Source organism: Dactylosporangium sp. NPDC050588 (assembly GCF_040654975.1).
Taxonomy (GTDB): domain Bacteria; phylum Actinomycetota; class Actinomycetes; order Mycobacteriales; family Micromonosporaceae; genus Dactylosporangium; species Dactylosporangium maewongense.
This window is the reverse complement of record NZ_JBFAJA010000041.1, coordinates 56,920-107,316: the sequence shown is the minus strand read 5'-3', so window position 1 is coordinate 107,316 and position 50,397 is coordinate 56,920. Positions and strand designations below refer to the sequence as shown.

Below are 50,397 nucleotides of genomic sequence, written 5' to 3'. Positions count from 1 at the left end.
ACGGTCAACATCTCCGGCTTCTACGTCGAGAACGCCGGCAAGCTGTACCGCGCCTGCGGCAACTGCACGAACTCCTACCAGCGCAACGTCGTGGTCAGCAACATCACCGTCAAGTCCACGAAGGTGATCGCCGGGATCAACACCAACTGGGGCGACACCGCGCGCTTCAGCCGCATCACGGTGGTGGGCGACAGCTCCCACAAGACGATCATCTGCGACAAGTACAAGGGCGTGCCGAAGGGCAGCGAGCCGAGCCACATCGGCAGCGGCCCGGACAGCACCAACTGCCTGTACAACCCGGACACCGACATCATCTGGGCGTGACCGGTCGGCGGAGGGGCCCCGTGCGGGGCCCCTCCGTCTGGTTATGCGGCGACCTTCTGCCGCTGCGGCACCTGTACCGCGGCCGGTCGTCTGCGCCCGAACCACAGGGCCCGCGCGACGATGCCCGGGGCGAACAGGGCCGGCGGCGCCTGCATCAGGTTCGCCACCTGGAGGAACCGGCGCCCGACGGCGGCGCTGCGGCCCGACGCGGTCTGGATCTTCGCCACGTACGCGTTGAGGAAGCGGGTCTTGCCGGTCCGCTCGCCCTGGACCTCCGGGTTGGCGAGGTCCGCGCCGACGGCGATGTCCCACGGCACGTCGACGACCTTCGCCGCCTTCGCGTAGAACCGGCGCGGCAGCCCCGCCCGGCCGGCCCGCAGCGCGTCGCGCAGCTCGATGGCCTCCGCGGCCGCGACGGTCATGCCCTGCCCGTAGGCGGGGTTGAAGGCGCAGATGGCGTCGCCGATCGCGACGAAGCCGTCCGGGAGGCGGTCCATCCGCTCGTACCGCCGCCGCACGCTCGCCGGCAGCCGCATCCGCAGCGGCGGGCCGAGCGGCTCGGCCGTGCTGAGCAACTCGTGCACCCGCGGGTCGGGGAGCTTCGCGGTGAACGCCGCGTAGGCGTCGGGGTCGGTCGGCGGCGCCTGGCCCGCGCCGACACCGAGCAGCGTCACCATCCACCGGTCGCCGTCCGCGGCGATCGCGACCGCGCCGAACGGGCGGCCGGCGTTGGGGGAGTTGACGACGGCCGCGAAGTCCTCCCGGCCGGGGACCCGGCGGTAGTCGCGGGACACGTAGACCGTGAGGGGGTCGACCCGCTCCTCGGCGGGCCGCTCGAACCCGAGCGCGGCGAGCCACGTCGGGCCGCGGTTGCCGCGGCCGGTCGCGTCGACGACGAGGTCCGCGGCGATGTCGTGCTCGCTGCCGCCGGCCGGCAGGACCTTCGCGCCGGTGACCTTCCGGCCGTCGAAGAGCAGGCCGGTCGCCTCGTGCCCGTCGAGGATCACGACGTTGGGCAGGGCGCGGACCCGGCGGCGGACCCCGGCCTCGATCAGCGGCCGGCTCACGCACAGCCCGGCCAGTCCCGACGCGACCCGGGGCATCGGCCGGTCGCCGGTGACCCACACGCAGTCGCGCATGAGGTCGACCGGGATCGCGCCCTCGGCGGTCAGCTCGGTGACGATGCCGGGGAAGAGCTCCTCGAGCACCTGCCGGCCCCTGGCCAGGAGCCCGTGCGAGTGCTCGCCCTGCGGCACGCCCTTGCGGCCGGCGGCGCCGGCGGGCAGGGTGTCGCGGTCGAATATGGTGACGTTCGCAAATGATTCGCTCAGGACACGCGCGGCGAGCAGCCCGGCCATACTTGCTCCGAGCACGACGGCATGACCGGACCGGTCCTTGGGTGACAAGGGATCCTCCGGAGATGTGGTTGGCTGTGCGCTCACCGTAGCCACGGCGATTCCATCCACGGAAGCCTTCGTCACCGTCCGCAACGGGACAGTGGCCGCGCTCACGACCATGTATCAGCCCGTACGCTGCACGTTTGCCGCCCGCCTGTCGCGCACCTGACCACCTAGAGCATCCGTCGCGGACCCGAACCCGCGCGCGCCTCCGGTGCGGGCCGGGGCCCGCCGCTCGTTTCTGTGCGGGCCGGGCCCGCCGCGCGCCTCCGGTGCGGTCAGAGCAGGCGGCGCAGGGCCGGGGCGAGGAGGCGGGCCATAGGGCGGTCGTCGGGCTGGGCCAGCGCCCAGTTCATTGCGCCGAGCATCCGGTGCGGCGGCGGGTCCCCGGCGACCGCGGCCATGATCTCCTCGGCGGGGTAGGACGCCAGCAGCCGTCGGCCTGTCTCGCCGCCGGGGCCGAACGCCGGGATCGGCACGGGCAGGGCACCGAGCCAGTCCAGGATCCCGGCCAGCGTCGCGCCGGCCGGCGGCGCCGGGTCGTCGGGGCCGGTCTCCTCCGGCACCAGGTCGAGCTTGAACGCCAGGGCCATGAAGAAGCCCGAGAGCTGCCCGGGCACGCCCCACCCGACGAGCCGCAGGCGCAGGGCGGTCGGGTCGGCGACGTCGAGATGGTTGTGGAAGCGCTCGGCCTCCCAGGCGACGCTGCCGTGGCCGTGCAGGCGGGCCGTGCCGAGCAGTGCGCCGCCGGTGTCGTGCAGGGTCAGGGTGAGGTTGCCGTGGCAGCGGCAGATGCCGCCGGTGTACCGGCCGGTGGTGGTCTCCCGGCGCAGCGCGTCGAGCTCGGCGGGGTCGGTGACGACGGCCAGGACACCGCCGTCGCCTGCAAGACCGTCGCCGGTGTCGGACAGGACGCGCACCGATGCGGTGGCGGGCCACACGTCGGCGAGCCAGCCGGTGATCGCCGCGAGCCGCCGCGGTGGCACCACCGGCCCGACGGTGTACTCGCCGTCGGGCAGGTCCGCGGACGGATCCCACACGAGCCGGGTGCCGTCGCCGTCGGCGGTGGCCGCGACCAGCCACGTGGGGTGCGGGCTGCCGTCGTGGTACTCGTCGTGCCAGGCGAACCGCTCGCGGACCTCGGCGGCGCCGTGGACCACGCCCCGCTCGTCATCGGCGACGCCGAGTGCGTCGAGTGCCGCGGACGGCGGACCCTGGTGCCAGGTGGGGACGTGGGAGTCGGGTGCGGTCACAGCGACGCCGTCAGGGTGGCGATGACGGCGGCGGCGGAGCCGGTGGCCGCCTGGCGGTGCCCGGTGCCGGCCCACAGGTGCACGCGGTCCGTGTCGCCGGCCGCGGCGGCGGCCTTGCGCAGCGGGGCGGTCAGGTGGTGGACCTGCGGATAGCCGTGGGGTGCGGTCGCGTCGTGCCGGTCGATGAAGCCGTTGCGCAGCGCCCGCGCCGGTCGGCCCGTGAACGCGCGGGTCACCACCGTGCCGTGCGCCGGCCACCCGGAGGCCGACTCCAGGGCGGCCCGGTGCGGGGCGGAGGTGCCGGCCTCGTCGGTGCGCAGCAGGGCCGTGCCGACCATGGTGGCGGTGGCGCCCGCGTGCAGGGCGGCGGCGACGTCCGCGGAGGTCGCGATGCCGCCGGCGGCGACGACCGGCAGGGGCACGGCGGCCCGGACCGCCGCGACCAGGTCGGGCAGCGGCACCGGCACCGTTGGCGGCGCGGACGGGGTCAGGGTCGCCGAGTGGCCGCCCGCCGCGGGCGCCTGCACGACGAGCGCGTCGACGCCCGCCGCCGCGGCCGCGGCGGCCTCCGGCGGGGCGGTGACGGTCTGCAGGACGAGCGTGCCGGCGCGCCGCAGCGCGGCCACCGTGGACGGCGACGGGACGCCGAAGGTGAAGCTGACCGCGGGGACCGGGTCGGTCAGCAGCAGGTCGAGCTTCTCCGCCCAGTGGTCGTCGTCGGCGCCGGCCGGCACCGCGGGCGCCAGGTCGTACACGGCGAACTCCGGCCGCAGCTCGTCCGCATACGCCGCCAGGTCCCCGACGGGACCCTCGGACGGGGCGAAGAGGTTGACGCCGAACCAGCCGCCGCCGGCCCGGACGGCGGCCCGGACGGCGGCGATCCGCGACGCCAGGGCCGCGGGGGTCAGGTAGCCGGCGGCGAGGAACCCGCCGCCGCACGCGGCGAGCAGTGCGGGGGTGCCGGCGCCGCCGGCCATCGGCGCGGCGAGGACCGGCCCGGGAATCCAGGTCACGTGCCAATGTAACAACTTTCGCGACTACCCTCAGTTGTGCAAGTCGTTGCAAGAGTGGATGGCGTTTTTGCATGAGCGTTGGTTAGACTGCTGGCGTGGTCACGAGACTGTCGAAGGTCGCGAAGTACGCCGGCGTGAGCGAGGCGACGGTCAGCCGGGTGCTGCACGACAGGCCCGGGATCGCCGCCGCGACCAGGGATTCCGTGCTGACCGCGCTGGACGTGATGGGCTATCAGCGGCCGTTTCGGCACCGCAGCGAGATGGCCCGGCTGGTCGGCATGGTGCTGCCCGACTTGCACAACCCGATCTTCCCGGCCTACGCGGAGGCGATGGCCGGCGCGCTGTTCCGGCAAGGTCTGGTGCCGGTGCTGTGCACCCGGACCTCCGACGGCGTCTCCGAGGCGCACTACATCGAGATGCTGCTGGCCAGGCAGGTCGCGGGCATCGTGTTCGTCGCCGCGAGCTACGCCGACGCCGGGCCCGAGCAGGCCGAGGCGCTGCGCAGGCGCAAGCTGCCGCTGGTGCTGATCAACCCCGCGGACGAGAACCGGGATGTGCCGCGGGTCGGCGTCGACGACGCGATGGCCGTCGACCTGGCCCTGAGCCACCTGCAGAGCCTCGGCCACCAGCGGATCGGCCTGGTCGTCGGGCCCGGCGGGCACGTGCCGTCGGACCGGAAGGTCGCCGAGTTCCTGGCCCGGGTGAAGGGCCCGTCGCGCAAGCTGGTCGCCCGCACGATGTTCTCGATGGAGGGTGGCCAGGCGGCCACGAACGGCCTGCTCGCGCAGGATGCGACCGCGGTCGTCTGCGCCAGCGACGCACTGGCGCTCGGCGCCATCCGCGCGGCCCGCAAGCAGGGCCTGGACGTGCCCGCCGACCTGTCGGTGATCGGGTTCGACGACTCGGCGTACATGGCCTACACCGACCCGCCGCTGACCACCCTGCGCCAGCCGATCGAGACGATCGGCGCGGCCGCGGTCACGTCGCTCGTGGCCCAGATCGACGGGCGCAAGGTCGCCCTCGACGAGCAGCTCTACGACCCGGAGCTCATCGTCCGCGACTCCACCGGGCCGGTGAAAAACCGCCCCTGACCTGCGGCAACAACTACATTTGCAAGGCTACGCAAGCGAAGTAGCGAGTTCTTGCATTGGATTGCAAGAAGCTATGGACTTTCTGATGTCCATGGCCCTACTCTCGTCTCCACGCGCCGGTGACAACGGCGCGGACCTCACACGTCGTGAGCGCATCGCGAGCGAGCGCGCCGCCAGCGCGTCGCGTCGCACGTGCGCCGTCAGCGCGTCGTGAGCGAGCAGCCACACCCCCTCGGGCCCGCCGCCCGCTCGTGGAGAGAGAGGCACTATGAAGCGCGTCGCCATAGCCGCCGCCCTGGCAGCATCACTATTTTTGACTGCATGCGGTGACAAGTCGGACGAGACGGAGGCGGCCGGCGGGCCGGTGACGATCACCGTCAACGGCATGCCCGCCGCCACCGACGAGTACAACCGGGCCAACTTCGAGAAGGACGTCAAGGACTTCGAGGCGAAGCACCCCAACATCAAGATTGACGCCAAAGAGGGTCAGATGGACCCGAAGACGTTCAGCGCCAAGCTCGCCGGTGGCCAGCTCGAGGACGTCTTCTACGTCTACTTCACCGACCCGCAGAACCTCATCGCGAAGAAGCAGGTCTCCGACATCACGCCGTACCTCGGCGAGGTGCCGGCGCTCAAGGACGTCCGCCCCGTCCTGATGCAGGTCTTCAGCGACGCGAAGGGCAAGGTGTACGGGCTTCCGTCGGCCAACTACTCCCTCGGCCTGATCTACAACCGCACCCTGTTCCAGCAGGCCGGGCTCGACCCCGACAAGCCGCCGGCCACCTGGGCCGAGGTCCGCGAGGCCGCCAGGAAGATCACCGCGCTCGGCAACGGCATCACCGGCTACGGCGACTTCAGCAAGAACAACACCGGCGGCTGGCACTTCACCGCCGAGCTGTACTCCGTCGGCGGCGAGGTCGCGGTCAAGGACGGCGAGACCTGGAAGGCCGGCTTCAACAACGCCCAGGGCAAGCAGGTCCTGCAGCAGCTCAAGGACATGCGGTTCACGGACAGGTCGATGGCCGAGAAGCAGGCCCTCGAATACGCCGACCTGCTGACCCACATGGCCTCCGGCAAGCTCGGCATGATGGTCGGCGGCACCGGCGACCTGCCCAACATCGTCAACCAGTACAAGGGCAAGTACGAGGACTACGGCCTCGGCGTCATCCCCGACGGCAAGGCCACCCTCGGCGGCGGCGACGGCTACATGTTCAAGGCCGGCCTCTCCCCGGCGAAGATCAAGGCCGGCCTGCAGTGGCTCGCGTTCCGCAAGCTCGACCCCGACCGCGTCGACGCCGACAAGGCCCTCGACAAGGAGAAGAACCAGCCGGTCGGCATCCCGGAGCCCAACATCTGGACCGGCGCGTCGGAGCAGAAGCTCATCGCCGCCAACACCAAGTACGCCAACGTCCCGGCCGCGAACTACAAGCCGTTCAACGCGGCCAGCGCCGGCGTCCCGCTGAAGGTCGAGCCGCCGAACGCGCAGCAGCTCTACGCCGTGCTCGACACCGCGATGCTGAAGGTCCTCACCGACCCGAACGCCAACATCGACCAGCTGCTCAGGGACGCCGAGACCCAGGCCAACCAGATCCTGGCGACAGTCAAGTAACGATGGCGACGATCACCCCGGTCCGTCCCGCGCCGCCTGTCAACCAGGCGCGGGACGGGCGGATCAAGCGCAGGATCGCCGACAACGCCACCGCGTACACGTTCCTGGCGGCGGGTCTGCTCTGCTTCGGCCTGTTCAGCTGGTGGCCGCTCGTCAAGGGCATCATCCTCGCCTTCCAGCAGGACAACTTCGTCACCGAGCCGGAGTGGGTCGGCCTGAGCAACTTCCAGGCCGTGCTCGACGACCCGCTGTTCTGGACCGCGTGGAAGAACACGCTGTTCTTCACCGCCCTGGCGCTGGTGTTCGGCTACCTGGTCCCGTTCGCGGTGGCGATCGTCGTCCACGAGCTGCGCCACCTGAAGGGGTTCTTCCGCTTCGCCGTCTACCTGCCGGTGATGCTGCCCCCGATCGTCACGGTCATCCTGTGGCAGTACTTCTACGACCCCGGCAACGGGCTGTTCAACGCCGCCCTGTCGGCGCTGCACCTGCCCACCTCCGGATGGACGCAGTCACCCCGGGTGGTGATGGTGTCGCTGGTACTGGTGAGCACCTGGGCCAACATGGGCGGCGCGACCATCATGTACCTCGCCGGCCTCGCCAACATCCCGGGCGAGCTCTACGAGGCCGCGGAGCTCGATGGCGCCGGCGTCTGGAAACGGATCCGGCACGTGACCCTGCCGCAGATGCGCTTCCTCCTGCTGGTGCTGCTCCTGCTGCAGATCGTCGCGACGATGCAGGTCTTCATCGAGCCCTACCAGCTGACCGGCACCACCAACCCCGACTCCATCACGGTGATGGTGCTCATCTACCGCTACGCGTTCACCGTCAACAACGACTTCGGCATGGCCGCCGCGATGAGCGTGCTGCTGTTCGTCGTGCTGGGCGCGTTCTCCGCCGTGTACCTGCGACTCACCCGGAAGTCCTGATGCGTTCTCTCATCTCCGACAGCGAGCTGCGCCGTCACCCGGTGCTGTACCGGGTCGTGCTGTGGGGTCTCGCGGTGCTGTTCGTGGCGTTGTTCGTGTTCCCGCTGTACTGGATGGTCACCGGCGCGGTGAAGACCCCGGTCGAGCTGGCCCAGCCGGTGCCGACGCTGGTCCCGCAGAGCTGGCACCCGGAGACCTACCTCGACGCGTGGCGGAAGCTCGACATCGGCCGCTACCTGCTCAACACGGCGTTCTACGCGCTCGGCGGCTGGCTCTTCCAGCTGATCGTCGACGTCGCCGCCGCGTACGCGCTGTCGAAGCTGCGCCCGCGCTTCGGCAAGCTGATCCTCGGCGGGATGCTGGCGAGCCTGATGCTGCCGGCGGCGGCGCTGCTCGTGCCGAGCTACCTGACCGTCGCCGACGTGCCGCTGCTGCACGTCAACCTCCTCAACACCCCGTGGGCGCTGTGGCTGCCCGGCGCGGCCAACGCGTTCAACATCTACGTCCTGAAGCGCTTCTTCGACCAGATCCCCGACGAGCTGCTCGACTCCGCCGGCATCGACGGCGCCGGGCGGCTGCGCATGCTCTGGCACGTGGTGCTGCCACTGTCCCGCCCGGTCCTCGCCGTGGTCTCGATCTTCGCGATCATCGGCGCCTGGAAGGACTTCCTGTGGCCGCTGCTGGTGCTGCAGGACCCCGGCAGCCAGACGATCAGCGTCGCGCTGAGCCGGCTGGCGTTCAACGGCTACGTGACCCCCAACGAGATGTTCGCCGGCCTGGCCATCGCCAGCATCCCGATGGTGGTCGTGTTCGCCGTCTTCCAACGCAGCATCTTGAGCGGCCTGTCCGCGGGCGCGCTCAAAGGCTGAATACACCCCCTTCCATCGCAAGGAGATCTTCACGATGCTCCGACGATCCCGCCTGCTCGCGATCGGGGCCGCCACCCTGGTCGCGGCGGCCTCCATCACCCTCGCCGCCACCATGCGCGCCGAGGCCGCCACCACCACCTACCAGGCAGAGTCGGCCACCCTCAGCGGCGGCGCGGCCGTCGCGACCGACCACAGTGGATACACCGGCTCCGGGTTCGTGGCCGGCTATGTCGACGGCAACCAAGGCCGGGCAGCCACCGCCTTCACCGTCGGCGTCTCCGGTACCGCGCAGCGCACGCTCACCCTCCGCTACGCCAACGGCACGGGCTCCGCCAAGACCCTGTCGCTGTACGTCAACGGCACCCGCGTCACCCAGGTCAGCCTGAACGCGACCGCGAACTGGGACAGCTGGGGCAGCCGCGTCGACACCGTCACGCTCAACAACGGCACCAACAGCGTCGCGTACCGGTTCGACAGCACCGACTCCGGCAACGTCAACCTCGACAGTCTCGTCGTCGCCGACGTCCCGGCACCGCCCGCCGGCACCTACGAGGCCGAGTCGGCGGCCCTGTCCGGCGGCGCGACCGTCGCGACCGACCACAGTGGATACTCCGGCACCGGGTTCGTCGGCGGCTACACCGACGGCAACCGGGGCAACGCCGCGACCACCTTCAGCGTCAGCCGGTCCGGTGCGGGCTCGTCGTCGCTGACCCTGCGCTACGCCAACGGCACAGGGTCGGCGATGACGCTCTCCCTGTACGTCAACGGCTCCCGTCTCACCCAGGTCTCGCTGCCCGCGACCGCCAACTGGGACACCTGGGGCACCCGAGCCGACACGGTGACCCTGAACAACGGGACCAACAGCGTCGCGTACCGCTTCGACGGCACCGACTCCGGCAACGTCAACCTCGACAACCTCGTCGTGGCGAGCGTCGCCACGTCCCCGACCCCGTCGACGTCCGCCCCACCGGCGTCCGGCGGGGCGGAGCTGGAGACCGCGTTCCTGTCCGGCGGCGCCACCACGGCGACCTCGATCGGCGGGTACACCGGCACCGGCTACGCGACGGGCTTCACCGCCGTGGGTGCCCGCGCCATCCGCACCGTCAACGTCACCGACGCCGGCAACGCGGCCACCACCCTCCGGTACACCAACAGCACCGGCGGCACGAAGACGCTGTCCACCTACGCCAACGGCGTGAAGGTCGGCCAGATCTCGCTGACCGCCGGCAGCGGCTGGCTCACCGCGGCGCAGACCCTGCCGCTGCGGGCCGGGCTCAACCTGATCGGCTACCAGTACGACAGCGGCGACTCCGGCAACGTCGCACTCGACAACGTCGCCGTCGCCGGCTCGACCGCCCTCGCCGCGCGCGGCGCGACCGTCGCGTACACCGAGTACGAGGCGGAGAACGGCAGCACCAACGCCACCACGATCGGCCCCGACCGCGCCTACCTGACCGTCGCCGCGGAGGCGTCCGGCCGCCGGGCGGTCCGCCTCGACAACGCCGGCAAGTACGTGCAGTTCACGCTGACGAAGCCGACCAACTCCCTGGTCGTGCGGGCGTCGGTGCCCGACAACGCCGCCGGGACCGGCACCAGCGCCGACCTCGCCGTCTACGCCGGCGGCGCGAAGGTCAAGGACCTGCCGGTCAGCTCCGCCTACAGCTGGGTGTACGGCGCCTACCCGTACGACAACAACCCCGCCGGCGGAGAGGCGCACCGCTTCTTCGACGAGTTCCGCACCACGCTGCCCAGCTACCCGGCCGGCACCGTGCTGAAGCTGCAGAACGACGGCGCCACCCCGATCACCGTCGACCTCGTCGACACCGAGGTCGTCGCGCCGGCCCTGACCGCCCCGGCGAACTCGCTGTCCATCGTGGACTACGGCGCGACCTCCGGTGGCGGCGACGACACGAACGCGTTCAACACCGCGGTGCAGGCGGCGAAGTCGCAGGGCAAGACGCTGTGGCTGCCGGCCGGCACCTGGGACATCACGTCCCGGATCACCGTCGACAACGTCACCGTCCGCGGCGCCGGCATGTGGCACACCACGGTCCGCGGCGCGAACGGCAAGGGCGGCTTCTTCGCCACCGGCCCGCGTGTCCAGCTCGCCGACTTCACGATCGCCGGGGACGTCCGGTACCGCGACGACACCAACTTCGACGCGGCCCTGGAAGGCAACTTCGGCACCGGCTCGCTGCTGCACAACCTGTGGATCGAGCACACGAAGGTCGGCCTGTGGGCGTCCAGCGGCACCGACGGCCTGTACGCCGCCGGGCTGCGCATCCGCGACACGTTCGCCGACGGCGTCAACCTCAACGGGGACCTGCGCAACACCCGCGTCGACCAGAGCGTCCTGCGCAACACCGGCGACGACGCCCTCGCCATGTGGTCCAACAGCGCCCCGGTCACCAACAGCGCGTTCACGTTCAACACCGCGCAGCTGCCGATGCTCGCCAACACCGCCGCCATCTACGGCGGTCGCGAGCTCCGGATCGAGGACAACCTGTTCTCCGACACGGTCTACGCCTCCTCCGGCATCGCGGTCAGCACGTGGCACGGCGCGCAGCCGTTCGCCGGCACCACGAGCGTGCAGCGCAACACGCTGACGCGCACCGGCGGGTACGAGCGCAACTGGGGCTCCTCGATCGGCGCCCTGTGGTTCTACGCTGAGGCCCGCGACATCACGACCCCGGTGCTCGTCCGCGACGTGGACATCCTGGACAGCTCCTACCAGGGGCTGCTGTTCAGCTGGCAGCGGGTGGTATCCAACGTCACCTTCGACCACGTCCGCATCGCCGGTGCCGGCACGTACGGGATCGAGATCAACGTGACCGGCAGCGCCACCTTCAACTACGTCACGGTGTCCGGCGCCGCCTCGGGCGGCCTTCTGAACAACACCGGTTACACGCTCGTGCGTGGCCCGGGCAACTCCGGCTTCTAACGCAGTCACCAGCTTCGGTGCGGCAGCGCCGCAGGCCGGCCGGGGGGTTCCCACCCCGGAGCCCCCCATGCGACGCTGCCGCGCCGCACTACAAGCAAACCGATCAACTGCCAACAGAAAGCGGGGACCTCCAGTGTCCACAGCAGACACCCGATGGTGGCGCGACGCGGCCATCTACCAGATCTACCCCCGGTCCTTCGCCGACCACAACGGCGACGGCGTGGGCGACCTGGCCGGGGTCCGGGCCCGCCTCGGGTATCTGCGGGACCTGGGGGTCGACGCGATCTGGTTCAGCCCGTGGTTCCCGTCCCCGATGGCGGACGCCGGCTACGACGTCGCGGACTACCGTGACATCGACCCGGCGTTCGGCACCCTGGACGAGGCCACGGCGCTGATCGGTGAGGCGCACGCCCTCGGCATCCGGATCATCATCGACGTCGTGCCCAACCACACGTCCGTCGCGCACGCCTGGTTCCAGCGGGCCCTCGTGGACCCCTCCTACCGGGACCGCTTCTGGTTCCGCGACGGCCGGGGTGACCTGCCCCCGAACGACTGGGGCTCCATCTTCGGCGGGCCCGCCTGGACCCAGGTCGCCGACGGGCAGTGGTATCTGCACATGTTCGACGCCGGCCAGCCCGACTTCAACTGGGACAACCCGATCGTCCGCGAGGAGTTCGAGGACATCCTGCGGTTCTGGTTCGACCGCGGCGTCGACGGCATCCGCATCGACTCCGCCGCGATGGTCGCCAAGGACCCGGCGCTGCCCGACTTCGACCCCGCGTCGCCTCCGGACCCGCATCCGTGGAACGACCGCGACGAGATCCACGACATCTACCGCGCCTGGCGCCGCGTCGCCGACAGCTACCCCGGCGGGCGCGCGCTCATCGGCGAGGTCTGGCTCGCCGACCCGCACCGCTTCGCGCAGTACCTGCGCCCGGACGAGCTGCACGCCGCGTTCAACTTCGACTTCCTCGGCTGCCCGTGGGACGGCAAGGCGCTGCGCCGCTGCGTCGACGAGACCCTCGACGCGCACGCCGCCGTCGGCGCGCCCGCCACCTGGGTCCTGTCCAACCACGACGTGACCCGCCACGTGACCCGCTACGGCCGGGCCGAGACCGGCTTCGAGCACCACCTGCGGCAGACCCGGCACCTCGCCCCGACCGACCTGGCCCTCGGCACCCGCCGCGCCCGCGCCGCCGCGCTGCTCACCCTGGCACTGCCCGGCTCCGTCTACGTGTACCAGGGCGAGGAGCTCGGACTGCCCGAGGTCGAGGACCTGCCGGCCGCGGCCCGCCAGGACCCGATCTTCGCCCGCACCGGCGGCGCCGACCCGGGCCGCGACGGCTGCCGCGTCCCGCTGCCGTGGTCGTCCCCACCGGCCGCGCCCGGCTGGCTCCCACAGCCCGCCGGCTGGGCCGCGTACACCGTCGAGCGGCAGTCGTCCGACCCGTCGTCGATGCTCAGCCTGTACCGGCGGGCCCTCGCCGTCCGGCGCGCGGAGCCCGGCCTCGGCGACGGCCCGATGGCGTGGCTGGACGCCCCGGCGGACGTGCTCGCCTTCACCCGCGAGGGCGGCTTCGCCTGCGTCGTCAACCTCTCCCAGACCCCGGCGCCGCTGCCACCCGGCACGGTCCTGCTCGCCAGCGGCCCCCTCGACGGCGACCTGCTGCCCCCGGACACGTCGGTCTGGCTACGGCTGTGACCCTTCCTGACGGCCGCCGCCACGCGGGCGTGACCCTTCCCGTGTCGCCGCCGCGCGGGTGTGACGCTTCCCGATGTCGCCGCCACGCGGGTGTGACCTGGGCGTGTGCCGTCGCGCGGCGGTGACCTTGACGGGCGCCGCCGCACCGGTGGCGCCCGTCAGACGGTCAGCCAGGAACGCAGCTGCCGCAACTTGTCGTGCGTCAGCCCGGCGGCCTCCGCGACGTGGCCCTACGCGGGCTGGACCAGGCGGGCGGAGAGGCCGGACTCGGCGACGGCCGCTCGCAGGGCGTCGGGGTCGCCGCCATCGACGCCGAGGGCGGCGGCTCGGGGGTACGGGCGGACCCGGGCGCCCGCGTCCTCCAGGGCGAGGACCAGGCCCAGCACGCGGCCCTCGACGTCGCCGGTGAGCAGGACCCGGCGCTCGTGGGACTGGGAGCCGCCGCGGCCCTCGAACGCGTCCTGGAGCACGGCGGCGGTGGAGCGGGTCATCGTGCGGGTGGTGTTCACGCCCGGCGGGGCGGGGGAGTAGACGGGCCAGTAGGCGTGGCGCTCGCCGCGGCGGGGGCGGCGCGGGTGGCGGGCGCAGTGCCGCAGGAAGCCGGCGAGGTCGGTGACGTGGTGGGCGCGGGCCTCCGCGACCAGCACCGCCCAGGTGAACCCGCCGACGAGGCCCCACGCGGCGCCGTCGAGCTGGCGGGCGCGGGACCACGCGCGGACCGCGATGAGCAGCGACCGGAACGCGGGGTCCGCGGCGGGCAGCGCGTCGGCGTCGCGGATCGCGAGCACCGCCCGCAGGTCGGCGTCGTCGAGGGACCCCAGGTCGAGGTCCGACAGCGGGTCGACGGTGACCCGCTGCACGTCGACGCCGACGTCGGCGACCGTCGCGCGGACGACGGGGACGACGGTGCCGGCTAGCCTGGCGCCCGGGAGGAGGTCGGCGAGGTCGGCGAGGGTGCCGGTGGTCTGCCAGACGAGGTCCAGGTCGGTCGACGGGGCGCCGACGCCGAGCCGCACCGACCCGGCGACGTGCAGCCGCCCGCCCGGGTCGACGGCCGCGCAGGCTTCGGCGACCGCGTCGAGGGCGACCCGGTGCGAGGGCGACGGCAGGGCGCTCCACGCCGGCATGGGCGCCGCCGCGGAGGAGGATGCGGGGCCCAGCGGCACGCTGCGCCGGACCTCGAAAGGTTCGTCGCCGCGGCGGCTGATCAGGTCGACCGCCGACACCGTGAACTCGACCGGGTGCCACGCCGCCTGCCAGCGCTCCACAGTGGACGCCACGTCGGGCCCGGTGAGCTTCGCGACCGTCAGGTGCGGCGTGAACCCGCCGCGGCTGTCCTGCTCGGCGCAGCCCGGGAACCGCCGCGCCAGCGCCGCCTGCAGCTCCAGCAGGGGCTCGGCCGGGTCGGGCGCCAGCCACACCGTGGTGCTGCCGCGGTGCGCGAACGTGCGGAACCGCGACAGGCGGATCCGCAGCGGCCCGAGGCCGGCGACCGCCTCGCGCGCCGCCCGCTCGGCCTCGGCGAACGAGGATTCGGGGACGAAGCCGTACACCAGGTTGATGTGCGGCATCCAGCGCCGGAACGACGGGTCGTGCGCCGCGCGGATCGCCTGCAGCGGTGCCCACACGGCGGGCGGCGGGCGCAGTACCAGCGCCGACGTGTGCACGGCAGCAGCGGTGACCACAGTGGATGGTGCCGCGTCCTGCAGCAGCGCGGTGACGCCGAAGTGGTCGGAGACGAACCGTTCGCCGTCGAACGGCCGGTCGCCGAACCGCTCCACGGCGAGGGGGACGAGCCCGCCCGGGGTGCCGGAGCGGATCAGGATCCGGTCCAGGCGCAGCGACCGCCCGGTGCGGGACGCGACCGCGGCGAGGGAGTTGACGGCGGGGTCGAACGTGAAGCCGGCGTCGTGCGGGTGCAGCGCCCGCCACGCGTCGGTGTAGCCGGCGACGTCGGGGCGGGTGTCGTCGCCGAAGTTGACGTCGGCGAGGACGACGGCGCCGCCGAGGTCGCCGCGGGAGAGCCGCTCGTCGATGATGCGCAGCTGGTGCTCCCGGCGCTGCTCCGCCCCGGCGGTGTGGTCACTGGTCAGGTGCGCGGCGACGAAACCGACCTGACGGCCGTTGAGGCCGACCTTGCCGACGATGGTCCGCTTGTACGTGCTGAGCCGGTGCACCTCGATCGTCATCGGCCACCGCGACAGCAGCACGGTGCCATAGCCGGCGTCCGGGTCCGGGCCGGCGGAGACGTGGTAGCCGGCGCGGACCCACGCGGCGTCCAGCAGCGCCTCCCACAGCGCCGCGGTGACCTCGTGCAGCGCGACGACGTCGGCGTCGAGGCCGGCCAGGAGCTCGACGCACGCGGGGATGCGTAGCAGCGGGTAGGTGAGGTCGCGGTCGTACGCGTCGGAGAGCACGTTGAACGTGGCCACCTGCAGCGCGTCGGCCCGCACGTCGCCGGCGGGCCCGGCGGGGACCCACGCGCCGGTGGACGGGTCGAACCGCAGGCACGCGGACGCGTCGAACGCCACCTGCCGGCGCGGCCCAGCGGCGGGCGGGGCGGCGGGCGCGGCGGGCGCGGTGGGCACCGTGGACAGGTCCTCGGCGGGCGTCTCGCCGGTGCCGAAGACGAGGTCGATCCGCGCCTGCCGGTCCCAGACGACGCGGTTGCCGGCCTTCACGTACCGCACCCGGTGCCACGGCACGTCCCCGCCGGCGACGAACAGGGACAGCGGCGTCTCCCTGACCCCGGCGCCCCGCTCCTCGTAGCCGACGACGAACCGTGTCGCGTCGAGGGTCGCGTCGAACCGGATCCGGGACACGACGTCCTGGACGGGGCGCAGGCCCGCGGTGCCACGCCCCTTAGCCATGCCCGGATCGTATGCGCCGCCGGCAATCACCGGCCACCGGTTAACGTTTCGGGCCGGGCACGAGCCGCCCCATCCACACGGCGGCGGCCGCTCATCCACGCGTCCTGGTGGTCGCCGGTGTTGCCCGTTCGAGCGTGCGGCCCGGCCGCTCAGCCGAGCCGGACCTCGACCGCCACCGTTGTGGCGGCCGGGGTCGCCGGGGTGGTGCGGGCGTCCGGGAACAGACGGCCCAGCAGCCGCAGCATCGGGGTGTTGGCCATGAGCACGTCCGCCTCGACGACGCGGTAGTCGAGGGCCTCCGCGACGGTCACCAGATGCCGCAGCAGCGTCCGGCCGACGCCGCGGCCCTGCGCCGCGTCGACGACCTCGACGGCCACCCCGGCCCGGTCCGGCCCGGTCGCGACGAGGTGACCGAGCCCCTCGGCGACCCACCCGGCGGGCCCGATCCGCTCCGCGACGAGCGTGATCCTGCGCCGGCCGTCCACAGCGGACAGTGCGGCCCGGTTCGCCGGGGTCAGGCTGGTCATCGCCGTGTGGTACCGCAGATACCTGGACCGCACCGACAGGCCGTCGAAGACGTCCTGCAACACGTCGACCTCCCCGCGGGCGAGGGGCCTGACCCGCAGGCGTCTGGCATCGGGGAGCGGAGTCACGTCGGGCATGCCCCCAGCATCGCGACCCGGACCGGTCCGGTGGATCCGTAGAACTACCGGCACCCGCCGGTAACCATGTGTCGGAAAGCCGCCCGGCCGCGATAGCATCCGCCGTGGACTCGGTGCTGGCACGGGCCGTCGCGGCCCTGCACGTCGACGGCGACCTGCGCACCGCCCGGGCCCTCTTCGAGCAGGCATGGCAGGAGTCCCCGGGCGCCCCGGAGGCCGCCCTCGGCCTCGCCGGCCTGTGGGTCCACGAGCACCGCGACGCCGCCGCTGCCGCCCTCCTCGACCACCGTCTCACCCAGGCCCTCGCGCTGGCCCGGACCGGTGCGCCGGAGCCGCTGCGGCTGCGGCTGGAGGCGCGGGTCGCCGCGGAGGCCGGCTACCGCGACGGCGACCCCGGCCCGGTCCTCGCCGTCGCGGACGCGGCGCGGGCGCTCGGCGACCCGGTCGCGCTCGCCGAGGCGCTCAGCCTCGCCCACCACTGCCTGCTCGCGCCGGGGCAGGCCGCGACCCGGCAGCGCCTCGCGCGGGAGCTGCTCGGCGTCGCCGCCGGCACGGGCCGCCGCGGTGACCTGCTCATGGGCATGCTGTGGCACACGGTCGACCTGTTCCTCGCCGGTGACCTGCTGGCCGAGCGGCGGCTGACCGCGCTCACCGACGCGCTCGGCGAGCGTGACCACCTCGCGGTCGGGTACGTCACCGCCGCCGTCCGGGTCATGCTCACCATCCGCGCCGGCCGGCTCGACCACGCCGAGTGGCTCGCCGCGGCCTGCGCCGACCGGGGGCGGGAGGCCGGCGACGAAGACACCGAGGGCTGGCACGGCGGGCAGCTCATGGCGATCCGCTGGTTCCAGGGCAGGATCGCGGAGCTGCTGCCGATGTTCGGCGACCTCGCGCACGCCGCGACGCTCAGCGCCATCGACCGGTCGCCCCTGGCCGGGCTCGCCGTCGCCGCGGCCGCCGCCGGTGACCGGGCCCGCGCCGCCGCCGTCCTCGCCCGGCTCCGCGGCGACGGGCTCGCGGCGCTGCCCCGCGGCAGCAGCTGGCTCGTCACCCTGTACGGCGTCGTCGAGGCCGCGAACCTGCTCGGCGACGCCGGTCTCGCCGCCGAGGCGGCCGCGCTGCTCGCCCCGCACGCCCGGCTGCCGATGACCGCGAGCCTCGCGATCGCCTGCTTCGGCGCCACCGAGCACGCCCTGGGCGTCGCCGCGCTCACCACCGGCGACGCGGACGCCGCCGTCGCGCACCTGCGGGTCGCGCTGCGCGACAACCAGGCGCTCGGGCACCGCCCCGCCGCGCTGCACTCGCGCCGCCGGCTCGCGGAGGCGCTGCTGCGCCGCGACCTGCCCGGCGACGCCGACGACGCCCGCGAGCAGCTGGACACCGCCGCCGCGGAGGCCGCCGACCTCGACGTCGCACCCGCCGGCGACGAGATCCTCGGCCGTGACGCCGAGCGCGCGCGGCTGCTGCAGCTCGCGTCGGAGGCCCGCGACGGGCACAGCCGCGGCGTCGTCGTGCGCGGCGCGCCCGGCATCGGCAAGACCACCCTCCTGGACGATCTCGCCGTCTCCGCGCACGGTTTCCATGTCGTACGGGCGGCCGGCGTCGAATTCGAGGCCGACCTGCCGTTCGCGGCGCTCGCGGCGCTCACCCGCCCGCTGCTCGCGCTGCTGGACCAGCTGCCACCCCCGCAGGCCGCCGCGCTGCGAGCGGCGTTCGGGCTCGCCGGCGACGCCGGGCCGACGACCGCGGCGGTCGAGCGCTTCGCGGTCGGTGCCGCGACGCTGTCGCTGCTGGCCGCCGCCGCCGACGAACGCCCCCTGCTGTGCCTCGTCGACGACGCCCACTGGCTCGACCACTCGTCGGCACAGGCGCTGCTGTTCGCGACCCGCAGGCTTCTCGCCGAGCGGGTCCTCATCGTGTACGCGACCCGGCCCGGCACCGGGTTCACCGCCCCGGGCACCGCCACCGTCGAGCTCGGCGGCCTGGACGGCGAGGCCGGTGCCGCGCTGCTGCGCCGCTGCGGGATCGGCTCCGCCGCCGTCGCCGAACGGATCCTCACCGCCACCGAAGGCAACCCCCTCGCGCTGCGCGAGCTCGCCGGTGCCCTGTCCGACGACCAGCGGGCCGGCCGCAGCCCGCTGACGGAGCCGCTGCCGACGACGGACCGGATCGAGCGCGCGTTCACCGACCGGGTCGCCGCCCTCGCCGCCGGCGAGCAGGTCGCGCTGCTCGTCTGCGCGGCCGCCGGCACCGGCACCCCGGCACTGCTCGCGCGGGCCCTCGCCGGGCTCGGCCTGCGACCGTCGGCCCTGGACGCCGCGATCCGCGCCGGCCTGCTGGCCGAGACCGGCGACACGGTCCGCTTCCGCCACCCGCTGGTCCGCTCCGCCGTCTACCACCGGGCGCCGCCCGGCCAGCGCCGCGACGTCCACGCCGCGCTCGCCGGCGCGTGCGTCACCGCCGACGACGCCGACCGCCGCGCCTGGCACCTCTCACTGTCACTGGCCGGCCCCGACGACGCCGTCGCCGACGCCCTCGCCGAGACCGCGGGCCGGGCCCGCCGCCGCGGCGGCCTGGTCGCCGAGGCCACCGCGCTGGAGCGGGCCGCCGCCTTCACGGTCGACGCGGAGCCGCGCGGGGAGCGGCTCGCGAGCGCCGCCCGCGCCTGGGTGAGCATCGGCGCCGTCGAGCACGCCGATGCCCTCCTCGACGACGCGCTTCCCCTCGCCACCGGCGCCCACGGCCGCCTGGAGGTCCTGTCCGCCCGCGCCTACCTGGCCATGCTCCGCGGCGACGCCGAGGACGCCTTCGCCGCGATCGCCGCCGAGGTCGACCGCCTCGGCGCCGACCTCCCCCCGGACCTGGCGCTGCGGGCGGCGCGGACGCTGAGCCTCGCCATGAACGGGCCGATGCGCCGCCTCGACGTCGACGGGATGCTGCGGGTCTCCACCCGGGCCGCCGCCATCGCCGGCGACGTGGTGCCGCACCCGGACCTGCCGAAGATCTCGATCCGGCTGGCCCACTCCGGGGTCCTCGCCGCGCGGCCGGACGGGGCGCTGCTCGCCCGCCGCTGCGTCGCCGCCTGCCTCCGCCACGCCGACGGCTCGGCGGCGGAGCTGGGGGAGGTGATCGGGTGGCTGGAGGACCACGGCACGGCGGCCCGGCTGTTCGACCACGACGTGGACGGGGCGCGGCGGCTCGACGACGTGTCGCTGCTCGCGTACACGCTGCCGCTGCGGGCCAGGCTCAGGCTCCGGGCCGGGCGGGTCGCGGCCGCGTACGCCGACGCGCTCGAAGGCGTGGAGCTCGCCGAGACGATGGGCCTGCCGGTCAACACCGCCGAGGCGCTCACCGCCCTCGCCCAGGTCGAGGCCGTCGTCGGCCGGCACGACGACTGCGCCGGGCACGCGGCCGCCGCGCTCGCCCTCGCCCCCGGCAGCCTGGCCGTGGAGGCCCATGCCAGGGCGGCGCTCGGCGTCGCCGCCCTCACCGCCGGCCGCCACGACGCCGCGGTCGCCGAGCTCGGCCGCGCCGACGACCTGCTGCGCGCCGGCGGGGTCGTGGAGCCCGCGTTCCTGCCGGTCGCCGCGGACCTCGCGGAGGCCCTGGTGAAGACCGGCCAGGCCCGCGCCGCGCACCTCGTCGCCGACCGGCTCGCCGCCGCGGCCGGGCTGCGGCGCCTGCCGGGCCTGACGGCGGTCGCGGCCAGGGTCTCGGCCCTCCTCGCCGACGACAGCGCCGCGTACGAGTCCGCCCTGGCCGCCTTCGACACCACCGTCCCGCCACCTGGCGCCGCGCCGGATGCCGACCCGGGGTTCGCGCCGGGGTTTGCGCCGGGCGCCTTGCCGGGGTTCGCGCCGGGCGCCCTGCCGGGTTACGCGCTGGGCGCCCTGCCGGGTTACGCGCCGGGCGCCCTGCCGGGGTTCGCGGTCGGCGGGCTGTTGCCGGTGGAGCTGGGGCGCACGCACCTCGCCTACGGGCAGTGGCTGCGCCGGGCGCGCCGCCGCGGGCCGGCCCGGGAGCAGCTGACCCGGGCGCTGGAGCTGTTCGCCGCGGCGGGCGCGGACGCGTTCGCCGAGCTGGCCCGCGCCGAGCTGGCCCCCTCCAGCACCCGCGCCACCGCCTCCGGGCCGGCCGCGGCCGCCGGGACCGAGCAGCTCACACCGCACGAGTGGCGGATCGCGTACGCCGCGGCGGAAGGGCGGACCAGCCGGGAGATCGCCGACCGGATCGTGCTGTCGGTCCGCACCGTCGACTACCACCTCGGCAACGTGTACCGCAAACTCGGCATCCGCTCCCGCCGCGAACTGATCCAGCTCCTCGGCGGCGCCGCCGTCAACCCACCGCCACGGTGAGGCCGCGCCGCGCTGTTACGGTTTCGGGGTGCGGAGCGTGTGGAAGGTCGGGCTGCGGGACCTCCGCACGTTCCTGATCGGCCCCGACCCGCCGGTGCGCCCCCGCACCCGGCTCGGCAGGTCCCTGCCGACGATCGGGGCCGTCGTCGCGATCCTGTGCGGGCTCGCCAGCTACGAGTACCTGCGCGGCAACGGCCCGCACGTCGGCTCCCTGTTCCTCGCCCTCGACGCCGCCCTCATCGTCGCCCCGATCGGGCTCGTCGCGACCCGGCCGCTGCTCGCGTGGCGGGTCGCGTGGCTCGTCGCCGTGTACACGTACCTGGCCGTCGACATCGACCAGGGCACCCCGTGGCCGTGGTCGCCGGTGCAGATGCTGTCCTACCCGGTGCTGCTCGCCGTCGTCGCGGTCCGGCACCGCCGCGGCGTCCTGATCTGGGTCGGGCTGTCCGCGACGCTGCTCGTGGTCGGGACCGTCAGGTCCCAGAACATCGCCGGGCTGCTGCTCGCCGTCGCCGCGATCCTCGTCATCGGCGACCAGGTCCGCCGCCGCCGGGAGGTGCAGGCCGCGCTCGCCCAGGAGGAGGAGCGCACCGAGCTCGCCCAGGCCCGCCGCGCCGTCGCCGAGGAGCGCAACCGGATCGCCCGCGAGATGCACGACGTCGTCGCCCACCACATGTCGCTCATCGCCGTGCGCGCCGAGACCGCCGTGTACCGCATCGACGGCGTCCCACCGGCGGTCGCCGAGGAGCTCGCCGCGATCGCCGGCACGTCCCGCGAGGCGCTGGTCGAGATGCGCCGCCTGCTCGGCGTGCTGCGCAGCGCCGAGACGCCGCTCGTGGAGCCGCAGCCCGTCCTCGACGACCTCACCCGCCTCGTCCACGACGCCCGCGAGGCCGGCGTCGACGTCACGTTCGACCCGTTGCCGGGCGCGACGGTGCCGCCCGCGGTCGGGCTGGCCGCCTTCCGCATCGCGCAGGAGGCCCTCAGCAACGCCCGCCGCCACGCCGCCGGCGCGCCCGTCCACATCGCCCTCACCCTCGGCCCGTCGGCCCTGGACCTGTCCGTGCGGAACACCGCCGGCGACCCCTCCTCCGGCGCTCGCCCCGGCGCGCCTTCCGGCGCGGGCTCCGGTGACGCTGGTGACGCGGGGGGCACTGGGGACTCCGGCGGGGAGCGGCACGGGCTGCTCGGCATGCGGGAGCGGGCCACGGCGATCGGCGGCACGTTCGAGGCCGGCCCCGACGCCGCCGGCGGCTACACCGTCCACGCCACCCTTCCCCTGGAGGTCACGCCGTGATCCGGGTCATGATCGTCGACGACCAGGCGATGGTCCGGCAGGGGTTCGCCGCCCTGCTCGCCGCCCAGACCGACCTCGTCGTCGTCGGCGACGCCCCCGACGGCGCCCAGGCCGTCACGATGGCCCGCGAGCACGCGCCCGACGTCGTCCTCATGGACATCCGCATGCCCGTCCTCGACGGCATCGAGGCCACCCGCCGCATCCTCGCCACCGCCCCCGGCACGCACCGCCCGAAGGTGGTCATCCTCACCACGTTCGACCTCGACGACTACGTCTTCGAGGCGCTGCGCGCCGGCGCGTCCGGCTTCCTGCTGAAGGACGCCCCCGCGGCGGAGCTCGTCAACGCCGTCCGGGTCGTCGCCGCCGGCGACGGCCTGCTCGCCCCGTCCGTGACCCGGCGGCTCATCGAGCAGTTCGCGGCCCGCCCGAAGCGCACCGGCCAGGAGCCCGGCCGGCTCGCCGCCCTCACCCCCCGCGAGACGGAGGTGCTGCGGCTCGTCGCCCGCGGCCGCTCCAACGCGGAGATCGCCGAGGACCTCGTCGTCGCCGAGCAGACCGTGAAGACCCACGTCAGCCGCGTCCTCACGAAGCTCGACCTCCGCGACCGCGCCCAGGCCGTCGTCTTCGCCTACGAGACCGGCCTCGTCAGCGCCGGGGCGTAGGGTCGTCCCCGTAGTACCGGGGTACTACCCCCGGACGCCCGGCAGATGGTCCCGCAGAGTGACGATCCGCCCGTAGCCCCGCACCTACCTTCGGCTGCATGCTTCGCAGGTTGTTCGCGCTGCCGCTGATCGCGGTGCTCTGGTCGGTGTTCGGCCCCACGCAGGCCACCGACCTGCCGCCCGTCGGCGTCCACAGCGCCCGCTTCGCGAACGGCCTCGCCGTCGAGGTCGTCGGCGACCCCTCGACCGCCGCGACGGTCGTCGTCCTGGTCCCGGGCGTGGCCACCACCGCCACCAACTTCGACCGCGGCCTCGGCGGCGTCCAGCGCCGCGCCCCCGCCTGGCAGGCCAGACAGCTCGCCACCCGCGCCGCCGACCTGCAACAACCTCCGTCCGCTGCTTCGCCTGCCGCTTCTGACACCTCCTCGCCCGCCGCGTCGCCCGCCGGGGTGCCGCTCGGGCCCTCGTCAGCAGCGCCGTCTACCTCCCCGCCCGCGGCTTCGTCCGTCGCTTCGCCAGCGGGTTCGTCTGCTGCTGCGCCCGCTGCCGGGTCGGTATCGCCCGGGCCTTCGTCCGTCGCTTCGCCCGCGGGTTCGTCTGCTGCTGCGCCCGCTGCCGGGTCGGTGCCGCCCGGGCCTTCGTCCGTCGCTTCGCCCGCGGGTTCGTCTGCCGCTTCGCCCGCCGCTGGGTCGGGGTCGCCCGGGTCCTCGTCCGTCGTTTCGCCGGCGGGTTCGCCTGCCGCTTCGCCCGCCGCTGGGTCGGGGTCGCCTGGGCGCTCGGCTGCCAGCTCCGGGGCGGCGGCGTCCGTGGGGCGGCGGGGCGGGGTCGCGGTGATCGCCTGGCTCGGGTACCACCCACCGGGCGGGATCCGGCTCGACGCGGTCCGGGAGGACGCCGCTGCGAGCGGGGCGGACGCGCTGCTGCGGTTCCTCCGGGACGTGGACGCGCCGCGGATCGTGCTCGTCGGGCACAGCTACGGCTCCACCGTCATCGGCCTGGCGGCGGCGCGCCTCGACGCGGGGACCGGCGGCAGGGTCACCGACATCGTGGCGCTCGGCAGCCCCGGCATGGGCGTCGACCGGGCCGCCGACCTGCGCACCACCGCCCGCGTCTGGGCCGGGACCGCGCCGGGTGACTGGACCCGCCGCCTGCCCGGGCTCCGCATCCTCGGCGCAGGGCACGGCACGCACCCGACGGACCCCGCGTTCGGGGCGACCCCACTGCCCGTCGACGGCGTCACCGGCCATGACGGCTACTTCGTCCCCGGCACCGCCTCCCTGGACGCCCTCGCCGCCCTCGCGAACGGAGACCTCGATGCCGCCGCCCGCCACTCCTGACGCCCGCCCCTCGCAGCGATCGCGGGCGGAGACTCGGGTGCCGCCCGCCACTTCTGACGCCCGGCCCTCACCGCGATCGCGGACAGAGACCTGGGTGCCGCCCGGCTCGCCTGGTGCCCAGCCTTCGCAGCGACCGCGGGCGGAGAAGCGACCGCGGGCGGAGACCTGGGTGCCGCCAGGCAACAACGATGCCCGGCTCTCACAGCGATCCCGGACGGCGAACGGGGTGCCGCCCGGCAACCATGACGCTCGGCCATCACAGCCGCCGCGGACGGAGAACTGGATGTTGCCGCTCGACACGCTCGTCAGCTGGTACCGGACGTACGCCGACGACCTCCGCGCCGCCCGCGACGCCCAGCGCGAGCTGCTCGCCCAGCGGCCGATGCGGCCGCGGCTCGACGACCTCGAGGCCGAGATCAGCTACCTGACGATCCGGGCGCTGCGCCCGCGGGCCGTGCTGGAGATCGGCTCCGCCCGCGGCTGGTCCACGACGTGGCTGCTGCGCGCGCTGGGGGACAACGGCGTGGGGGAGCTGCACACGTTCGACCTCACCGGCGATGCCGCGGCGGCCGTGCCGCGGGAGCTGGCCGCGGACCGGTGGCGGTTCACCCGCGGCGACGTGCGCGACGGGCCGCTGCCCGACGACCCGGGCTTCGTCCTCGTCGACGCCGCCCACACGGCGCGGTTCGCCCGCTGGTACACCACGACGCTCTTCGAACGGCTCCGTCCGGGTGCCGCCGTCGCCGTCCACGACGTGTTCCACGGCCGGCGCCCGTGGCCGGTCAGCGAGGGCGCCGTCGTGCTCGGCTGGCTGCGGCGGCACGGCATCGGGCACCTGACGGCGTCGCCGGCCGCCGACCCGGACACCCACGACCGGCTCGTCGGGCTCAAGCACAAGCTGCGGCTGGCCGCCCCCGTGCACGCGGCGGCGTCGGCGAACCCGATGCTCTTCGCCTACTTGTAGCCCTGTAAAGCCCGTTGCAGGCGGGGTTTCGCGTCCGCGGGCAGCCGGCCGCCGTCGGCGAGGGCCTCCCGCACCACCTTCCGGAACGTCTCGGAGAACTGCGCGTAGTGCGCCGTCACCGGCCGGCTGTGCGCGGACCGGATCGCGTCCAGCAGCGTCGGCGCGTAGCGGTACAGCTTCACGACCGCCGCGTCCCGGTACACGATCTCCCGGGTCGCGGCGAACCCGCCCCGCTCGAACAGCAGCTGCTGGCTGCGCTCGCCGGTGAGGAACTCGATGAGCGCCCGCGCCGCCGCCGGCCGCTTGCTCTGGCCGGCCACGGCGAGGTTCTGCCCGCCGAGGGCGCTCGGGCCCGGCAGGTTCGCCACCCCGAACCGGACGGCGTCCGCGGCGTCGGCGCCGGCCGGGTCCACCGGACCGAGCGCCCGGTGCGCGACGGGCCAGTTGCGCATGAAGACGAGCCGCCCCGCGGCGAACGCCTGCGTCGTGGCCGACTCGTCGAACCGCACCGAGTCCGGCAGGACCACCTGCGGCGCCCCGGGGCGCAGCCCCGCCGCCAGCCGGGTCAGGCCCGTCTGCGCCTCGGGGGAGTCGATGACGACCTCGCCGTGGCCGTCGACGACCTCGCCGCCGGCGGCCCAGATCGCCTCGAGCGCGTTGACGGTGAGCCCCTCGTAGTCGCGCAGCTGCCCGGCCCACCCGGCGGCTGGAACGGTGGCCGGCCCAGTGGCGGGCCGCGCCAGGACGTCCTGGACGGTGTTGACCAGCTGCGACCAGTTCGCGGGGGCGGTCGTGACGAGGTCCGACCGGTAGTAGAGCAGCCCCGCGTCGGTGTTGAAGGGCAACCCCCAGAGCTTCCCCTCGTACCGGCAGGTGGCCAGCGGCGCGGCCAGGAACCCGGCGACGTCCTGGTCGCCCGGCAGCGCCCGGATGTAGCCGCTGGACGCGAACTCGGCGGTCCACGTGACGTCGAGGTTGAAGATGTCGACGCCGCCACCACCCTGCGCGCGGGCGACCATCTCGCTGTGCTGCGCGTCGGCGTCGGCGGCGATCTCCTCGATCCTGGCCGGGTTGTCGGGGTGCAGCGCGTTCCACTGGTCGACGAGCGCCTGCCGCTGGTTGCCCTGACCGTCGTCGCGCCCGCTGAGGATCACGAGGTCGCCGCGTTCGAGGCCGCCGTCCCGGTCCAACCTCGGCACCACGTACACACCGGCGAGCGCCGTGACGACCACCCCCGCCACGAACCCCGCGAGGACCCCCACCCACCCGAACAGGTCCCGGAACCGCCGCCGCCCACCGCCCGGCGGCGGAGGCGGCGGATCGTCCCCCGGCGGCGGCGGCGGCGGAGGCGGTGGCGGAGGCGGTGGCGGATCGTCCCCCGGCGGCGGCGGAGGCGGTGGTGGGTCATCCCCCGGCGGCGGAGGCGGCGGATCATCCCCCGGCGGGGGAGACGGCGGGTCGGTGCTGGGCGGGGTTGTCATGGTCGGGTGTCGCCTCCCCAGAGGTCATCGCCCGTCGATGGGGGCCCGGGGTGTGGTGTGATGCCGGCCGACGGACCGGGGTCCGGCTCACGGGGACAGCATGCCAGCGGGGTACGACACTTTCCGGGCCCGCACTCGGAGGTCGTCATGCGCCGCCGTCGCCTCCCCAGAGCAGCCCGAACAGCATGACGAGCACATCGTCGAGAGTGTCGGGCCGCGCGTCGTAGCAGCCGCCACCCGTGTGGGCGATCACGTCGCGCAGGGTCAGGGTGCCGCAGCTCGCCTCGCCGATCGCGACCACGAACACCCGCACGCCCTTCCCCCGCACCTGGGTGTCCACTTCGGACGGTGTGAGGGCGGTGGTGTCGTTGCCGTCGGTGAGCACCACGAGCGAGGCGATCCGTTCACCGGGGCCGGTGGCGACGTCGCGGACCCCGTCGGCGACGGTCCGCAGCAGCGGCGTGCCGCCGGCCGGTCGTACGGACGCCATCGCGGCCGCGGCGGACTGCGCCCGGCCCGCGGCGGGCCCGATCGGCAGGAGGTCCCGGAACCCGCCGCCCCGGGCGTCGGCGGGGAACACCCGCAGCCCGAACTCGTCCCGGCCGCTCATCAGGTCCAGCGCGCCCGTCACCCCGCGGGACGCCAGCTGGAAGCGGGTCGTGCCGGCGCGGTCGACGGCGGTCAGCATCGACCCGGACGCGTCCAGCGCGAGCAGCACCCGGCCGGGCCGGTGCGCGGCGTCGTACAGGCGCAGAACATCGCCGATCGTCGAGGCGGACGGTGGCCGCCGGTCGAAGACCGCCCCCGCGTGCGCGCCGAACTGCTCGGTCAGCGGGTCGCCGACGGGGGACAGGCCGGGCGGCCGCAGCCCGGCCCGGATCAGCGCCCGGTGGCCGTCCTCGCCGCCGAGCCACGCGCCGAACCCGGCCGCGGCGGCAGCGGTCGTCGCCGCGACCCCGTCCCACGCGAGCCGGACGAACGGGTGGTCCTCGCTGATCGTGTCGTTCGGGTACCGCACGACCAGCGGCCGCTCCGGCCGGCCGCCGGCGGGGCACGCGAGGCCCTGGTTGTAGCGGACCACGGCCTGCTCGGTGGCGACGACGGCGGCCGGAGCGCGGCCCGTGCCACCGTGGCACAGCAGGTCGGCGCCGGTGCCGAGCGGGTAGCCGCCGCGGTCGAGGGCCGCCTCGAGGCGCCGTTCGACGCCGCGGGCCGTCGCCGGGGTCGCGCCGAGGCTCGTGTACAGCGCGGCGGTGCCGAGCACACCGGCGGTGGAGACCACGGGGTCGGGCCGCACGACGTCCAGGCCCAGCCGGACCGTCTCCGTCCACAGCTGCCGCCAGCTCAGGTCGCCCTCGAGCGCCGGTGACAGGTCCGGCGGCGTGGCGAGGACGACGGGGGAGGAGCCGATGCCGCGCTGCTCCGCGACCGGCACCGTGACCCCGAAGCGGGCCGACGCGGCGACGGCGGCGGTCACGTCGAGGGTCGAGTCGGGCAGCCACACGTCGGCGCGCGGCCCGATGCGCTGCAGCGCGTCGTTGAGCCACCCGCTGGCGACCGCCGCGCGCGCCTCGGTGGGGCCCGCGCCGTAGACGTACAGGTCCGCGGTCGGGCAGCCGTGGTGGTGCTCGGCGGTGGCGGTCTCGTAGGCGTCGGCGAGGCGCAGCGCCGCCCCCAGCTGCTCGACGGACGTCATGACCCGCACCGCGGCCGGCTGTGGGCACCCGTAGAGGCGGCGGTGCAGCGCCTCGTACATGATGGGGATGACGAGCCCGGCGGCCACCGCGAGCACGCAGGCGACGACGCCGGCGACCACGGTCCGCAGCCTGGTGCGGGTCCGCAGGAACGTCCACCCGAACCCGAACCACGTCAGCAGCCGCTCGAACAGCCCGGTGGCGAGGATGCTCGCGGCGCCGCCGATGAACGCCCCGGCGATCAGCATCACCCAGCGCCCGGTCGACTCTGGTGCGCCCGTCGACAGCTGCTGCAGCGAGATCCCGAGCCCGCCGGAGATGACCACGAGCACGGACACCAGCGGACGTGCCGCACGACGGTCGTCGTCCCCGTTGTCGGTCATGCGAGCGGCGCACCTCCCCAGAGGTCGACGCCAGTCTATCGCCTGGGCGCCACTTCAGCCGGTCAGACCGTGTTGGAACGCGTATCGCACCGCCTGCGCCCGGTCCCGCACCCCGGTCTTGGCGAACAGCCGGTTCACGTGCGACTTGACGGTCACCTCGGTCACGAACAGCCGCTTCGCGATCTCCCGGTTCGACAACCCGGCCGCGATCAGGCCGAGGACCTCCGCCTCGCGTGCCGTCAGCCCGTCCGGCAGCGGTTGCGGCGTCTGTACGACCGGCGCCGGCGCCTCTCCCGTCGCCGCGGGTCCGGCCGTGGGTCCTGTCGCCGCGGCGACGAGCTTCGCATGGACGACCGGGTCCAGGAACGACTGCCCGGCCGCCGCGGCCCGCACCGCCTGCGCGATCTGCGCCCGGCCGGCGTCCTTGGTCAGGTAGCCCAGCGCGCCGGCCCGCATTGCGCCGAGGATGTCGGCGTCGTCGGCGTAGGTCGTCAGCACCACCACCCGCGTCCGCGGGTGCGCGGCCCGGATCCTGGCGGTCGCGGTGACCCCGTCGCAGCCCGGCATCCGCAGGTCCATCAGCACCACGTCGGGATCGTGCGCGGCGACCAGCTCGACGGCCCCGTCGCCGTCGCCGCTCGCGCCGACGACCTCGACGTCATCGAGCAGGCCGAGGAGCACCTCGAGGCCTTCCCGGACCACCGTCTGGTCGTCTGCCACCACCACCCTGATCATCCGGGGATCCTCGCATCGACGAGCCACCCGCCGCCGTCCGGCGCGGCGGTGACGGTGCCGCCGGCGAGCCCGATCCGCTCCCGGATCCCGGCGAGCCCGTGCCCGCCCTTCGGCGGTTTCCGTCCCGCGGTCGCGTCGCCGTCGTTGCGGACCGTGAGCCGCACCCCGTCCGGCTGGTAGTCGACGTGGACGGTGACGGCGCTGCCCGGCGCGTGCTTGCGCACGTTGGTCAGGGCCTCCTGCGCGGTGCGGAACAGCGCCAGGCCCGGCTCGGCGGCGAGGGGCCGCGGCGTGCCCGTCACGGTCACGTCCGCGGGTGCGTCCAGGTCGGCGCGGTACCCGTCGGCGAGCGCACCGACCAGCTCGCCAAGCGGCACCGGGTCCCCGCGCAGCGCCCCGACGGCCCGGCGCGTCTCGGTGAGCCCGTCGCGGGCGAGCCGGCCGGCCCGCTCGACGAGCACGGCCGCGTCCGCCGTCCGGTCCTTCTCCAGCAGCGCCGCCGCCGTCTCCAGCTGCACCGACAGCGCCGACAGCGAGTGCGCGAGCACGTCGTGGATCTCCCGGGCCACCCTGGCGCGCTCGTCGAGGGCCGCGACCCGCTCCGCCTGGCGGGCCTGCTCCTCCCGCTGCCGCCGGACCACGCCGAGCAGCAGCACCAGCAGCAGCGACCCGGCCCAGACGAGCATCTCCAGCCAGCCCTCGCCCTGCGCCCACAGGATGAGCGTCAGCGCGCCGGCCGCGACGGCGGTGCCCGCCGCCACCTCCCTGAGCGGCAGCGCCGCCACGGCGACGGTGCCGGCGGCGATGAGGTACAGCGGCGCGAACCCCCGCGTGTCCAGCGTCGCCACCGCCAGCCCGGCCGCCGCGCACACCCCGACACCGGCCGCCTGCCGGGTGCCGGTCAGGAACGTCATCGCGATCCACCCGGCGGCGGCGACCGCGCCGAACCCGAGGACGGCGATCCCCCGGCCGGTGAGGTCCGGCCGTGGGTCGGTGTGCACCAGGGCGGCGCTCATGAAGACGAGGAACGCCATGCTGCGCGCCTGACGCCAGCGGGCGACCGCGGTGTCGGTGACCGTGAACACCGTGCCAGTCTCCACCGCAGCGGCGCTCACCGGTGGATCAGGTCGCGGCGGCTGCTGCGGTGCCAGTCGCCGAACGGGACGCCCGTGGCGAGGCCGCGGCGGCCGATGACGGCGGCCTCACCGAGGAGGCTCAGGCCGAACATGAGCGGCAGCGCGGCGACGACGACGGCCGTGTCCGCGCCGAGCGCCGTCCCGGCCGCGCTCTCGGCGAAGCGGACCCCGACGACCACGAGCCAGACGACGACCGTCCACGCCGTGTAGCGGTACCAGAGCCGCCCCTGCCTGACGAAGACCCTGACCGTCAGGCCCCGCACGATCCCGCCCGCGACGGCGAGCAGCGCGCCCGCCCCCAGGACGGCGCCGTCGAGGACCGGGTGCTGGCCGGAGGTGTGTGCGACCTGGTAGCCGCCCAGGGCGATCAGCAGCACCGGCGGCAGCACGAGATGACGCACCTCGAACGGCTCGCCCGTGAACCGGCGGATCAGCACGTACAGGATGGCGGCGGCGATCAGCAGGATCGTGGTGAGATTCATGAGGATGACGCTAGGTTTCGGGCCGGGTGGAGCGCCGCCACCCACGGGTGGAGCCCGGGTGGAGATCCGCCCACAGGAAAAGCCCGGGCCGGCGCGCGACCCGGGCTTCCTCCCTGGATGTAGCTGCTTGCCTGGTGCTTGTCGCCTCGTACTAGTTGCTGAGGGTCACCGCGAGGTCGTCGAGGACGAACGACGTCTGCAGGGACGAGTCCTCAGAACCGCTGAACTTGATCACCACGGTCTGGCCGGCGAGCGCGTCCAGGCTGTACGTGCGCAGGACGTATCCGGACGCCTTGTTCAGGTTCGACAGGGTGCCCAGGGTGGTCGAGCCGGCCGTGATGGTCAGCTTGTCGTACGCGACGGTCGTGGTCGTCTCAGCCGAGTCGATGTGGATGTAGGCCGTCAGCGTGGCCTTGCACCCGGCTGGGATGGTCACCGACTGCTGGATCGCCTCGGTGTGCGTCGAGCCGTACCCGTCGAGCCAGGAGCTGTAGGTGCCGCCGTGCGCGGCCTGGCCCTGGCTGGCCCACTGGCCGATGGAGCCGGTGGTGCCGCTCCACGACGCGGTGCCCGACTCGAAGCCCGGGTTGAGCAGCTTCTGGCCGGAGCAGTTGCCGGTCGGCGGGTTGGAGGTCGGCGGGTTCGACGTGGTGGGCGGCGGGGTGGTGCCGCCGGTGCAGGTCGGGTCACCGGACTGCGCCGGGACGTTGACGGCCGTCCACGCGTTCTTGACCGCGTTGAACTCGGTGCAGCTGCCCGGGTACAGGTTCTTGGCCGCGGTCAGCGTCCAGGTGCGGTACTTCAGGTACGACGACGACGAGGTCTTCATCAGCATGGCGTTGTAGAAGATCTTCGTGGCCTTCTGGATGCCGATGCCGACGAGGCCGGTCGAGCCGTTGCACGTGGTGCTGGTCGGCTGCCCGTTGGTCGGGTTGGTGCCCTCGGCGAGCAGGTAGAACCAGTGGTTGCCGGGGCCGGCGGCCGCGTGGACCTCCTGCGACGGCGTGCTGCTGGAGTAGCAGTTGTCGTCACCGGCGAGCGACGGGTTGTACATGTAGCGGATCGGGCCGCTGCCGACCAGGTTGACCTCCTCGCCGACCTGGTAGTCGGCCGGGTCGTTCGCGTTGGCGGCGAACGCCTCGGTGGCCGCGCCGAACACGTCACCGACGAACTCCTGGGTGCCGGACTTCGAGATGCCGCCCGGGGTCGTGTCGTCGATGCCGTGGCCGACCTCGTGGCCGACGACGTCCAGCGAGCTGATCCACTTGCCGGCGGTGTTCTTGCCGATCTGGATCTGCGTGCCGTCGTAGTACGCGTTCTGGTCGTTCAGGCCGACGCGGATCGGCCAGCCGCCGCCGCTGCCGTTGAAGCCGTTGCGGCCCAGCCACGACGACAGCATCCCGAGTTCCTTCTGCGCCGCGTACAGGGCGTCGACGCAACCGGTCTCGCGGTTGGTGCCGTCGCCGTTGCCCCAGACGTCGTCGGTGCCCGTGAACGTCGCGTTGCCGGTGGCGTTCTGGCAGGCGATGGTCGGGTAGCTCGGGTCCTTCATGCTGTACGTGCTGCCGGACAGCGACGTGTTGATGGTGACGTTGCCGACGATCCAGCCGGTGCCCGTGCCGTGCATGACCCGCTCGGTCTTGTCGAGCACCGCGCCGGTGGTGGCGTCGACGGCGACGGTGAGGCGGCTCGCGCCCTCCGCGCCGGTGCCGTTGAGCGTCGTCTCGTACGCCAGCTTCGGCGCGCCGCCCAGCGTGTAGACGACGAGCTTGGTGCTCTCGACGGCGTTCACCGACGTGAGCAGCTTGCGCGCGACGGCCTCGGCGTCCGCCGAGCTGATCTTCGCCGTCGTCGACAGGCTGCCGATCGACTGCGTCTGAGCGACCGACGTGTACCTGGTCGCGCCCGCCGCGTCCGTGACGACCACGAAGTCACCACCGACGACCGGCAGACCCTTGTACGTCCGCTCGTACGCGATGTACTTCGCGCTGCCGGACGCGGTCACCGACTTCTGCACGTAAGCGTCGTCGCTGCTGGGCTGCAGCACGCTCGGACGGCTGGACACGAACGTCTCGGCCGACTTGGCCGCGACGGCGTTGGCTGCCTCGACGCCTGTGGGCGCCGACGGCAACGCGGGCGAGGCTTGCACGGCTGCGGCGGTGCCGGCTGTTACCAGCCCGACCGCGAGCACTCCGGCCGCTGTAGCGAACCGTGGGGACAGCTTCAAGGGTGCCTTCTTTCCGGGGCGGCGCACTGTGCCGGGGGTGCAACGTCGGGTGTGCGCCGGAACCAATCGAGACACGCAAGCGTCGAATTACAGGAGCAACGGCCGGCGTGCGCGCGCCGATCGGCCAACCGCGAGCTTCATCGACTCTTGGCGATTTCAGGACGATCACACAGCCGGAATCGCCGGGACAAGACTTGATGCCCTCTGCCCACCCTTGCCGCCACCCTGTACTTCAACCCCACCGCCGCCCTGAAACACCACCGAAACGGTTTAACTGAATTCACGCCTCCGTCGTTGAATAACTGCAGGTCATTAACTTTTAACTCATCGATGACCTTTACCGGTCTTGCCCGCTGGGTCCCGCCCCGTAAGGTGAACGACGATGACGCCGCCAGCCGCCCCCTCCTCTTCGGACTCCCCGACGCCGCGGCCCGCCCCTGGCGCACTCCCGTCCCCCGCGGCCGCGGCTTCACTGGATTCGGGGCCGGCTTCACCGGATCCTTCACCGGATTCGGGCGCTGGTGCGGCGGTGGCCCGGTCCGGCGATGCCCCGGCGGGCCCGACGCCCTTGGATGCGGTGACCGACTTGGTCAAGTCCGCGGGCATCGCCGCCCGCCGCCTCCGCGAGGCCCTCGTTCACCTGGCGACGACCCCGGCCACCCTCGACGACCTGATCCGCGAACACGCCCTGCCCCGCCGCACCGCCGAACAACTCCTCCGCACCGCCGGCCCCGACCTCCACACCTCCCGCAACGGCGCCCTCCGCTTACCCGCCACCTACCGCACCCGCTTCACTGCCCAATCTCACCCCAAGCAGCCAAATTCACCATTATCTCCGGACAAGTCGGTTGAGTCGGCTGAGTCGCTCAAACCGGTCGATTCTGGTCTGCCGGTCATCTCATCCGGCCTGTCGGGCATCTCGGACGAGGACCTGATCGCCGACATGGCTCGCCTCATCGCCGAGGTCCCCACCGACCGCGCCCTCGACCACGTGTCCGCAACCGCCGAAACCGCAGCAAAACGGGCGCGCTGGCTGGACGAGACGTACGACCTGACCGGCGCCCACCTCGTCTGCATCGGCGATCATGACCTGACCTCGCTCGCGGTCCTCGCCGTCAGGTCCGACGTGCGCGTCACGGTGGTCGACGTCGACGAGCGGCTGCTGGAGTTCATCGCGGGTCGGGCGGCCGAGCGGGGGCACGCCGTCGAGTGCTGGCACGCGGACCTGCGGTTCGGGCTGCCCCCGGTCGTCGCCGAGTCCGCGGATCTCGTCTTCACCGACCCGCCGTACACGCCGGAGGGTGTGCAGCTGTTCCTCGGGCGGGGCGCGCAGGCGCTGCGGGACCGGGCCAACGGGCGGCTGGTCATGGCCTACGGCTTCAGCCCGCTCACGCCGGCGCTCGGGGTGAAGGTGCAGCGGGCCGTGCTCGACCTCGACCTCGCCGTCGAAGCGATCCTACCGGCGTTCAACCGGTATCACGGCGCGCAGGCCGTCGGGTCCGCGAGCGACCTCTACGTGTGCAGGCCGACCGCGCGGACCTGGCAGGTGCTGGAGAAGCGGCTGAGCGGGGCGGCCGTCAACATGTACACCCACGGTGAGCACTCGCTGGAGGGCGAGGCGGTCGGGCGCGGGCCTGCGGAGCTGCTGGCGGGGCCGGTGCACTCGGTGCCGGACCAGGTCGACCTCACAGGCGATCCAGGCCCATGGCTCCTGCGGGTGCTGCTGGCGCTCAATGCTTCTTCCCTGAGCTTACAGGTCCCCAACAAATCCCCCGACCTCATCGATGCGAAGAGTCAGGCCTCGCTACGCGCAGTCGTCGCCGCCAAGTACACGCTGCGATACCGCCGTAGCACGCCGTCTCCGCGGCTCGCGATCGTCGAGGCGGCAGCGGTGCGTGACGGGTCGCGCACGGCGGTGGGATGGTTGCTCGGGCACGCGCACGGAAAGCTGGGCAATGTGCTTCGGGAAGGGCTCGTCCGGGAGCACGGCCTGACGAAGAACGAAGCCAGGGCGAAGGTCGCCGAACTCGTCCCCCCGGCGTGGCTCGAGGCCCGGCTGCTCGACCTGCCCCGCTACGCGATCGCGGCCCTCGTCCAAGCCCTCACCCCCGAATCGCCGGACCACCCCGAGCCTACGGCGCGACCGGACCACCCCGAGCCTGAGGCGCGACCCGGCCGGCCCTGACCGGCACGACCCAAGGCCTGTCAGTCGGGCAGTAGACCGTCGCCAGGGTCTGTCAGTCGGGCAGTAGACCGTCGGCCGTCGCGGCCCAGAGCTGGACCAGGTCGGAGCCGGGGGAGCGCAGCCACTGCAGCTGCACCCCGTCCATGAGCGCGATGATCCGCCGCGCCGTCGTCTCCGGCGGGACGGTGGTGCCGGCGGTCTTCGCCAGGGCCGTGATCTCGTTCAGGATGCGCTGCTGCCGCGCGACGAAGTAGTCGTGCGCGGGGTGATCGGGGGTGAGCGACTCCGCCTGCAGCACCGCGAACAGCCGCACGATCTCCGGCTGCGAAGCGTTGCGCCGCACCACGGCCGCGCACACCTCCCGCAACGTCGCCCCCGGCGCACCGATGAGACCGGCAGCGCAGGCAGAATCCGCGGCGCCAGTGGAGCCAGGGGCATCGGCGGAACCTGAAGCGCCGGCGGAAGCGAAACCCGAAGCGCCGGCGGAAGCGGAACCTGAGGCGCCGGCGGAAGCGGAACCCGAAGGGCCGGCGAGCAGGGAGTCCAGGGCCCGGGCGTCCTCGGCGTCGCGGTGTTCGAGGATCGCGATGAGCAGGCCGTCCTTCGAGCCGACGTGGTGCAGCAGGCCCGGCACGGTCAGGCCGCAGGCGGTCGCGACGTCCTGCATCGACAGACCCCAGAAGCCGCGCTCCGCCACGAGACGCGTGGCGGCGGTGATGATCTGCCGGCGTCGCTCGGCCGCCGGCAGGCGGGTCCTGTCGTGCCGTGCCATCCCAGTCGTTTCCTCTTGTCGCATCGAGGCCCGTAGCGCTACCTTACCGGGTACCTATTACTTTACAAGTACTCAGTAGTGTGAGACGTGGGAGACGAGACGCCATGGACCTCGAGGAGAAGGCCGCCGTCACCAGCGGCAGCAGCTTCTGGCGCAGCACCGCCGTCACCGGCGTGCCCGACATCATGCTGACCGACGGTCCGCACGGGGTCCGCAAGGCCGCGCCGGGAGGCGGCATCCTCGACAGCGAGCCGGCCACGTGCTTCCCGCCCGCCGTCGCACTCGGCTCGACCTGGGACCCGCAGCTGGCCAGAAGGGTCGGCGAGGCCCTCGGCGACGAGGCGCGCGCGATGGACGTCCAGGTCCTGCTCGGCCCGGGCATCAACCTGAAGCGCAGCCCGCTCGGCGGCCGCAACTTCGAGTACTTCGCCGAGGACCCGCTGCTCACCGGCATCCTCGCCACCGAGTGGGTCAAGGGCCTGCAGAGCCGCGGCGTCGGCGCCTCGCTGAAGCACTTCGCGGTCAACAGCCAGGAGACCGACCGGATGCGGGTCTCCGCCGACGTCGACGAGCGCACGCTGCGCGAGATCTACCTGCGCGCGTTCCAGCGGGTCGTCACGCAGGCCAAGCCGTGGACCGTCATGTGCGCGTACAACCGCATCAACGGTGTCCTCGCCTCCCAGCACCGCTGGCTGCTCACCGAGGTGCTGCGCGGCGAGTGGGGCTACGAAGGGCTCGTCGTGTCCGACTGGGGCGCCGTCGCCGACCGGGTCGAGGCGGTCCGCGCCGGGCTCGACCTCACCATGCCCGGCCCCGACCCCGACGGCGACCGCCGGCTCGTCGAGGCGGTCCGCAGTGGACACCTGCCGGAGTCGACGCTGGACACCGCCGTGTCGCGGGTTTCCTCGTTGGTACAGGCAGCGCTCGCCTCCCGTACCGACGCGACCTATGACAAGGACGAGCACCATGCGCTCGCCCGTGAGGTGGCGGGGCGGGGCATCGTCCTGCTCAAGAACGACGGCGGCGTGCTGCCGCTCGGCCGGCACGACGGCACGATCGCGGTGCTGGGCGAGTTCGCGCGGACGCCCCGCTTCCAGGGCGGCGGCAGCTCGCAGATCAACCCGACCCGGCTCGACAACGCCCTCGACGAGATCACCGCCCTGGCCGAGGGCCCCGTCACGTTCGCGTCCGGCTACGACGACGTCGACGCCGCGGTCGCCCTGGCCCGGGACGCGGCCGTCGCGGTCGTCTTCGCCGGCACCGACCGCGAGACCGAAGGCGCCGACCGCGAGTCGATCGACCTGCCGGCCGCGCACGTCGAGCTCATCGAACGGGTCGCCGCCGCTAACCCGCGCACCGTCGTCGTGCTCTCCAACGGCGCCGTCCTGCGCACCGGCCCGTGGGACGCGGCGGTGCCCGCGATCGTCGAGGGCTGGCTGCTCGGCCAGGCCGGCGGCGGCGCGATCGCCGACGTGCTGTTCGGCCGGGTCAACCCGTCGGGCCGGCTCACCGAGACGATCCCGCTGCACCTCGCCGACCACCCGTCCTACCTGGACTTCCCCGGTGAGGCCGGGCACGTCCGCTACGGCGAGGGCGTCCACATCGGGTACCGCGGCTTCGACGCCCGGGGCCAGCAGGTCGCGTACCCGTTCGGCCACGGCCTGTCCTACACCACGTTCGAGTACGGCCCGGCGACCGTCACCGCCACCGACGGCGGGCTGAGCGTGCGGCTCAGCGTCACGAACACCGGCGACCGCGACGGCCGCGAGGTCGTGCAGGCGTACGTCTCCCTCGCCGGTTCACGGGTCCGCCGCGCCCCGAGGGAGCTCAAGGCGTTCGCGAGCGTGGCGATCGCCGCCGGCGAGACCGTCGAGGTGGAGCTGCCGATCGCCCGCGACGACCTCGCCTACTGGGACACCCGGCTGTCCCGCTGGGTGGTCGAGGGCGGCACGTACCAGGTGGAGATCGGCGCCTCGTCGCGCGACCTGCGCGTCTCCGCAACGGCCACCGTCACCGGCGACGACGCCCGGGTGCCGCTGACCGGCGAGTCGACGATCGCGGAGTGGCTCAGCGACCCGCGCGGCGCCCAGGCGCTCGGCGAGGTGTTCGCGGCCCTGGCCGGCAGCGGCGAGGCGGGCGTGATGGCGCACACCGCCGCCGACCCGGAGATGCTGACGCTGATGGGGAGCCTGCCGCTGGCGCGCCTGTCCGTGTTCGCCGGCGAAGCGTTCGGCCCCGCGGCCATCGAGAAGCTGTCCGCTTCGGTCAACTGAACCGTTTGACGAACCCCCGCTGCCACGGCGTCTCGACGGCGTGACGGGAGTAGTGCCGGCGGACGTACGCGACAGCCTCGCCCGCCGGCACGCCGTCCAGCACCGCCAGGCACGCGAGGGCGGTCCCGGTCCTGCCGCGACCGCCCCCGCAGCCGAACTCGACCCGGCCCGTCCGCGCCTCCAGCAGCGCCGCGTCGAGGGCGGCCCGCAGCTCGTCCCGGTCCTTCGGCAGGCCGAAGTCGGGCCAGCGCACCCAGCGGGCCGGCCAGCTCGTCGGCGCCGGCTCGCGGCCGAGCGCGTACACGCCGAGCGTCGGCGCGGGCCCGTCGGGGATCGGCTTGGACAGCGGCCGCCCCCGGACGGTCAACCCCGACGGCAGCCGCAGCAACCCCGGCGTGTCCGCCGGCCACAACTCGCCCACGTCCCCCCTCTACCTGTGCTGGTCCCTACACGCGCGGGCGGAAGCTGGCGAACACCAGGTCGAGATCCGGACGGGCCGCGGCCCAGTCGGCGTCGCTGGTCTGCCAGTAGAACCCGTACGCCTGCGTCGGCGACGTCACCACACCACGGTTGTTGACATGCTGGCGCGCGCCCCGCACGAACGTGAACTCCCAGTCCGCCGCCGTCACAAAGTACGGCACCGGCTGGATGTGAATCTCAACGTACCCGGGGAAGTCGCCGGCCGCACGCCGCGAGTCCCGCTGCGCCTGCCAGTCCCGCACCGGGTCCGACTTCGGCTTGTCGGTCTGGTCGATGCCCAGCACCCGCCCGTTCCCGCGGAAGTACACGATCGAGCCGTCCTTGCTCTGCCGCCAGCCCGCCGGCACGTACACCGAGAACCCCGACGGATCGTGATAGTCGACCCACCCGGCGGGCAACGGCGGCAACTGCCCCGCCCCGTTCCCGCCACCGGGAGGCGAGGCGGGCGCGGTGGCCGACGGCGTGCCCCCCGCGGCCTCACTCGACGGCGCCACACTCGGCGACCCGACCGGCGCGCTCGTCCCCCCGCTCGTCGCCGTCGCCCCCGCACCCTCCGAACTCGCCGGCGCCGCGGTCCGGTTGCTGTCATCCCCGCCCGACCGCAGCACCAGCCACGCCGCCAGCACGACGATCACGAGCGCCCCCGCGACCGCCGCAAGGACCTTGGCTCGCGGTTTCGCGTTTGTACTGGCAGCGCCCCCAACTGACGGCACACCCGGTTCGGGCTTGCGGGTCGCCTTGTACGTGACGCCCGCCGCGCTCTTCCCGCCACTCGCCGACCCGGCCCCGCGCCCGTCCGCCTCGGCAGGCTGCCCCTGGACCTCCGGCTCGGCTCGCAGCCGCGTGGTCTCCTGCTCCGCCCGGACCCGCTCGGTCGCCGGTGCCGCAACGACCTCCGGCTTCGTCTCGACGTGCGCCGCCTCGGGCTCCGCTTCGACGCGTTCCGCCTCGGGCTCCGCAACGACGTGCGCCGCCTCGGACTTCGCCTCGGCGGGTTCCGCCTCGACGCGCTCGGTCTCGGGCTCCGCCTCGACGCGCTTCGTCTCGGGTTCCGCTTCGGCGTGCTCGGTCTCAGGCTCCTCGCCGGCGTGCTCGGTCTCGGGCTCCGCGTCGGCATGCTCGGCCTCAGGCTCCGCCACGGCCGCGAACGCAGCCTCCGACTCGGCGCGCAGTCCGGCCGTGTCCTCAGGCTCCGGCCGCGACTCGGCTTCCGCCTCTGTCGCGGGGTCTTGCTCAGCCTCCAGCGCCGGCACGATCGCAGGCTCCGGCTGGACTTCAGCTTCCGGCGTGGGCTCGGGGTCGGTCTCTTCTTCACCCCCGGCGACCGGTCCGGCCGAGCTCACCGGCTCCGGCAGCTGCTCACTCTCCGGCTCGGTCGCGGACTCGAGCGTCGCCTCCGGCGCCCGCACCGGCTCAGGCTCCGCCTCGGTCGCGTGGTCGGCCTCAGGCTCGGCGCCAGACTCACCCGCCGGCGCGAGCACAGCCTCCGGTTCGACCTCAGACTCGTCGGCAGGCGCGAGCTCAGTCTCCGGCCCGGCCTCGGCGTGCGGCTCGGGTTCCAGGTCCGCTGCGGTCTCCGGCTCCGTCGCCGGCTCGTCGGCAGGCTCCGTCCAGAGGTCACCTCCGACTGCCCGCGGACCGTCCGCCTTCGCTTCCTGTTCGGCGTGCACCGCCTGGGGCTCGGGTTCCGGGTCCGCTGCGGCGTCGGGCTCAGCGTCCGTCGCCGGCTCGCCGGCGGGCTCCGTCCAGAGGTCACCTCCGACTGCCCGCGGACCGTCCGCCTTCGCTTCCTGTTCGGCGTGCACCGCCTGGGGCTCGGGTTCCGGGTCCGCTGCGGCGTCGGGCTCAGCGTCCGTCGCCGGCTCGTCGGCGGGCTCCGTCCAGAGGTCACCCCCGACCGCCCCGGAACCGTCCGCCGCGGTTTCCTGTCGTGGGGCGGGCTCGGCGGGCGCCGGCTCGTTCAGCAGGGGCTCGGGGTCGGCGGGCGCCGGCGGTACCGACGCGAACTCCGCCGCTGGAGCGGGCGCCGGCACCGGGATCGGCGGCTGCACCACCGTCGGCGGGTCGAGCCGGGTGCGGGGCTGCACGACCGTCGGCGGCTCCGGGGCGGGACGTTGTGCGGGGACCGGAGGGGCCGGACGCGCCGGCGCGGCGGGTGTCGCGGCCGGAGCGGGCGCCGAGCGCCCCCAGCCGCCGAGCCAGGACCGGCGGCGGCGTTCGGTCGGCGCGGCGAGGACGGCCTGAAGGCGCTCCTCGGTCTCGGCGAACCCGGCCCGTGCCCGCGGGTCCTTGCGCAGCAGCCCACGCAGCGCGGGCGCGAGCGCCCCGGCCCGCTGCGGCGGGTCGAGCTCGTCCGACGCGAGCGCCATCAGCGTCTCCATGGCGGACCCGCGCCCGTACGGCGAACGCCCTTCCACCGCCGCGTACAGCGTCGCGCCCAGCGACCACAGATCTCCCGCGGCGCCCGCTGTGCCGTCCCGGGCGCGCTCGGGGGCGATGTACTCGGGCGAACCGAGCACCAGCCCGGTGCGCGTGACGTGGCCGTCGCCCTCGATCCGTGCGATGCCGAAGTCGGTGAGCACCACCCGGCCGTCGTCGCCGAGCAGGACGTTGCCCGGCTTGATGTCCCGGTGGTGGACGCCGACGCGGTGCGCCGCCTGCAGCGCGGCGAGCACGGCGAGGCCGATCTCGGCGACCCGCCGCGGGGGGAGCGGCCCGTCGGCGCGCAGCGTCTGGTCGAGCGACCGTGACGGCACGTACTCCATGACGAGCCACGGCTGCCCGTCGAACGCGAGCACGTCGTACACGCGAACGACATTCGGATGGGTGAGCCGGGCGGCCGCCCGCGCCTCCCGCAACGTCCGCTCCATCGCGACGTCCCGCGCGTTGTCGAGCAGCTCCGGCGGCAGGATGATCTGCTTCACGGCGACGTCCCGCCCGAGCGTCTCATCGCGGGCCCGCCACACCCTGCCCATCCCGCCCGCCCCAAGTGGTTCAAAAAGGCGATATCGGTCGGCGACGAAGGCGGGCGCGGCGGTCATGCACAAAGGTGTACCCGATCGCTCACCCAAGCACGCAATCGGCACACCGCACCGCACCCGGACCGTCGTGAGGATCACGACTGCCACCCGCGTGCAACCTGCCGCCACCGCCGTGGCAACCCGTCGCCCCCACTGCCCCCAAACCCGCCCGAACTGCTGACAACCGGCCCGCAACCGATCACCTACCGTTATCGACGGAACGGTTTGTACGGCTCGGAGGGATTTGTGCACCAGAACGTCTCGCACCTCGGCAGCACGGCGGGGACCCTGTTCCTCATCTGCTACGTGATCGCCGGTCTCATCACCGCCGCAGCCGGCTTCCTCCCCGGCAACGCCTCCCGGCTCCGCCTCGTGTGCGTCACCTTCGGCCTGGCGCTCGCCGGTTGGTCGGCCAAGGTCCTCTTCACCGGCGGCCCGATGCTCATCGGCCTGGCCGTCCTGCTCGCCCCGCTGTCGTTGACGGCGACCGCGATCATCGGCACCTGCCGCGCGTACAGCCGCCGCCGCGCCCCGACCCGCCTGTCCCGGCCACATCCGGCAGCCGCCAGGACGTACACCGAGCCCAACTCCCCGTTCCCGCCTGTGTTCCCTGTCCCCGTTCACGCACCTCGGCCTTCCACTCACCTTGCCGCGGCCGACCCGTTCCTGCCCTCGTCCGCTGCCCGTTCCTCCTCGCCCGGCGCTCCCCTGTTCCCGGTCGGTGCCCACTCGGCCCCGGTTGCGGGTTCGGACCTGTCCTCGGCCGTCGTGACGCCGAACGAACCGGCCCCCGCTCACCTGGCCTCGACCGTCGCCCACCGCGCAGGCACCGAGGCTCCTGAGACGCCGATGCCCGCGCACGCCGGGCGCAGTTCGGCGCACGGCGCTCCGTCCGTGCACACCGCGGTGCGGACCGACGCGGGGTCCACAGCGATGCCAGCAGCGCCGGCTGGTCAACGCCGCGGTCCGCGCCGTCTCTCGACGCCCGCCGCCCAGCCGCGGTTCCACGGGCACGCGATCGCCCCGCCACCCGCGTTCCCGACGCCGCCCAGGTTCGCGCCGCAGCCACTGCACAACGTCCCCGCGCCGCAGCCACACAGCGTCTCCGCGCCGCGCCCACACAGCGTCTCCGCGCCGCGCCCGCACGGCGTTCCCGCGCCGCAGCCGCACAACGGTTCCGCGCCGCGCCCGCACGGCGTTCCCGCGCCGCAGTCGCACAGCGACGCCGCGCCGCAGTCGCACAGCGTTCCCGCGCCGCGCCCGCACAGCGTCCCCGCGCCGCAGCCGCAAAACGTCCCCGCGCCGCGCCCTGCCCTGGACGACCACGTCACCGCCCGGTTCCAGGCCTCCGCGAACCACCTCCAGCCGTCGCCATCGCACTCCTCTCGTTCGAGCCTTGCGCCCTCGCCGGAGCCCTTCGCTTCGCAGCACCCGTCAAGCGCGCAGGTGTGGGCCCGTGCGCATGCCTGGACGGGCGAGCAGCCCGCTGTGCACGACTGGACCGACTCGTCGTCGTCGTCACGGCAGTCGTCCCGGCGGCTGCGGGGTGTCGTACCGTCGCAGAACCTCGACACGACGACGTCCTCGCCGACGGTCGAGCCCTCGATGCGGATGGCGCTCGCCCCCGTGACCGATCCGTCGCCGTTGCAGCCCTCCTCGGTCCGTGCCCGTCACCGCGCGGGCGGGACGTCCGCCTGACCTGGCCGACCCTCCTGGCACCTCAACCCTGGCTGGCCACCTCCGCCCCGGCGGGCGGCGGGAACACGCGGTCGACCAGCCTGTCGACGAGCGCCTCCACCCCGTGCGGCCGCAGCACCTCGGGCACGGTGAGGTCGTCGACGATCAGGCCGAGCATGCCCAGATACAGCAGCAGCACCGAGCCGCTGTCGCCGGGCAGGCCCGCGTCGACGTGGAACGCGACATTCGCCTCCAGGTCCGCCGTGAAGAACCGGGTCAGCATGGTGTCGAGCTCGGGCCGGCGGGTCGCCTCCAGTCGTAACTCCAGCAGGGCGAGGTGGCTGCTGCGCTCCCGGCGGGTCCTGTCCAGTAACTGGTGCATGAGGGTCTTCACGAGATCGCGGGACGGTGTCGCGCGCATCGTCTCGGCAAGCTCCGCCGGGTCGGGAGTGAGCCGCTCGCGCACCCGGACCATGAGCTGCTCCAGCAGGTCGGCGCGGTTGCTGAAGTAGTTGGACGTCGTGCCGGTCGGCACCTCTGCCTGCTGGTCCACCGCGCGCAGTGTCAGCCCTCGCGATCCCTCGTCGGCCAGGACCTCGATCGCGGCGTCGAGCAGGGCGGTCCGTCTTGCGGGGTTCTGACGCATTGCTGAGTCCTTCCGTGCGGGCTGGTTGACACCACTGCAAGCACAGTACTACATTCAAACCACTTCATCCACAGTGATTCAAACGAAGTGAGTGAGTGCCATGCGAAAGCTGACTTACCTGGTCGCCGCCACGCTCGACGGCTTCATCGCCGGCCCCGACGGACAGTTCGACTTCCTCGGGTTCGAGGACGACTCGGCGGCGGCGATCATCGCCTCGTGGCCCGAGACCCTGCCCACGCACGCCCGGGTGCCGCTCGGCTTGGAAGGCGTGCCCAACAAGCGGTTCGACACAGTCGTGATGGGCCGCGGCACCTATGAGCCCGGCCTCGCGATCGGCATCACCAGCCCCTATCGACATCTGGAGCAGTTCGTCTTCTCCAGGACGCTCACCGACGTCGACCCGACGGTCACGTTCCTGGGCGCAGACACCGATCCCGCCGAGTTCGTCCGGGACCTGAAGCGGCGCGAGGGGCTCGACATCTGGCTGTGCGGCGGCGGCGCGCTGGCATCGCAGCTGGTCGGCGAGATCGACGAGCTGATCCTCAAGGTCAATCCGGTCGCGATCGGTTCCGGTGTACCGCTGTTCGCCGCGCCGTTCAAGCCCATGCCGTTCCGGCTGGCGGGCACGCGCACGTTCGACACGGGTGTCGCGTTCATGACCTATGAGAGGGTGACGCCATGATCCGAGCCGCGACGCCCGACGACATCGACCGGGTCGCCGCAGTCGTCGTCGACGAGCCGGTCGGCTGGATCAGCGCCGAGCGTTTCCGGGCCGACCTCGCCGCTTGGATGTACCGGCCGGAGTGGACCTGGATCGTCGAGCGCGACGGCCAGATCATCGCCAGGGCACTGTGGTGGGGACGGGCCGGGGACACCCATCCGGTCGCGCTCGACTGTCTCAGCGTCGACCCGTCGGTGCCAGACCGTGCGGCGCTTGCGGCGGCGCTGCTCCGTGCGGGGATGTCGGCAGTGGGCGCGCCGGCGGCGCCACAGTTCACCGTGTCGGTCGCCGCGGGCTGGCGGGACGACCCCGCGACGACGGCGGCCGTCGGCTGGCGGCGGGACGCGGCGATCGCCGCCGGGCTGACCGACGAGGTGGAGCGGCTGCGTTTCGAGTGGACGCCTGGGCCGGTCGCCTCGGGAGTGGCCGGCCGGGAGCGTGACCGCCTGGTGTTCCAGGAGGCGAGCGACGAGGAGTTCCTGCACGCGTTCCGCCGGGTCGCGTCGGGCAGCCTCGACGTGCAGACGCGGCGCAGCGTCGCCGCGGACGGCATCGACGCCGCCGCACGCGCCGAGATGGACTTCTATCTCGGGTGCCCGGGGGACCGTTCGTGGTGGCGGATCGTCACGACGGGCGACGGGGTGCTGGTGGGGCTGGCGGTGCCGTCGGCGACGCCGTACCACCGCAATGTCGGGTATCTCGGCGTCGTGCCCGAGATGCGAGGCCACGGCTATGTCGACGACATCCTCGGCGAGATCACGCGCATCCACGCCGCCGACGGCGCCCAGGTCATCACCGCGACGACCGACGCGACCAACGCACCGATGGCAGCCGCCTTCGTCCGGGCCGGGTATCGCACCACCGAGATCAGGATCGTGTATTCCGCGCCAGTGGCGGGCGAGGCGCTCGGCTTACAGTCCTCGACCCCGTGAGGCCGTGACTCACCGACGCGGCGATGCTGCTTGATCGCAAGCCGCCCGCGGATTGAATCCTCGCCATCCACACTCACGTCAACCACGCCCAATCGTCGCATCGACCGCGGTCCGCGGACCGGTGCCGGCAGACACCCGTCCGGTGGTGCCTGCCGACCGTCTGTGGGCGGTGCGCCGGCGGTGTCTGCTGGGTCACTGTGATCGGCCTTTGCGGGCGGCTACTGCTGGGTCGCTGTGTTCGGCGTTTGCGGGCGGCGGCTGCTGGGTCGCTGTGTTGGGCGTTTGCGGGCGGCGGCTGCCGGGTCACTGCCTGCGGTGCCAGGTTCGTGGGTGCCAGGTGCGGCGGAGGCGCTCGCGGCGGCACCAGGTCCTGCGGTGTGGGCCCGGCCGTCGTGGGTGGCATGGCGGCGGAACAGTCGGAAGCCGGTGCATCTGGTGGTCCTTTCGGGTGGGTGGAGGGTCAGCCGGAGGCGAGCACGTGCGCGAACCGGGGCGACAGCCCTGACGCGTCGGAGTGGCTCTTGAGGAGGGGGACGAGCGTGCCGTACGTGGGAAGGCCCAGCACCCGTGACAGCATCCGCAGCGTGCGGCGGCCCGGGTCGGTCACCGCGGTCTGGCAGCCGAGGAGCCGGACCGCCACCACGTCGTGGCGGTCCAGGATCCGGTCGGCGGCCAAGTGGGTGAAGAACCGGGCCACGTCGCGTTCGAGCATGTCGATCGGGGTACGACCGAGCCGCAGCAGGTGCTGCCCGCGGGTCGAGTGGCCGATCAGGTCCAGGTGCACCGGTCCTGCCGGCCACGCCGCCGTCGTCAGCACGTCACGCAGCTCGGCGAGGGAGGCGGCGTGATGCAGCTGCACGCACCTGGCGACGCGGCCGGCGAAGAACGATTCGGAGCAGTCCGGCGAGGCGACATTCAGCGAAGGGAGGGACACCGGTCGGCCGGTCAATCGCCGAGCGCATCCGGCCACTTGATGGGTTGCAGCGATCCGGCCCGCGCCGAGATCGCCACCGACGTGCGGCGGAGTGTTGCCACCGACGTGCGGCGGAGTGTTGCCGCCGCCGCGCCGACGGAGGGTGAGGCCGTGCGCGCGGTGTCGGAGGGTGAGGCTGCGCGAGCGGCGCCGGAGGGTGAGGCTGCGCGAGCGGCGCCGGAGGTCAGGGCCGGCGAGTGGCTGGCGGTCGAGGTCGGGCGCGGGCCGGCGGACAAGGCCGACGGTGCGAGGCGGCTGGGGCCCGCCCACGGTGGGAGTTTCGGGGCGATCGCGCTCGTGAGGACGGTGGTGTGCAGCAGGTGATGGTTCGTCATTCGGTGCTCCCGTTGGTGGTCGAAGGGGAAGGGACACGGCCGGCGATCAGGAACAAGGGGCCTCGGGTCACCGGGCCGCCGATGGTGGTGAGGCTCGCTGGGCCGGCGTCGCAGTGTTCCGGGGAAGCGAGGTCGAGCCACATCGTGACCGCGGACGTGGCCGGGTCGGTGGAGCGGCCCGGCGGGAAGACGGCGACGCGGGCGAGGGTGCCTCGCTGCTCGAGGATCTCGGCGCAGTGGCCGGCGTAGCGGTTGCCGGCCCGCGGGTCGGGGGTGCCGGGCCAGTACACGACGGATTGGCATTCGTATTCGGCGCCCGTGAAGCCGGTGGAGGCCGGGGTGGGGCGCAGTGAAGGAGGGAGGCGGTCGATGAAGGCGGTGGCCAGGTAGACGGCGCCGGTGAGGCGGAGCTCGGGCCACGCGGGGCCGAGGGTGGACCCGCCGGTGTCGCCGTCCGGGGCGCTGAAGCAGTCGTCGACGTCGACGTCCGCCCAGGAGATCTCCTCGGCGACGGCGGCGGATGGGGCACGGGCCAGGTCCACGCTGATCAGACGGGCGGGGTCGAAGTCGTGCTCGACGGGTTCGGTGGTCCAGAAGGCGCAGCGGGTCACGCCGTCGATCCGGCCGAGAAACGCCGGCGTGCCGACGAAGACGGTCCGTGCCGGGGGCGATGCGGTCATGCCAGCAGCATGCGGCGGCCCGCTGAAACGGCGCTGAAGCGGCGCTGAGCAGCTGGACCTGAGCAGCGCGCCCGAGGACGAACGTGCGCCGCGGGCGGGATGACCGATGGGGCTGGAATCGCAGGGTGATGGCCTCGGGCGGACCTCAGCGAATCGGCGAGCCAGCGGGCCGCGGAGAGCGGAAACCACCGGGAAGACCGGAGCGGGTAGGAGGGTGGATCGAGCGGGGCCGTGGCTGCGGTGCGGGATGCCCGCGGGGACACGGTGGAGACACTGCGGGACAGGAGTGCAGCGTGGCGGCGACTGCGGGACGGGTGAGCATCCGAGGTGCGGCCGTGGAGAAGAGCGCCCCAGCGGTGGCCGGTGGAGAGGAGTGTCACGGCGGCGGCCAGAGAACCGGACTCGCTGCGCTCGTGGAGAAGAGCGTCCCTGCGGTGGCCGGTGGTGAGGAGAGTGTCTGTCACGGCGGCGGCCAGAGGACAGGACGTGCTGCGCTCGTGGAGAAGAGCGTCCCAGCGGTGGCCGGTGGTGAGGAGAGCGTCTGTCACGGCGGCGGCCAGAGAACAGGACTTGCTGCGCTGCGAGGCGTGGCCGGGGCGGGGCGGGGCGGGGCGGGAGAGCATCCAAGGGGCAGGAGCGTTCCGGCGGCGGCCGCCGAACAGGAACTGCTGCGGGTCTGGTCGGGTCGGGCGGGGTCGGGTCCGGTCGGGTCGGGCGGGGTCGGGTCGGGTCGGGTCGGGTCGGGTCGGGTCGGGTCGGGTCGGGTCGGGAGAGCATCCCAAGGGGCAGGAGCGTCCCGGCGGCGGCCGTGGAACGGGAGCGCTACCCCGGGCGGCCGCGGAACGGGAGCACTACCCCCGGCGGCCGCGGGACAGGGGTGTGTCTCCGCGGCCGCCGAGGGGGTGGGAGTGGTTACGCCGCGGTGGCCAGGGTCAGGGCGAACCGTTGCGCGGGGTCGGTCCACCAGTGGCGGACGGAGAAGCCGGCCGCGGTGAGTTCGGCGGTCAGGCCGGCCTGGTGGAACTTGGCGGAGACCTCGGTGCGCAGCTCCTCGCCGGCGGTGAAGGTGACCGTCAGGTCGAGGGCGGCGACGTGGACCTGCTGCGCGGTGGTGGAGCGCAGGCGCATCTCGATCCATTCGTTGGCGGGGTCCCAGAGGGCGACGTGCTCGAAGGCGGCGACGTCGAAGTCGGCGTCGAGGGTGCGGTTGAGGACGTGCAGGACGTTGCGGTTGAACTCGGCGGTGACGCCGGCCGCGTCGTCGTAGGCGGGGACGAGGACCGACGGGGACTTGACGAGGTCGGCGCCGAGGAGGAACCACTCGCCGGGGTCGAGGCGGGCGCGGAGCGCGGCGAGGAAGGGGGCGCGTTCGGCGGGGGTGAAGTTGCCGATCGTGCCGCCCAGGAAGGCGACGAGGCGGTCGCCGGTGTCGGGCAGGGTTTCCAGGTGGTTGACGAAGTCGGCGACGATGCCGTGGATGTGCAGGTCAGGGTAGGCGGTTCGGAGGGTCCTGACGGCGTCGCGGAGGGCTGAGGCCGACACGTCCAGCGGGGCGAAGGAGCCCAGCGTCCCGGCGTCGCGCAGCGCGTCGAGCAGCAGTCGGGTCTTCTCCGAGGAGCCGGAGCCCAGCTCGACGAGGGTCTTCGCGCCGGTGATGCGGGCGATCGACGAGGCCCGGTCGGCGAGGATCGAGCGTTCGGCGCGGGTCGGGTAGTACTCGGGCAGGCGGGTGATCTCCTCGAACAGTTCGCTGCCGCGGGCGTCGTAGAAGTACTTCGGCGGGAGGGTCTTCGGGGTGGCGGTGAGGCCCGCCCGGGCGTCGGCGCGCAGGGCGGCGGTGAGGTCGGAGTCGAGCAGGTACACGTCGAGGTCGGGATCGTGCAGTGTCACGAGAAGGCACCTTCCGTTATGTGTACCGCGGACGGGTCCGCGACGAGCAGGGAGAAGTCGGGGACGGCGCGCCAGCCGGGGTCGTCGTCCAGCGGTTCGGACGCGACGAGCAGGGAGAAGTCGGGGACGGCGCGGACGGACAGCGCGTGGCCGTACACGGAAGCGGCGACGGACCGGCCGTCGGTGAGCAGCAGGTTGAGCCGCGAACCGGGCGCCGCGGCCGCCACCGAGGTGACGACCGAGGACACCGCGTCGCCGAGGGCGGAGCCGGCCCGCAGGCGCGCCCGGACGAGGGCCCACAACAGCGCGCTGTCGGTGGGGGCGTCCAGGGTGATCAGGTCGCGCACCGGCAGCTCGGACGCGAGCGCGGCGACGCTGTCGGGCCACCCGGCGACGCGACCGT

At 73.7% G+C, this 50,397-nt stretch carries 35 protein-coding genes and 1 pseudogene (1 of these 36 only partly in view); 17 read left to right on the top strand and 19 right to left on the bottom strand.

The annotated features are described in order from the left end of the window. Nucleotides 1-324: pectate lyase (locus tag AB0I21_RS27870; protein ID WP_360565488.1), on the top strand; the 324-nt coding region annotated here is incomplete at its 5' end. 41 nt (nucleotides 325-365) lie between these two features. Here AB0I21_RS27870 and AB0I21_RS27865 read toward each other — a convergent pair. The 3 genes from AB0I21_RS27865 to AB0I21_RS27855 form a co-directional block, all read right to left on the bottom strand. Continuing rightward, entirely contained in the window at nucleotides 366-1,697 is a 1,332-nt protein-coding gene (locus AB0I21_RS27865; RefSeq protein ID WP_360565487.1) for an FAD-dependent monooxygenase, read from the bottom strand. A gap of 302 nt (nucleotides 1,698-1,999) precedes the next feature. Then, nucleotides 2,000-2,974: a hypothetical protein gene (locus AB0I21_RS27860; protein WP_360565486.1), complete on the bottom strand. Its 975-nt coding sequence runs from the start codon at nucleotides 2,972-2,974 to the stop codon at nucleotides 2,000-2,002. Further along, a complete protein-coding gene (locus tag AB0I21_RS27855; RefSeq protein WP_360565484.1) occupies nucleotides 2,971-3,987 on the bottom strand; it encodes a nitronate monooxygenase in 1,017 nt (338 codons plus the stop codon). The genes AB0I21_RS27860 and AB0I21_RS27855 overlap by 4 nt, the downstream gene beginning before the upstream one ends. Nucleotides 3,988-4,082: 95 nt before the next feature. Here AB0I21_RS27855 and AB0I21_RS27850 point away from each other — a divergent pair, with 95 nt between their 5' ends. From AB0I21_RS27850 to AB0I21_RS27825, 6 genes are all read left to right on the top strand, one after another. Further along, nucleotides 4,083-5,078: a LacI family DNA-binding transcriptional regulator gene (locus AB0I21_RS27850; protein WP_360565483.1), complete on the top strand. Its 996-nt coding sequence runs from the start codon at nucleotides 4,083-4,085 to the stop codon at nucleotides 5,076-5,078. 268 nt (nucleotides 5,079-5,346) lie between these two features. Beyond that, the gene (locus AB0I21_RS27845) at nucleotides 5,347-6,687 is read left to right on the top strand and encodes an extracellular solute-binding protein (RefSeq protein ID WP_360565481.1); all 1,341 of its coding nucleotides are present in this window, start codon (nucleotides 5,347-5,349) and stop codon (nucleotides 6,685-6,687) included. 2 nt (nucleotides 6,688-6,689) lie between these two features. Next, complete coding sequence (locus AB0I21_RS27840) at nucleotides 6,690-7,613, top strand: sugar ABC transporter permease (RefSeq protein ID WP_360565480.1); 924 nt, start codon at nucleotides 6,690-6,692, stop codon at nucleotides 7,611-7,613. Further along, nucleotides 7,613-8,482 (top strand): carbohydrate ABC transporter permease, encoded by an 870-nt coding sequence (locus AB0I21_RS27835; protein ID WP_360565478.1) that lies wholly within the window; start codon nucleotides 7,613-7,615, stop codon nucleotides 8,480-8,482. Before AB0I21_RS27840 ends, AB0I21_RS27835 begins: the two co-directional genes overlap by 1 nt. 34 nt (nucleotides 8,483-8,516) lie before the next feature. Further along, nucleotides 8,517-11,423: a CBM35 domain-containing protein gene (locus AB0I21_RS27830; protein ID WP_360565477.1), complete on the top strand. Its 2,907-nt coding sequence runs from the start codon at nucleotides 8,517-8,519 to the stop codon at nucleotides 11,421-11,423. A gap of 133 nt (nucleotides 11,424-11,556) precedes the next feature. Next, nucleotides 11,557-13,125: a glycoside hydrolase family 13 protein gene (locus AB0I21_RS27825; RefSeq protein WP_344504651.1), complete on the top strand. Its 1,569-nt coding sequence runs from the start codon at nucleotides 11,557-11,559 to the stop codon at nucleotides 13,123-13,125. A gap of 230 nt (nucleotides 13,126-13,355) precedes the next feature. Here AB0I21_RS27825 and AB0I21_RS27820 read toward each other — a convergent pair whose 3' ends face one another. Beyond that, nucleotides 13,356-15,995, bottom strand: a complete 2,640-nt coding sequence (locus AB0I21_RS27820) for an RNA repair domain-containing protein (protein ID WP_360565475.1) — start codon at nucleotides 15,993-15,995, stop codon at nucleotides 13,356-13,358. 149 nt (nucleotides 15,996-16,144) lie between these two features. Next, the gene (locus tag AB0I21_RS27815) at nucleotides 16,145-16,657 is read right to left on the bottom strand and encodes a GNAT family N-acetyltransferase (protein WP_360565473.1); all 513 of its coding nucleotides are present in this window, start codon (nucleotides 16,655-16,657) and stop codon (nucleotides 16,145-16,147) included. A 104-nt stretch (nucleotides 16,658-16,761) separates the two neighbouring features. On the opposite strand from AB0I21_RS27815, the gene AB0I21_RS27810 reads away from it, so the two are divergent. From AB0I21_RS27810 to AB0I21_RS27790, 5 genes are all read left to right on the top strand, one after another. Further along, nucleotides 16,762-21,012, top strand: coding sequence for an AAA family ATPase (locus AB0I21_RS27810; protein WP_360565472.1), 4,251 nt, complete (start codon nucleotides 16,762-16,764; stop codon nucleotides 21,010-21,012). Nucleotides 21,013-21,040: 28 nt separating this feature from the next. Continuing rightward, a complete protein-coding gene (locus tag AB0I21_RS27805; protein WP_360565470.1) occupies nucleotides 21,041-22,309 on the top strand; it encodes a histidine kinase in 1,269 nt (422 codons plus the stop codon). Then, nucleotides 22,306-22,971: a response regulator transcription factor gene (locus tag AB0I21_RS27800; protein ID WP_344504656.1), complete on the top strand. Its 666-nt coding sequence runs from the start codon at nucleotides 22,306-22,308 to the stop codon at nucleotides 22,969-22,971. The genes AB0I21_RS27805 and AB0I21_RS27800 overlap by 4 nt, the downstream gene beginning before the upstream one ends. A 98-nt stretch (nucleotides 22,972-23,069) precedes the next feature. Beyond that, nucleotides 23,070-24,308, top strand: coding sequence for an alpha/beta hydrolase (locus AB0I21_RS27795; RefSeq protein WP_360565468.1), 1,239 nt, complete (start codon nucleotides 23,070-23,072; stop codon nucleotides 24,306-24,308). 283 nt (nucleotides 24,309-24,591) lie between these two features. Continuing rightward, a complete protein-coding gene (locus AB0I21_RS27790) occupies nucleotides 24,592-25,272 on the top strand; it encodes a class I SAM-dependent methyltransferase (protein ID WP_354890955.1) in 681 nt (226 codons plus the stop codon). On the opposite strand, the gene AB0I21_RS27785 is transcribed toward AB0I21_RS27790, so the two are convergent. From AB0I21_RS27785 to AB0I21_RS27760, 6 genes are all read right to left on the bottom strand, one after another. Next, complete coding sequence (locus tag AB0I21_RS27785; RefSeq protein ID WP_360565466.1) at nucleotides 25,263-26,534, bottom strand: extracellular solute-binding protein; 1,272 nt, start codon at nucleotides 26,532-26,534, stop codon at nucleotides 25,263-25,265. The two genes, AB0I21_RS27790 and AB0I21_RS27785, sit on opposite strands and share 10 nt — an antisense overlap. A gap of 364 nt (nucleotides 26,535-26,898) precedes the next feature. Further along, nucleotides 26,899-28,830, bottom strand: a complete 1,932-nt coding sequence (locus AB0I21_RS27780) for a hypothetical protein (protein ID WP_360565464.1) — start codon at nucleotides 28,828-28,830, stop codon at nucleotides 26,899-26,901. A 54-nt stretch (nucleotides 28,831-28,884) separates the two neighbouring features. Further along, entirely contained in the window at nucleotides 28,885-29,565 is a 681-nt protein-coding gene (locus AB0I21_RS27775; protein WP_360565463.1) for a response regulator transcription factor, read from the bottom strand. After that, a complete protein-coding gene (locus tag AB0I21_RS27770) occupies nucleotides 29,562-30,680 on the bottom strand; it encodes a sensor histidine kinase (RefSeq protein WP_360565461.1) in 1,119 nt (372 codons plus the stop codon). The genes AB0I21_RS27775 and AB0I21_RS27770 overlap by 4 nt, the downstream gene beginning before the upstream one ends. Further along, the gene (locus AB0I21_RS27765; protein ID WP_360565459.1) at nucleotides 30,677-31,183 is read right to left on the bottom strand and encodes a hypothetical protein; all 507 of its coding nucleotides are present in this window, start codon (nucleotides 31,181-31,183) and stop codon (nucleotides 30,677-30,679) included. The genes AB0I21_RS27770 and AB0I21_RS27765 overlap by 4 nt, the downstream gene beginning before the upstream one ends. A gap of 151 nt (nucleotides 31,184-31,334) precedes the next feature. After that, nucleotides 31,335-33,332, bottom strand: coding sequence for a M4 family metallopeptidase (locus AB0I21_RS27760; protein WP_360565457.1), 1,998 nt, complete (start codon nucleotides 33,330-33,332; stop codon nucleotides 31,335-31,337). A gap of 655 nt (nucleotides 33,333-33,987) precedes the next feature. Between AB0I21_RS27760 and AB0I21_RS27755 the strand changes: the two genes are divergently transcribed. Further along, nucleotides 33,988-35,595 (top strand): bis-aminopropyl spermidine synthase family protein, encoded by a 1,608-nt coding sequence (locus tag AB0I21_RS27755; RefSeq protein WP_360565455.1) that lies wholly within the window; start codon nucleotides 33,988-33,990, stop codon nucleotides 35,593-35,595. A gap of 52 nt (nucleotides 35,596-35,647) precedes the next feature. On the opposite strand, the gene AB0I21_RS27750 is transcribed toward AB0I21_RS27755, so the two are convergent. Beyond that, entirely contained in the window at nucleotides 35,648-36,367 is a 720-nt protein-coding gene (locus tag AB0I21_RS27750; RefSeq protein ID WP_360565453.1) for a helix-turn-helix domain-containing protein, read from the bottom strand. A 104-nt stretch (nucleotides 36,368-36,471) separates the two neighbouring features. Here AB0I21_RS27750 and AB0I21_RS27745 point away from each other — a divergent pair, with 104 nt between their 5' ends. Further along, nucleotides 36,472-38,640 carry a glycoside hydrolase family 3 C-terminal domain-containing protein gene (locus AB0I21_RS27745; protein WP_360565452.1) on the top strand — a complete coding sequence of 723 codons (2,169 nt, stop codon included), beginning with the start codon at nucleotides 36,472-36,474 and terminating at the stop codon, nucleotides 38,638-38,640. Here AB0I21_RS27745 and AB0I21_RS27740 read toward each other — a convergent pair. Together AB0I21_RS27740 and AB0I21_RS27735 are read right to left on the bottom strand one after the other, a co-directional pair. Continuing rightward, entirely contained in the window at nucleotides 38,633-39,061 is a 429-nt protein-coding gene (locus AB0I21_RS27740; protein ID WP_360565450.1) for a protein phosphatase, read from the bottom strand. The genes AB0I21_RS27745 and AB0I21_RS27740 overlap by 8 nt on opposite strands. 1,996 nt (nucleotides 39,062-41,057) lie before the next feature. Beyond that, a pseudogene (locus AB0I21_RS27735) lies at nucleotides 41,058-42,161 on the bottom strand (serine/threonine-protein kinase); the annotation flags it as partial. Between the two features lie 225 nt (nucleotides 42,162-42,386). Here AB0I21_RS27735 and AB0I21_RS27730 point away from each other — a divergent pair. Beyond that, nucleotides 42,387-43,838 carry a hypothetical protein gene (locus AB0I21_RS27730; RefSeq protein ID WP_360565448.1) on the top strand — a complete coding sequence of 484 codons (1,452 nt, stop codon included), beginning with the start codon at nucleotides 42,387-42,389 and terminating at the stop codon, nucleotides 43,836-43,838. Nucleotides 43,839-43,860: 22 nt separating this feature from the next. On the opposite strand, the gene AB0I21_RS27725 is transcribed toward AB0I21_RS27730, so the two are convergent. Continuing rightward, the gene (locus AB0I21_RS27725; RefSeq protein WP_360565446.1) at nucleotides 43,861-44,463 is read right to left on the bottom strand and encodes a TetR family transcriptional regulator; all 603 of its coding nucleotides are present in this window, start codon (nucleotides 44,461-44,463) and stop codon (nucleotides 43,861-43,863) included. Nucleotides 44,464-44,563: 100 nt separating this feature from the next. Between AB0I21_RS27725 and AB0I21_RS27720 the strand changes: the two genes are divergently transcribed. Beyond that, on the top strand, nucleotides 44,564-45,145 hold the full coding sequence (locus AB0I21_RS27720; RefSeq protein ID WP_360565444.1) for a dihydrofolate reductase family protein: 582 nt from the start codon (nucleotides 44,564-44,566) through the stop codon (nucleotides 45,143-45,145). Further along, nucleotides 45,142-46,116 carry a GNAT family N-acetyltransferase gene (locus AB0I21_RS27715; RefSeq protein WP_360565442.1) on the top strand — a complete coding sequence of 325 codons (975 nt, stop codon included), beginning with the start codon at nucleotides 45,142-45,144 and terminating at the stop codon, nucleotides 46,114-46,116. The genes AB0I21_RS27720 and AB0I21_RS27715 overlap by 4 nt, the downstream gene beginning before the upstream one ends. A gap of 460 nt (nucleotides 46,117-46,576) precedes the next feature. Here AB0I21_RS27715 and AB0I21_RS27710 read toward each other — a convergent pair whose 3' ends face one another. From AB0I21_RS27710 to egtC, 4 genes are all read right to left on the bottom strand, one after another. Beyond that, on the bottom strand, nucleotides 46,577-47,050 hold the full coding sequence (locus tag AB0I21_RS27710) for a hypothetical protein (protein WP_344504673.1): 474 nt from the start codon (nucleotides 47,048-47,050) through the stop codon (nucleotides 46,577-46,579). A 370-nt stretch (nucleotides 47,051-47,420) separates the two neighbouring features. After that, complete coding sequence (locus tag AB0I21_RS27705) at nucleotides 47,421-48,104, bottom strand: hypothetical protein (RefSeq protein WP_360565440.1); 684 nt, start codon at nucleotides 48,102-48,104, stop codon at nucleotides 47,421-47,423. Between the two features lie 912 nt (nucleotides 48,105-49,016). Continuing rightward, nucleotides 49,017-49,988, bottom strand: a complete 972-nt coding sequence (gene egtD / locus AB0I21_RS27700) for an L-histidine N(alpha)-methyltransferase (RefSeq protein ID WP_360565491.1) — start codon at nucleotides 49,986-49,988, stop codon at nucleotides 49,017-49,019. 2 nt (nucleotides 49,989-49,990) lie between these two features. Then, a protein-coding gene (egtC, locus tag AB0I21_RS27695; RefSeq protein ID WP_360565438.1) for an ergothioneine biosynthesis protein EgtC crosses the window boundary here: on the bottom strand, nucleotides 49,991-50,397 show its 3' portion. The gene runs 334 nt beyond the window's last position; the window shows 407 of its 741 coding nt (coding positions 335-741); its start codon lies off the right edge, out of view; its stop codon occupies nucleotides 49,991-49,993.

Coding starts and splice junctions, on each gene's coding strand:
- AB0I21_RS27830 (WP_360565477.1), top strand. CDS start 8,517: ATGCTCCGACGATCCCGCCTGCTCGCGATCGGGGCCGCCACCCTGGTC.
- AB0I21_RS27815 (WP_360565473.1), bottom strand. CDS start 16,657: ATGCCCGACGTGACTCCGCTCCCCGATGCCAGACGCCTGCGGGTCAGG.
- AB0I21_RS27795 (WP_360565468.1), top strand. CDS start 23,070: ATGCTTCGCAGGTTGTTCGCGCTGCCGCTGATCGCGGTGCTCTGGTCG.
- AB0I21_RS27750 (WP_360565453.1), bottom strand. CDS start 36,367: ATGGCACGGCACGACAGGACCCGCCTGCCGGCGGCCGAGCGACGCCGG.
- AB0I21_RS27790 (WP_354890955.1), top strand. CDS start 24,592: ATGTTGCCGCTCGACACGCTCGTCAGCTGGTACCGGACGTACGCCGAC.
- AB0I21_RS27840 (WP_360565480.1), top strand. CDS start 6,690: ATGGCGACGATCACCCCGGTCCGTCCCGCGCCGCCTGTCAACCAGGCG.
- AB0I21_RS27725 (WP_360565446.1), bottom strand. CDS start 44,463: ATGCGTCAGAACCCCGCAAGACGGACCGCCCTGCTCGACGCCGCGATC.
- AB0I21_RS27745 (WP_360565452.1), top strand. CDS start 36,472: ATGGACCTCGAGGAGAAGGCCGCCGTCACCAGCGGCAGCAGCTTCTGG.
- AB0I21_RS27775 (WP_360565463.1), bottom strand. CDS start 29,565: ATGATCAGGGTGGTGGTGGCAGACGACCAGACGGTGGTCCGGGAAGGC.
- AB0I21_RS27720 (WP_360565444.1), top strand. CDS start 44,564: ATGCGAAAGCTGACTTACCTGGTCGCCGCCACGCTCGACGGCTTCATC.
- AB0I21_RS27820 (WP_360565475.1), bottom strand. CDS start 15,995: ATGGCTAAGGGGCGTGGCACCGCGGGCCTGCGCCCCGTCCAGGACGTC.
- AB0I21_RS27780 (WP_360565464.1), bottom strand. CDS start 28,830: ATGACCGACAACGGGGACGACGACCGTCGTGCGGCACGTCCGCTGGTG.
- AB0I21_RS27765 (WP_360565459.1), bottom strand. CDS start 31,183: ATGAATCTCACCACGATCCTGCTGATCGCCGCCGCCATCCTGTACGTG.
- AB0I21_RS27715 (WP_360565442.1), top strand. CDS start 45,142: ATGATCCGAGCCGCGACGCCCGACGACATCGACCGGGTCGCCGCAGTC.
- AB0I21_RS27705 (WP_360565440.1), bottom strand. CDS start 48,104: ATGACCGCATCGCCCCCGGCACGGACCGTCTTCGTCGGCACGCCGGCG.
- AB0I21_RS27845 (WP_360565481.1), top strand. CDS start 5,347: ATGAAGCGCGTCGCCATAGCCGCCGCCCTGGCAGCATCACTATTTTTG.
- AB0I21_RS27835 (WP_360565478.1), top strand. CDS start 7,613: ATGCGTTCTCTCATCTCCGACAGCGAGCTGCGCCGTCACCCGGTGCTG.